A 57,671-nucleotide genomic window follows, 5' to 3' on the forward strand; every position below is an offset into this window, starting at 1 on the left:
TAGCAAAAATACTGGAATTAAGATATTAAAAATACACGCCCTAGTAGCCATTCATTCTGCAATCGTTCTATCTAAGATCAGTCAGATATAAAGTGACGATTAAAATAAATTATCAGGTTTGCTAAAGGCCAGTAATACAATACCAATATAAGCCACGGCAGCGATAAGAATGCCAGTTTTGGTTTGACCAGGTGTCGCGTGAGTTTGAAAGGCTTTTATACTGGCACTAATAGCCGCCACGAGTAAGATTATTTTGGCGAATACCCATTGTACAGGCGCATTGGCATTCATCAGTTGCATCAGCATTATAGCCCCTGAGAGGATGAGCAGTGCATAGAGGACATGGGTGGCTATTTTGATCATGCGCGGCGCCCGTATATTGGCGCTTAATGCAAGATAGCTTTGGTATAAAAATAGCACAATCACCAATACTGCCATGAGCATATGTAAATGTTTCATTGGATGTTATTTCCTTTAACGGGGCAATTTTCAAGTCTGTAAAAAATCACGTGATGTACGGTTTTTAAATAGCCACCACACCGTGAGCAAAGTATTTTTATGATTGTCATTTAACTAAAACTTCGTTAGCTAAAGTATATCTAAGCTTTATTTTGTCCGGCACATAGCGGGCTATCAGGGCTTTGACCTTGCCATTCGATTGGCGTAAAAGCATGAATCGCCAAGGCATGTACTTGACCACCCTGAGAGGTCAATAAAGCATTAACCAAGCCATATACCAGCTGATGACGCGCTACTAAGCGCTTGCCTTCAAAAGCGTCACTCACGATAGTCAGTTTAAAGTGGCTTTCTTTACCATCGAAGTAACCAGAATGATTCATTGATTCATTAATCAATTCGATATGTTGTGGTTGTAATACCTGTAGCTCATGTTGGAGCGCATCGGCAGTGGGTGAGTGGGTACTCATAAGAATCCTTTGTTTTGTGGTGCTTAGCAAGCTTTGAAGCAATATTTGAGACCGTGTGGTGACCATTATAACAGACGCTGACAACTGTACAGAAAGCTATTGGGTAGACCATAGCACATGCGACAGTTTTAAGGTAATACAGCCAGCTTCTGAGCCAAAAATACAAAAAAGCAGAGCGCAACCCGTGGGTTATACTCTGCTTTTAGTAAGCGATAAAACGCTACTTAAGAGTGAATGGCCAGCAATACACGATTAGCGACGTGATTTTTGATACAGCGGCATCACTTTAGGCATCAATGCTTGCAATTGGCTAATGCGATTGCTACTGGTTGGGTGAGTACTTAAGAACTGTGGTGGCTCACCTTGGCTGGCGCGCTGCATTTTTTGCCATAAGCTGATAGCCGCTTGAGGATTGTAGCCTGCGCGTGCCATTAGCTCGAGACCGATTTGGTCGGCTTCAGCTTCTTGGGTGCGACTGTGTGGACGACTCAAACCTAAGTCCCCAGCAACGTTCGCTAGATCAGCCTGACCTTGTGATAGACCAAAGATACTTGCTGCAACACCGATACCGGTCTGAGTAGCATACTCGCGTGAGAGACGCTCACGTGAGTGCTCACGCAGGGCATGAGACATCTCGTGACCCATAATCGCGGCAATTTCATCATCCGTGAGGTTTAAGCGATCAATAATGCCCGAGTAAAACATAATTTTGCCACCCGGCATAACAAAGGCGTTTAGCTCGTTGGATTTAATGGTATGTACTTCCCATTTCCAATTAGCTGCATCAGGGCGATATACGCCTACTTGACCGATGAGGCGGTTAGAGATATTTTTTAAACGATTGAGCTGAGCTTTATTGGTGTCGAGCACACCGCGTTTGCTTGCTTCTTGCAAGTTTTTATTATAGCTTTGCGCTGATAGCTGCTGTACTTGCTCGCTAGAGACCAAGAGTAGCTGTTGACGATCGACGCCGACCGCGCCACTGTTGGTGGTGCTGGTGCAGCCAGTTAAAGTAAGTGCCGACAATGACGCGGCCATCACGGTGGTGGTAAGCAATTTTCTCATAATAAACATCCTCGCTGTAAATGATAAAAAGTAAAGTTAAACAAAGTTAGTAATAGCGGAGTAGGCCGGTAACCGCAGAGCTGATAGAAAGGCAGTTTATTATTGAAGTTTTACTACCGTCTACCAATCTACTTAATCACTAAAATTTTACCTGAATGGTAACAAGCCATAAGTATAATAATGTTAACAGCCTAAAACCAAGGCAGAAAAAGTAACAATACAGCGTATGATTGTAAGTGGAATCAATATTAACGAGAATAGCGTAACTTTTATTCCTCTATCGTCATAAAGCAGTACGACGTTGCACTACTAATAATGGTTAGTTAATAGGCATATTCAGAATTGATGAAAGAGTCAGGAATAATAGAAGAGATTTTCCTATTACTTTATAAAATAGTTTTAAACGCTACAATGACTGTATTGATTGCAATATCAATCATTTATGATAAATATGCTCTCGAATAAAAATTAAAAGTGGCAATGCTGGTGAAAAATATGAAAAAACCTGTTGACACACGCAGGATATTTGCTAGAATAGCCAGCCTATCGAGACGTAGTAGTTAACAAGTTGTTAGCGATATTGCGAATTGATTTAAGCGGGAATAGCTCAGTGGTAGAGCATAACCTTGCCAAGGTTGGGGTCGAGAGTTCGAATCTCTTTTCCCGCTCCAAATATGGCTCGTTTAGAGCACTAAAGCCTCACTTCATTGTGGGGCTTTTTTTATGGGCGAAATTTGAGAATGCTATTATTGAATACACCAAACCATGAGCACACCAAACCATCTTAAAAAAGAAGAGGCTGGGCAATCCATCATCGACTGGAAAGACGGTCATAGGCGTTTTGGTGAGGTTGATTCTAAACTAGAATGCTTATTTGCCCGAGAACTGCCTAACAGCTTTAAAAATTTTATTGTGTAATAAAACTGTCATAATGTATTTAATTATTAAGTTTTTATTACAAAAATAAGTGTGAGTTTAGTCCGTTTTTTCTTATAATAAATCACATTGAAAAATTAAAAGTTTTGAAGGGGTTGATGAGCCATGTTTATTGAAACTCTATGCTCATTATATTAAATACATACTAATAATTTGGAGCACTATCCTATGTCAAATACGTCGAATACGTCAGATCTACAAACATTGCAGCAATTGGCTGAAAAACGTCGTTCTATTTATGCATTGAATGATCAGTTACCAGTTGCAAAAGAAGAGGTGGTTAAATTGGTTGAGCATGCTATTTTGCATACGCCATCATCATTTAACTCGCAATCGACGCGCATTGTCGTGTTGTTTGGTGACGATCATCAAAAGCTTTGGGATATGATCGAAGAAGCATTACGTGGTATCGTTGGTGACGAAGAGAAGTTTACGCCAACCAAGCAAAAAATCGACGGCTTTAAGGCAGGCGCAGGTACGATTTTATTCTTTGAAGATCAAAAAGTAGTGAGAGCCTTACAAGAAGGAGCGCCATTATATGCCGACAAATTCCCTGTTTGGGCAGAGCACACCAGTGCTATGCATCAGTATGTAATCTGGACAGGGCTTGCTAGCATTAATGTTGGCGCTAACTTACAGCATTACAATCCAGTGATTGACCATAAAGTTGCGAGCACTTGGAGTATTGATGCTGATTGGGATCTGACTGCACAAATGGTATTCGGTGGTATCGAGCAGCCAGCAGGCGATAAAGAGTTCATGCCTGTTGAAGAGCGCATGAAAGTATTTGGTTAAACCATTGCGTTTATCTATTATAGTCAGAGCACTTTTAAACTGCTACGGTGTTACCCATCCTAGATGTACTCAGTGTACTATCTGCGGTCGGTCGCCTTGTAGCGATTCTAAAATTCCTTGACTATATTTAGCGAGATGAACATAAAAAAGCGCCGTCCAGCAATGTTGTTGGACGGCGCTTTTTTTATTTCAAAGTATAAGTCAGTCGTTGTATAAATAATTGAATGCGCTAAATGATGACACGCCCTAGTTACGTCGCATAAGACTGTTGGCGACCCAAGCTGGACCAATTAATAAAAACTGTAAGTCTTTAAGAAATGACGGTTTTTTGCCTTCGACTTTATGACCAATAAACTGGGCAATCCAAGCAACCACAAAAACAGCTGCCCAAACCTTGAAACTTAAAGGTAATAAGGTCATCACTGATAGACAAATGAGAATAAAAATCCCCATTGCCAAAAATAATGGCGTCGAGAGTTTCATATAGAATAAGAGTACTAAGGCACTAAGCACCAAAGTAAACCAGACCGACAGTGACATACCCATTCCTAATAGACTAACAAAAATAGTGGGGACGCACAGCCAATGGATTTTTTTGTTGATTAGGTTTTGATGACTGACCGAATACTCACTGAGCCATTGCTCAAGAGTACGCTTAGACATCTTTTGTTGACGATTGCGAGACATACTAACCTCCGTGTTAGTAAATGAATGACTGGTAGTAGCTCAATGCGTGAGTCTACTGACGACTACCAGTTGTAGCACTAATTTGTGCAATCTACCATATTATCTGGTAAACCGCACAGTCAAAATAGATTATGCCAACGATGCCAAATGGGTTCATTTTGAGCCAATATGTTTTATGCGGATAGTTGCTCGCTGCGATACCATTCATATAGGCCAACGAAAGAATTTACTTGGTAAACCATGGTCTGAATAGCAAAAATATAATTGCCCGACATGAGATTTACGATCAGCCAAACAAAATTGACGATAATCCATAACCACCAGCTAAAAGAATAACGCAGAATCATCGCGGCTTGCGCAGTAATAGATAATACAAAAGCAATAACGTTAATCCAAAAGAAGGAGATGAAACCTAAAAATAGACTGCTATCGTCTTCTACGACCGCGTAGCCGTAGTTGGCCAATAAGTCGTTGACGGTGGGGAAGAGTACCAAGCCGATAACAATAAATACGGCGGTAATTAACCAAACCGCTTTGCTAGCAGACTTCGGTATCATATCGCCATCAGGGTCAGTGTGCTTTGACCAATAAAAAATACCGTAGACATGGGTAAAAAAGTTAAATAACGGTGCCAGCATCAAGCCGACTGCGCCGGAAGTGGCTTGTACCACCACTTCGCCAGCGGTAGCGCCCATCCCAAAGCCATTGCCCATGACGTTTTTTCGGAATGACAGCGACACCACGCATATCAGACCGATAAATGAGACAGCCAAATAAAACCAATCAAGCGTGGTGTGGTCTGTGGTGAGCCAAAAACCTGCTGATAACGCAATAACGCCACAAATGAACCAGGTTATGATCCATTGCAGCGCCCATTTTCCAGTAATATTGTCTAATAGCTGAATGCGCATAACTGTTTTTTCCTAAAATGAATATGGCTATCAAGAAGGTGCTGATAAAAGACACTGACAGCCGCAATATTATTATAAATTCATGAATTTTGGGTATGTTTTTTATTCTAAGAGTTTTTACCATAAACATACTGATCGATAAGCAGTAACGCTTGCTGGTAGCGTGCATCGTAATCAGGCTGATCAACCATGTGCGGCTTAATATCATGACGGGCAAAGATGTCGACTAGGCGCTGCTCAAAGCGTCCACGCGCCTCAGGCGTACCTAATGAGCGCATACCGTCATCCACCCACGGCGTATTATTGTCCAGCATAATTGTATGGTCTACGCGAAACTCATCAATACAAGCAGCGACAAAAGGATGCGTGCGACCCTCATATTCTTCACAGAATGCTTGAGTGGTCACAAAGTCAGTATCAATAATAGTGACCGGTGCGGTCGCTCTAGCTGCTGCTTCTCGTATCGCCTGAGCATGATGGAGCGCAATGGGTGCATAATCACTGTATTGTAGCCCGATCTCGCTCCCACCCAAATCCGTGCCGACATACAGTCGTCCCATCTCTAATGCAAAGCTAGCGCCATAGTAGTTGGCAAGCTTGTGCACCAGTGTCGTCTTACCTGAGCTTTCACCGCCAACGATGGCAACGGTCTTGGTATAGTCCCCACGTGCTTGTGGATGCAGCGCTGACCAGTGCGCTACGGGGTCAAGAGCGATGGAATAAGAATCAAACTCAGGCTGTAGCGGGGTAGTGACGACTGGCATCGATAACTGCTCATAAACATCGCTCTGAGCCAATGGATGGTTTTCTGCGACAAACAATACTGCCTCTGCGGGCAAGTTGAGCGCTTCTGTCAAACGTTGTAATTTGGCATTACTGGCGGCAATATCGATTGTCACATCAACGAAGCCATCATGTAGAGGCAGCTCAATCTCATGAGTGGTATGAATACGAACAAAAGGCAAGTCTGCACAAGCCATCTGCAACCAACGCGCTTTGTCTTGTAAGGTGATACTAAAATCGGCATGCGGTGATGGGTGTGCCATGATGACGATATGCAAGGTCTTTGCTTGTCCTGCCGCTGCCAATATGCTGCGCATCTGCCCCAAATGCAGAGGCTCAAAATGCCCAATCATTAAACCCGTCTCGTACATAGCTATCCTTATCTGTATCCACATTATGTTGAACCGACTATATAAAGGTTTGTTCAGACTTACAGGTAGGTTATTGTAAACAGCCGTTTTATGCTCAGAAAAATACCGTAAATCTACCAAATTTACTTTGTATAACTTAATATTTCCCTCGCTTTTATGGGCATGTTAACCATTTGTCATAATTTATTGGAATATCAAAAGGTTAGAGTCACTGTAGTAAAGCCGTAAGGTTGTAGAAATAAACTGCGCTCTGAAACATTTTGAAATATCTATTTAAAATCAGGGGTTTACGAGGCCTTATGACAGGTTAGGGCAAGTTTAGGTAGCATAAACTCACAAAGTACGTCTACATACTCAACAGATTAACTTCTAAACATTGCTATAATTATTCATAAGTTGAGAACGCTAAGCATTTTTAAGAATAAACGTCTTTAATGGTAAATATTTTTAATAGTAGGTGTTTTCAATAGTAGGCATTTATATACAATCAAAAATAAGTAAAAGATAAACTATATTAGAGAGGTATTTGATTTGGCTAAATTAGCAAAATTACATCGCTCACAGAACAATCGCATGATAGCAGGTGTGATGGGCGGCATTGCAGAGTATGTCGGCTGGTCACCTACTTGGGTAAGAGTGTTATTTGTAATTATTTCATCATTGAGTGCGGCAGTACCAGGCATCCTAATCTATATCATTTTATGGATAATCATGCCCAAAGCAACAAATGAATCGTATCAATAAGCCAGTTCTAAGATCTAAAGCTATCCTTTGAAAGTTTAACTAAAAAATAAAAAGCCTGATCAATCAGGATACCAAAGACATACTTTTCCTCCTGCCCAAATGTTCACGCATTTGGGTATTTTTTTGTCATTTATGCTTTCGTCGACGAAGCTTTTACTGCTCAATGAGCAAACACGCATCATTTTTAGGGTGTCTCTTTGATTGCTTGATAAATTTAGTTGATGTAAATATAGATAAAATAGTCATTTTTTAGTAAGGTGAGCAGACAAATAGAGTCGTTGCCGAGTAGGCTGTACGAGTGCTATCAACGTTTTGTTCAACAGACCCTAATACTAATTCCACAGTGGCTTTATTATGATGCCCCAAACTATGACAACTCAAACTATGACAACTGAAGCGAAAAACTCTCAACCGATGACTTTTCAGGATCTAATCCTAACCTTGCAGAACTATTGGGCTGACAAGGGCTGTGTGATATTGCAGCCTTATGATATGGAAGTTGGCGCAGGTACTTTTCATACGGCGACATTTTTGCGTTCGTTAGGTCCTGAGCGCTGGAATGCCGCTTATGTGCAGCCGTCACGTCGTCCTACTGATGGACGCTATGGCGATAACCCGAATCGTTTGCAACATTACTATCAATTCCAAGTAGTGTTGAAGCCGAATCCACCTAATATCCAAGAGCTATATTTAGACTCGCTAAGAGCTATTGGTATCGATCCGTTGGTGCATGATGTACGTTTCGTTGAAGACAACTGGGAGTCACCAACGCTAGGTGCGTGGGGACTTGGTTGGGAGATTTGGCTAAACGGTATGGAAGTGACGCAGTTTACTTACTTCCAGCAAGTAGGCGGTCTCGAATGTTTCCCAGTCACTGGCGAGATTACTTATGGTCTTGAGCGCTTGGCGATGTATGTACAAGGCGTCGATAGCGTATACGACTTGGTTTGGGCAGATGGTGAGTTTGGTCGTGTCACTTATGGCGATGTCTTTCATCAAAATGAAGTTGAGCAGTCTACCTATAACTTTGAGCACGCCGATGTGCCGATGATGGGTCAGATGTTTGATTTTTATGAGCAGCAAGCGGATAAGCTAGTTGCCGAGGGTTTGCCACTACCAGCCTATGAGATGGTGTTAAAAGCCTCACATGCCTTTAACTTACTTGATGCTCGCGGTGCTATTTCAGTGACTGAGCGTCAGCGTTTTATCCTACGTGTGCGTACGCTTGCTCGTAAGGTTGCTATTGGTTATGTTGAAGCACGTGCCAAGTTAGGCTTTCCATTAGCAGACGAGGAACATCGTCAGGCAGCGCTCGATAAGTATTTGCCAAAAGAAGAAGCCACTGAAAACACAGATAATAACCAAACTACTAATAATAAATAGGAGCATCCCATGAGTACTATTCTATTTGAATTGGGGTGTGAAGAACTGCCTCCAAAAAGCCTAAAACCTCTACGTGACGCGCTACAAGCAAGTGTCACTGAACAGTTGACTGAAGCAGGTATCAGCTTCGATAGTATCAAAGCCTTTGCCGCGCCGCGCCGTTTAGCGCTTCAAATTCAGGGTATTGGCGATAAGCAGCCAGATCGCAGCGAGCAAAAACGTGGTCCAGCGATTAAAGCAGCATTCGATGCAGAGGGCAATCCAACACGTGCAGCGATGGGCTTTGCCAAAGGCTTGGGTATTGAGGCCAGTGAGCTGATAACGATTAACACCGATAAAGGTGATTATATCGGTTATGAGCAAACCATTCAGGGCCAAGCAACGACTGAATTGCTGCCCGCTATTTTCCAAACAGCGCTTGATAACTTACCTATTGCTAAGCGTATGCGCTCAGGCGCTAGCCGTAATGAGTTCGTGCGTCCAGTACAATGGGCAGTATTGATGCAAGATAATGCTGTCATTGATGCGACCATCCAAGGTCATCAGACCGGCACTCAAACCCGTGGTCATCGCTTCCACAGCCCTGACTACCATAACATTGGTCATGCCAATGACTATGAAGAATTACTAGGTGGTTTAAAAGTATTTGCTGATTTTGATAAGCGTCAAATGCTGATTAAAAATCAAGTCAAAGCATTGGCAGATGAAGTTAACTCTGATGCCATTGTGCCGCAAGCGTTGCTAGACGAAGTGACGGCGTTGGTTGATTTTCCGATTGCCTTACGAGCAAGCTTTGAAGCGCGCTTCTTACAAGTGCCACAAGAAGCGCTTATTTCTACCATGCAAGCGGATCAAAAGTATTTTTGCCTGACAGATAAAACTGGCAAGTTGCAGCCTTACTTTATTTTTATTACCAATATTGAGTCAAAAGACCCGAACCAAATTATTGAAGGTAATGAAAAAGTCGTGCGTCCACGTTTGGCTGATGCAGAGTTTTTCTTCTTACAAGACCAAAAGCAGCCATTATTTGCGCTAACAGAAAGCCTAAAAACTCGCGTCTTCCAAGACAAGCTGGGTACGATTTGGGAGAAGTCTGAGCGTATTGCCAAGCTTGCTGCATTTATCGCCGCCTTGATGCAACAACAAGGTAGTGAGATTAGTATCGATGAAACGGTACGTGCTGGTATTTTGTCCAAAGCGGATTTGGCAAGCTCATTGGTTGGTGAGTATCCTGAATTGCAAGGTATCGCAGGTACGTATTATGCGCGTTTGAATAACGAGCCAGAAGCGGTCGCGGCCAGTTTAGAAGAGCAATATCTGCCGAAATTCAGCGGTGATGTATTGCCTCAGACGCCGATTGGTATTTGCTTAGCATTGGCGGATCGTTTGGATACGCTCGTCGGTATTTTTGCGATTGACCAAGCACCAACGGGTTCAAAAGATCCGTTTAGCTTACGTCGCTCAGCCATTGGTATTTTGCGTATTTTGATTGAGAAGCAGCTACCGATTAACTTGGTAGCGCTGGTTGAGCAAGCGATTAAGAACTACACTACGGAAGAAGGCAGCAAGATTGCCAAAATGGGTGATACGTTTACCCAAGTAATGGCATTCCTAAACTCGCGCTATCGGGCGATGTATACCGAGCAGGGTGTTAGCGTCGATACGATTCAAGCGGTGCAAGCGATTAACCCGCATATGCCGCTTGATTTTGATCAGCGTATCCGTGCAGTGCAAGCATTTAGCGAGCTGTCACAAGCGTCGATGTTGGCTGACTCAAACAAACGTGTCGCCAATATATTGGCCAAATCAGAGGTAAGCGTCGCTGATAATGTTGATGAAGCGTTGTTGTCTGAACCTGCTGAGCAAAGTCTATATGCGAGTGTGCAGCAAGCACAAACAGCGGTGCAACCATTGCTTGAGCAGGCTGACTATACGCAAGTATTGCAAACGCTAGCCAGTTTAGACGAGCCGTTGACGCAATTCTTTGACAATGTCATGGTCAACAGTGAAGATACTGCACTAAAGAACAATCGCTTAGCGTTGCTTAAGCAAGTGCGAGCTTTATTCTTAACCGTGGCTGATATTAGTGAGCTGCAGCTGTAATTTTACTGAAACCTGATTGTTGGTTTCGATGCAAAAAAACTGGCTTAACGTGGCCAGTTTTTTTGTTGTAGCACTGCAATCAGTGAGTACGATTATCTAATGAGCAATTCAGTGAAATCAATAATTGAACGGTAAAGGTATTGTATTGTCACTATTATTGACGGTAAAATTTATACTATTAAGACGTAGTGAATAATCATTGGCTGAGCCATTTTAATCATTTCTCACGTTTACCCCTCATTCAAGGAGCAATGCTGTGTTCGCTGCTATTATGATGATAATTATTATCTGGATTGTGATGTGGGGCTTTTACAAGTTTATGTACCCGCGCGCACCCAGAAGCATGATGCCAAAAGATGGTGATGTGACCACACTGCGTCACTGCAACTTCTGTGGTAACAGTTTGGCTGAGTACCGCGGTGTTCTAGAGACCAAGCCGAGCTTGGTGGCAAGTAGCGATGGCAATACTGACGCTGATATTAAAGGCAGTCAGGAGTTATTCTTTTGCAACTATGAACATCAAGCGGATTTTCATGCTGGAAGAACTTATAATCCTAATGCATAAGTAAGTAATTCGGCTGTGGATTAGACGTAAAAAAGCGCTTGGCTCACCAGAGCTAAGCGCTTATCTATTCAACAGATCCGTGTTTACTTATAAGATAGAGTGTGCATCCTTCATGATTTTATTGAGTAATGCTTCGGATTGCTTATCTCCTTGAACACGATCTTCATCACTTCTTTGATGCGCATGAATTTTCTCGTATAAATTCAGACAACACAGTACCAGTAAGCTCTCTTGGCTCAGGCTCGGCGCGTCGCGTTTTAGGTCGAGCGCATAGTTATTGATATAAGAGACGGCTGAATGTAGTTCTTCTTGCTCGTGTACTGGGCAATAGATGGGATAGGTGACCCCAGCAATTGCAATATCTACTTTTTTAATCTGCGGCTCAGGAGTGCTATTCGTTTTAGGTGCAGGTTTAGCAGCGACGCTCTGTGGAGCCGAATTATTTGGGGCTGAAGCATTTGGCACGGCTTTTTGGGATTTAAGGCCGTTGGTTGGCCGTTGATTGTTTTGTGATTGATTGTTTGGCGCTTGCTTATCTAAAGGGATAGTCTGGTCATCAGTCATGATAAATCCTACAATATATGTCATTAAAGTGAGTGATATAAGAGCTTACACGTGTGAGTCTGTTGGCTTAATCAATGCTGTATTTTTAATAATTAAGGTACTTGATAACCTTGATAACTAAGGTACTTGGTAAACATGGCTTTTATCGATAAAAATGCTATTTGAAGACAGTGATATTCGTCAATTATGTCCTCGTGCTGCTATTTATGAACCTTCTGCTTGGTCGATACGGGTTAAGCGTTTTAACACCACTTGCGTACGCTCAGCGGCCAGTTGATTCTTCTTTTGCAAGTCATTATTTTGCTGTTTGATATCGCTATACTGTTGCTTTAATTCATTATTATGCTGTAGCAGCTCGCTGTTTTCTTGTTGTAATTGGCTGATTTGCTTTTGCAATTTATCTTGCTCTTCACCGATCATATGGTGCGCTTCTGCCAGATTTTGATAGCGGTTATCGAGGTCGTTCAGCTTCTTTTTGGCACCATCGCGCTCTGTATAACTGCTATCGAGCTTGGCCTGGAGTGTGGTAAGTTCTTTTGGATCGGTAGCGGGGTGTTTTTTGAGGCTGCTAAGTTCAGCACTGACAAGCTGATACTGTTTTTTGATGTCGAGTATCATTTTTTCTAATATTCTAAGTTGATCATACATAGTCAGTTTTTATCCTTAACAAGTAAGCGTGAATGAATTTTTTTCTCTGCGTTTAATAATGCCATAGGTGACCGCATAATATCTATATCAACAAAGTAATTGTATGCCGCTTTGTTTCATAACTTCTATTAGCCGCCGCCTCGTTAATGATATCGCGCGGTGTCTGTTTCTATTTAATACTACTAATCAATCACTAGGACATCTATTATGAATGATAATATCTCTGGCTGGAATACATGGCTGACTGCATTTGATGATTGGACTGACGTGTCTATCAGTGAGGTACACGGCTTGATGACAGGGCTGATGACCGCCTGCGATGCACCTGATGAAAAGGTATGGGCGAAGGTGTTTGAAGAGCTGAGCTTCGCCGCTTTACCAGAGCCTGCATTGACTTTGTTGACAGAAGAAGCTGAAGATATAGTGTTCCAGCTCAAAGACAAAGACGATGCCTACTCTTATACGCCATTAGTCCCAGATGATGAACATGATTTATACGAGCGCGTGATGGCACTGAAACAGTGGGCAAATGGCTTTATGACGGGTTTTGGCATTACTGATTGCCGTCTGAGTAGCGAAGAAAACGAGATGCTGTCGGATTTGGCTAAAATCGGTGGGATTCGATTAGAAGACGATGAAGACTTTGAAGGTGGTGAAGAGTCTTACCTGCATGTTTATGAATTTGCGCGTATGGTACCAGTGAGCTTTGCCACTCGCCAACGTAAGCCCGTCAAAGACATCGCCTTGATTTCTGGACTTGCCATTGATGCCAAAACCACCAAAGAGTTGCAAGCAGAAGGTAAGGTATCAAAACCAATGCCGCCAGTTGTTGATATTATGAACCAACACAATCCCTCATAATACGAGTATCACGTATCATAATAAGGATGTTTTATGACTATACAGAGTAGTAACGATGATGCCAGTCAAGTATTGACTGATGCTAATTATCCCACCCAAAGTATCGATTGGCTAACGCGCTTAATTGGCTTTGATACGGTCAGTCGTCACTCTAATTTAGCTTTGATTGAAGACGTAAAAGCTTACTGCGAGCAATTGGGTTTGAGCGTCGATTTGACCTTTAATGAAGCCAAAAATAAGGCCAACTTATTCGTCACTGTGCCAGCAGGGGCAAATGCTGACGACGTCAATCATGGTCTCGTGCTATCTGGTCATACCGATGTGGTGCCAGTCGACGGTCAAGACTGGACGTCTGAGCCTTTCACAGCAACCATTCGTGGTGACAAGCTTTATGGTCGCGGCGCTTGTGATATGAAAGGCTTTATCGCTTGTGCGCTGACGATGTTGCCACAAGCGGTAAAACTATCTAATGCAGGCCAGCTGCGTCGCCCATTGCATTTGGCATTATCATTCGACGAAGAGATTGGCTGTCTAGGCGCGCCACTGATATTGGCAGATTTAAAGGCGCGCGGTATTACGCCTGATTATTGTATCGTTGGTGAGCCAACTAATATGGCTATGGTGGTGGCACATAAAGGTATTGCGGTTTATCGTTGCCGTGTGCATGGTAAGTCAGCGCATTCTTCATTGATTGCACAAGGGGTCAATGCCATTAGCTATGCCAGCCAATTGGTGGGCTATGTCGATACGCTTGCCGAAGAGCTAAGTGCTCGTAACGGTGCTCTTGAAGATGGGGATGAGGTATTCACTGTGCCTTATTCAACGTTGTCAGTAGGTACCATCCATGGTGGTACGGCCACCAATATCGTGCCCAATCTGTGCGAGTTTACCTTTGATTATCGTAATCTGCCGCATATGACGCAAGACGATGTACTGGAACCTATTCAAGCCAAGATTGCGGAATTAAATGCGCAGATGCAAGCCCGCGCGCCAGAGACTGGCATTGAGCTGATGCAAGAAGAAAGCGTACCGGCAATGACTGATAATGATAGTGCTGAACTACAATCATTGATTGCTGCATTGACAGGGGATGATGAGCGTCATAAAGTGGCTTACGCGACTGAAGGCGGTCAATTTACCAATGCAGGTATTCCAACAATCATCTGTGGACCTGGTAGTATTGAACAAGCTCATAAGGCGGATGAATACGTTGAACTTAACGAAATTGTACGTTGTGATGGGTTTTTGCAGAAGCTGTTAACTAGTTGTGCGGTTAATTAGTAGATTGAGAAGCAAGTGATTGTTTTTTCATCTAACTTTTTATCTAAGTTGGCATAAAACACACCGTCTATATGGCGGTGTTTATTTTTTGCCTCTTTTTCATGTTTCAAGTTTATTTCAAATAAAAGAGTAGGGGTTGGTTGATGTCTTGGCACCTGTTTGCGGTATTTTTTGCGAGTACGTTTTTTATCTCAGCGACCCCAGGTCCCAATATGCTGCTAGCATTCCAGTATGGTATGAACTACGGCGTGAAGCGCACATTGTGGACGCTGGCAGGTTTAAGCCTTGGGTTGTTTGTGCTACTGCTTTCCACATTGCTTGGCTTGGATGTGATCAGTCGCCAGTCACCTTGGCTGCTGACGATCATTAAAGCCGTTGGCGCGGCATACTTGATTTATCTGGGTATTAGCTCATGGCGTGATGCTGGCAATGGTAGCTTAATGAGTGATGCTCGTGAAATGAGCGAAGAAGTCGCGGCTGACTATCCTTCTTCTGATAGTGAAGATACAGTTGGTACACCGCAGCCGCGCTCACTCTCGAGTGCTGCTGCTAAAGCTGCCCCAAGTAATATGACTTTGTTTCGTACTGGCGTTTGGGTATCGTTGTCCAATCCAAAAGCCATTTTGTTCTTTGCTGCCTTTTTTCCTAAATTTATCAATTTCAGTGCGCCATTATGGCCGCAATATATCTTATTGACCATCGGCTTGTTTTTGAGTGAGACAATTTGGCAGATCATTTATACGTTGGGTGGTAAGAAGCTGGCAAGTTGGCTAGATGTGGGTAATCGCTTGGCTTGGCTCAATCGTGGTTGCGGGGTGATATTTATCATCATTGCTGCTGCTTTATTGGCTGAAGTTATAAATAGTTTTATGGTTTAAAGATTTCTGAGTTCTGTGTTTAAAATAAGGCTTTCAATAAAATATAATTTTTTCTATAAAGTAAGATTAATTATTGACTTTATTTTTTAAATCGTTATTATTAGCACTATTGACTTATTAGCTTCTATGTAAGCGATAAATCATTCCAATAAACCTGCTACTATTGTCTACAATAATTAGCCACAACCTATGGAGGAATCATCGTGTCCTATTTAACTACCAAGACGTTTTTAAAGATTGAATGTGTAAACCATATGACAGCAATGACGACTTCGAAAAGGTTTGGCTAAATTTATATGTAAGCTACTGAGTGATATCCTATTGAATGATACCAACGCATAGCCTTCTGTATCTACTTGCGCTAACTCTCTTCTAAGTCTACTGTGCCAAAATCGCTCTGCGATTGTGCTAAGCCATATTGCGCTTGCTGTTATCCGTCTACCTCACATTTTGCTTTACCATTATTGCCAATAAGGCGATTCACGCTATTGTTTAGCGTATGCCTTTCTGCGTGCATAATATTTATGCTCTCAATTTTGGTATGGTAAAAGCTTTCTTTAAAACGTCCATCATAAATAAACTATGTATTTTTATTGATTTTTCAATTAATAAGAAACGGTATTTTATTGCCTGTGATTTAGCTTTATTTTTTTCTTATTAAACGTTTTGTTTAATTGAGATGAATTAGTGATGTCTAAAATTATAAAAATCAGTAAATTAAAAAAATATGCATGGTTATCAAAATAATAAAATGGAAATAATAAGTAATGAGCATTCAATTAATATTAAACGAAAACCGTAAGCACGGCGTACCCGTCAAGATTTACACCTCGGATGTTGAGCAAGGGGCGATGCAGCAACTACGCAATTTAGCCCAGCTGGAGTTTGTACACTCACATATTGCGGTGATGCCCGATGTGCATGTTGGCAAAGGCGCTACAGTTGGCAGTGTGATTCCGACTAAGTCTGCCATAATTCCTGCCGCAGTTGGTGTCGATATTGGCTGTGGTATGAATGCGGTGCGTTTGTCCCTGACGGCGAGTGATTTGCCTGACAGCTTAAAATCACTGCGGTCGATCGTTGAACAGCAAGTACCTGTTGGTTTCAACATGCACAAACAAATCCAAGCCAAGAATTCAACGCTTGACCCGTTAGGCAAACGCCTAAAACCGATTACTGATAAGCATCCAGGTTTGCTTAAAATGCTCAAAGGCTTTGAGCGTACTTGGGCGAAGCAGTTAGGAACACTCGGAGGTGGCAATCATTTCATTGAGCTGTGCTTGGACGAAAACAAAGATGTCTGGGTCATGCTGCACTCTGGCAGCCGTGGTATTGGTAATTGTATCGGCCAATACTTTATTAGCCTTGCCAAAAAAGAACGTCAATCGCGCTTTGGTCATGTGCCAGATCGTGATTTGTCTTACTTTGCCGAAGGGTCTAATAGTTTTGCCGATTATATCGAAGCGGTAGGCTGGGCGCAGGATTACGCGTTAGAAAATCGCCGTGAAATGATGCGCTTAGTGATTAAGTCATTACAGTCGCCACAAGCGGGGTTGCCACGATTTCAGCTCACCAAAGAAGCCATTAATTGTCATCATAACTATGTCAATGAAGAAGTGCATTTCGGCGAGCAAGTCTATGTGACGCGTAAAGGCGCTATTAGCGCTTATGCAGGTGAGCTGGGTATTATCCCGGGCTCTATGGGTGCAAAATCCTTTATCGTGCGCGGTTTGGGCGAAGCTGAATCGTTTTGCTCATGTTCACATGGGGCAGGGCGACAGATGAGTCGAGGTAAAGCCATGCGAGCGTTCACTATCGATGAGCTAAAAGCGCAGACGGATGGCGTCGAGTGTCGCAAAGATAAAGGCGTCATCGATGAGATACCAGGCGCTTATAAAGACATCGATGAAGTGATGGCCAATCAAACGGATTTAGTCGAAGTGGTGCATACGCTGAAGCAAGTCATGTGTATTAAAGGCTAACAAGTAAAACCATAGCGAGTCACGACGGTGTCAATCGAGTTTAATGTACTAAGTGTACTATTTGCGCTCGATTTCCTAATCGTGGTCTTACTATGGGGTCACTCGAATATATAAAACAGATTTAGAGTTATTAAAAATATAGGTAAAAATATGAGCTTAAAAGAAACATTGAAAAAGGCCAAACAAATTGAACGGCAGCTAGAACAGCAAGTTGAGGCGGGTACACAGCACTCGTTAGGCACTGTCAAACCGCGTAATTATTTGGCATTAGACCCATTATTAAGAAAAGGTGGTATTCATGAAAAGGAGGATATCGATATCGTCCGCAAAAAACGCCGCCGCGAAACCAAGCAGCAGTTACGGAAGACAGATTGGCTATCAGAATAATGATGGTTAGTATTCACGCACAAAAAAGCCGTTCGCTATTATAGTGAACGGCTTTTTTATTCTTACTCAAATTTATAACTTAACCATTGTTGCCTTAACCGCTATGCCAATACTTCGATTAGCTCACCTTTGACCATGTGCGGGCTGACGAAATCAGTAATACGTACGCTCACAAGTTTACCCAACATCTCATCCATTGTATCAACGTCATATGGGAACATAACCGTACGAGTATTATCCGCTGTACCGATTAAGCAGTCGGGATGACGGTTGGCAACTTGTTCAACCAAGACGCGAGTCGTAGTGCCAACCATTTCATGAGTTTTAGCCAGCGTCGAATCAATGATGACTTTTTGGAATTCAGCCAAGCGTTCTTTTTTAGTTTTGAAGCTCACATCATCTGGCAATTCTGCCGCTGGCGTGCCTGGACGCTTAGAGTAGATAAAGCTGTAAGAGTGATCGAAGTTCAATTCTTTTGCTAGATTTAAAGTATCTTGGAAGTCTTGATCCGTCTCACCAGGGAATCCAATGATAAAGTCACTAGACAAGTGAATATCCGGACGAATGGCTTTAAGCTTATTGATCTGATTGATATACACATCAATAGTATGATTGCGCTTCATCGCTGCCAAGATAGCGTTTGAGCCACTCTGAACCGGTAGATGTAAGTGTGATACCAGCTCTGGCAATTGTGCATACGCATCAATGATGTCATCAGTGAACTCTAGCGGATGGCTGGTCGTATAGCGAATACGCTCGACACCATCGACATGCGAGACATAATGCAACAGCTCAGCGAAACGGCAAATGCTGCCATCATCCTTTTCACCGCGATAGCCGTTGACGTTTTGACCCAAGAGGTTGATTTCACGTACGCCTTGCGCTGCCAAGCTATCAATCTCTGCCAATACATCATCGAGTGGACGTGACAATTCTTCACCGCGGGTATAAGGAACGACGCAAAATGAGCAATATTTTGAGCAGCCTTCCATGATAGAGACAAAGGCTTTAAAGCCTTCTACTCTCGGCTCAGGCAAAAAGTCGAACTTTTCGATACTCGGGAATGAGACATCAACTGTGCCAATACGATTTTTTGGTGCAATTTCACGCTGTTCATGTGATTGATCATATAGCTCTGGCAGGCGATGCAAGGTTTGCGGGCCAAATACCATATCGACGTAAGGCGCACGTTTTTGGATGTTGTCACCTTCTTGTGATGCCACGCAACCACCAACACCAATGACGAGATCGGGACGTTTTTCTTTTAGTTTGCGCCAGCGACCCAATTCTGAAAATACTTTCTCTTGCGCTTTTTCGCGGATAGAGCAAGTGTTCATTAGTAGTACATCGGCCTCATCGATGTCATGAGTCACTTCCATGCCATGAGAATCGCCTAGCACGTCTAGCATTTTGCCAGAGTCATAGACATTCATCTGACAGCCTTGGGTGGTGACAAAGACCTTTTTGGTCACTGCTTTTTCGACGGGTGCTTGGGCTGAACTTGCTTCTTTGAGTGCAGTGACAGCAGGCGCAGTAGCAGTTGTCTGAGCAACAGCAGCGTCATTGATGCGGGGATTGAATACAGTAACACTCATAAGGATAAGTCCATGATTGACTAAAAATATAGCAGGGTAGCCGATTAACAGGTGGCATATTTTATCACAACCCTCTGCCAATGTGAAAAATTAGCACAGGCTATTGGTCATCAATATGATAAACAATTCATAGCAGTATCAATTATTTACTAGAATTAGCAGCGCTTTTGACAAAAACTGCGACTAGAAACCATTTCTATGTTACACCGTACTGTCCTATTTATTAACAAAAGGTAAAGGAGATAGTTGAAAGTACAATGAATATAGTATGATGAGTGCTATAACCTTGGCGATACTTAGCGAATCGCTATTCACTTATTTGTAGAGATATCATAAAGAGAGTCAGTATGACAAAGTTGCGTGTTGCTCATAGCATCAAGGATGAAAAGTCTACCAGTAAAAAGCACGCGTCAAAGCGGCTCACATCCGGTACGCTACGGATGAGCGCGCTGAGTGTAGCGACAGCAGTGAGTGCGCTAGGCATATCGCAAGTTGCTTGTGCAGAGCTGACATGGGGTGATAACGACAGCTATCAACCAGAAAGTAATTATCAACAAGACAGTAGTGTTGACTCATTTACAGCCGCTGCTATCGCAGCAGATCGCGGTGATGTCAGTGCACTTTATAATTACGAACAAATGATGAGCGGCGGTTTGTTTGCGATGTATCCTACTTATTGGCGGATGAATCTAGATCTTAATTCACAAAGTTCAGCGGCGGTATCGCAGTTTGTACGTCAGTATCCTGATACTGTCATGGCTGAGAAATTGGTTGCGGATTTTGCTGAGACCAAAGCAGGCTCGAATGACTATGCCTCAGTCAGACAAGTGGCAAACTTGATTACCAATGCCGATGCCAGCGAGCGCTGTGCCGTTGCGCTTGGGTTCAATAATGGCGGTGATACCATGCGCGCCATGGCAGCCAAGTCTGATGTATGGCTGACCACCCAAAAACAGCCTGCTTTGTGTGATCAGCTAGCGATGGAGATGAATAACAACGCGCTGATTAGTAATCAAGATCGTGCTGCTCGTCTGAAACGTATGCTTCGAAAAGGCAAAACTGGCGATATTATGGCGTTGTCATCACGTTTAGGCACGCCCATTGCTTATTCTGCTTTGAGTGAGATTCAGCTAAATCCTTCATCATTCTTTACCAGTTTTGGTCGTGAGCCTGCCAGTCAGACCAATCAGTATCTCTATCTGTATGCGATAGGCCGTATCGCTGACAAGTCTTATCGTGAGGCAGCGTTACAGTTAGATTTTGATATCAAACAAGACAATCAGCGCTCAGTCAAACTATTGAACGATGAAACCCGTCGCTATGCTTATCGTACCATTGGGGTACAGCGTATGAATCATAATACTGACGATGGTTTTAACGCTGAAGCAGTTGATTGGTTCCGCAACAGTTTAGATGACGATTTTAACTTCGAAGAAGCTGAAGACTATGCCATGGCAGCGATTCGCTTTGGTCGTTGGGACGATGTGGTCGAAGCCATCTCAAAAATGGATGGTGAAACTCAAAAAGGCAATCAGTGGCAGTATTGGCTGGCTCGCGCTTATGAGCAATCAGGCAATAGCAGTAAGAGTAATACTGCTAAGAAAATGTATCAAAACCTAGCAAAAAGCAATGATTACTATGGTCTGATGGCAAAAGACAGAATCGGTCAGCGTTTTGACGCCAGTCGCTTAGGCGGTAGCAACTTACCCAATGTTAGCACTGCCGATCGTGCCCGCGTCATGCAAGATGGCAACTTTGCTCGTGCCTTTGCTTTATATAACGCTGATGCCAGCCGCGCTTATGCCAACCGTGAGTGGAACTGGGCAGTCAAGCAAGCACGTGACAATCGTGATGACAATCTAATCATCGCCGCTGCTAGCTTGGCACATGACATGGGCTGGCTCGATCGGGCGATCTATGCCGTTGACAATACGGACAGAGTCGACAGCTTGGCATTGTCGCATCCGATGCCGCACCAAGATGCCGTCGTTCGCTACAGCCAATCGGCGGGGATTGATCCGGCATGGGCTTATGGCATCATGCGTCAAGAGAGTCGATTTGTAGCCTCAGCACGCTCAGGTGTTGGTGCTAGTGGGTTGATGCAAGTCATGCCTGACACAGCAAAATATATTGCCCGTAATTTAGGTGAGACTTATAGTGCTAGCCGTGCCAACAGTGGTGATACCAATATCCGTTATGGTACTTGGTATATGGGAGATATTTTGGGCAAACTAAATTATCAGCCAGTATTGGCAACGGCGGGCTATAATGCTGGCCCTAATAATGCCAAGCGCTGGCAGCCGGTCTATGGTTCGTTAGCCGCTGATCAATACGTGGAGTCAATCGCTTTTCCTGAAACGCGCAATTACGTGAAACACGTAATGGAGAACGCTACGATTTATAGTAGCTTATTGGGTCGTAGTCAGCCGATTAGTCAACGTATGGGTACGGTGCCAGCTGCATTTTAGGTTATTCATTTAGTAAAAAAGAAACCATTGACGATAGACTGTTAATGGTTTTTTTTATATCTATTTTTCGGCATTCATTTTTATTTGAATCAATGGGTTATTATTCTGCTATATAGAGGTTTGTATTCTCTCTGATTTCTGTCTTGTTTTTAATACTTAAGCGATGTTTACGTTTCTGCTATAGATTAAAAAACGCATTTTGCTACCATTGCTTTAATTGTTGTCTGTATTTTTTTTGGTTTATTTTAAGCTTGGTTCAATGAATATTTATACTTTGAGCACCTTTATTTAAGCTTGCCCACTCTTTTATCGTTGCTAGATACCTAACTACTTATGATCAAAAAATATTTCAATTTGCCTATGTTATTGCAAGCCAATCGTCAGCTGTCGAATCAGACGCGGGTGGACACTCTATCGGAACCAGTCACGATAAAGTTATCTACGAAGCTAAATGACAGTGCGATACGTAAAAAGGATGCGATAGGCAAAGAATATAAGGATAAAGGGTATACGGTGATGGGCGGGGTCGCCTTGCTATTGTTACAGAGTGTGATGATCATACCAGCGCAAGCGGCCAATGCCGTCAAGAGTGGTCAACGTGTGTTAATGATTGAGATGACGCCTGCATTATGTAGCTTGCAACCAACACGAGTACGTATGCGTCAATGTCTAGAAGGGTATTCATTAACGGTATCAGGTTTAGACATGGGCTATGGCGAGCGCTGTGGGCGCGGTGTCGAGCCGCGCCTGACCCCATTACAACTAAAAGTTGTCAACCGCATCATGCCAGACACGACAGTGCGTAGCCAAGTATGGCAACATTATGGTGCTTGTAGCCCATTGAGTGCCAGTAGTTATTTTCGCCAAATAACCAACTATGCTGGCGCCCTAAAATTGCCCAACGAGCTCAATACTGGCAACAGTTATACCGTCTCAAAATCACGCTTTATTGGACAAATGACTCGCCTTAATAGTGGCATGCCTGCTTCTAGCATTGATTTAATTTGCCAAGCGGGCAGTCGACGCCAAACGATATTAACTGATGTCCACGTTTGCTACGAAGGCAGTGAATTTGGTAGCTGTAGTGAAGTGGTAGATAATTGCGGCAAAAAGTTTATTATCTCAGGCGGTAAGTAACGTTCTTTTTGGCGAACGATGGATGAATACTGCTCATTTATAAATATCATCCTGATTAAGTTACTTCTACTAAAGCTATTTTTTTATCATTTCCTCTTCATTCTCCATCCTTTATCTATAAAGGCTTGACCGATACCAATATCCTCTCGTATAAAATGTAACAATATAGTGATGGATAGCGTTCGCGCTTTCTCTAGACGGTTAACGGGGGGAAGTGCTACACTATCTCTCGGTTTAAGACTGCTAGTGTTCAGTGAGCAAGTCGATATCTATAATGATAATCATCAATTAGGGAGTATTCAATGTCAATGAAACAGCCTTTACGTGTTGCCGTTACTGGCGCCGCTGGTAACATCAGCTATGCGATGCTATTCCGTATTGCATCTGGTGAGATGCTAGGTAAAGATCAGCCAGTTATTTTGCAGTTGCTTGAAATCACTCCAGCACTTGACGCCCTGAAGGGTGTGGTTATGGAACTAGAAGACTGTGCATTCCCATTATTAGCCGGTATCGTTCAAACTGATGATGCAAACGTTGCATTCAAAGATATCGACTATGCTTTGCTCGTTGGCGCTCGTCCGCGTGGTCCAGGTATGGAACGTAAAGATTTGCTAGAAGCCAACGCTGCGATTTTCTCAGCCCAAGGCAAAGCATTGAATGACGTAGCAAGCCGTGACGTTAAAGTATTGGTTGTGGGTAACCCTGCCAACACTAACGCACTTATCGCTCAGCGTAATGCACCAGATCTTGACCCACGTAACTTTACAGCGATGACTCGTTTGGATCACAACCGTGCCATGGCGCAGTTGGCTGGTAAAACTGACAGCACTGTCAATGACGTGAAAAAAATGATCATCTGGGGTAACCATTCATCAACTCAGTATCCAGATCTAACGGCTTGTACTGTTAATGGTAAGCCAGCATTAGACTTGGTTGATCGTGCTTGGTACGAAGGCACTTATATCCCAGAAGTACAACAACGTGGTGCAGCGATTATTAAAGCTCGCGGTGCATCATCTGCTGCTTCTGCTGCCAACGCTGCTATCGCACACATGCGTACGTGGGCACTAGGTACTGATGAAAACGATTGGGTATCTATGGGTGTTTACTCAAACGGCGAGTATGGTATTGCTGAAGGCTTAATCTACTCATTCCCATGCACGTGCACTAACGGCGACTGGTCTATCGTAGACGGCGTTGATGTGTCATCTGATTTCTCAAAAGAGAAAATGGCAGCGACTGAGCAAGAGCTTAGCGAAGAGCGTGATGCAGTAGCTCATTTACTACCATAGTCAGGTAGCTTGCTAAAACTTTAGTGCTACTTGCAATCGTGTTATGTATAAAAAGCCTTCTTGTTTGAAGGCTTTTTTACGTTTAAATATCTGTTATTTTTAATCGCTCTTATCAATTGTATTAATGTTTGAGGCTCAACTATTAATACAATTGATAACGTTAGATAAACGTTGGTTAACAGTTATTAGAATAAAGCTTGCTACAATAAAGTGGTTAGCCTAAATAATAAATAAAACTAAAATATGCACCATATAAGGAGAAAAGTATGTTGGGTGAACCTGAATATAATATGAATGAGTTATTTGCTCAATTGGGACTTGATAGCTCAGATGAAGCGATTGATAACTTTGTTGAAAAACACCAATTGGCAAAAGAAGAAAAGCTAGTAGAGGCAAAAGTTTGGACAGACAATCAACGTGCTTTTTTACAAGAAGAATGGGAAAAAGATGCGGAATGGGTAGAAGTCATCGATGATTTAAACGTGCGTATGCATCCAGATGCGTAAAAAATAATCTACAAGATAGATTAATCTAAAAGACAAACAAGAAGCATAGAAAAGCAAAAACCCACGACATTGTATTTAGAATGTCGTGGGTTTTGCTTTTCTATATCTTGAATGCAATGCGTATAATCTAAGTTCGAGACTTTCCTACATTCTAGTTAGGCTGCTCGGCTCGCCATTCAAGCAACGCTTTTACATCATTGTGAATACCGACTTTTAGCGCCTCTAAGCCATCATAATGTCGTTCACCATGCAAATAATGTAAAAAACGAACCTGTAAATTTAGTCCATATAAATCAGCCTGCAATTCTGGGAAATGTACTTCTAAACGCCAGTCACTGCCTTTATCAACAGAGGGTCTAATACCAATACTGGCTGTGCCAAACAAGCTGTGTGGACGCAAACCTGTTACGCCTGATTTTCCGTTAATCGCTTGCGCGGCTAAACCATTAGCGATGACTTTACCATGATCATCTAAACTCACCACATCGACGGCAAAGATACCATGCAAAGCAGGTTTTAAGCGCTGCAAATCGATATTAGCCGTAGGGAAGTCCATGGTGCGGCCTATCTGATCGCCACCAACAACTATGCCTGTAATTGCGTAATCACGACCAAGCAGCGTGTTAGCGGCGTCAATATCACCAGCCAATAACAAGTCACGAACGCGAGTGGAGCTAATACGGGAAGCCTTACCGCCGTTATCTATAACGGTATGCAGATTGGTCACATCCAAGCCATAATCCCGCAAAAACTGACTGTCGCCAGTACGGTCATGACCAAAGCGAAAGTCATCACCCAGTACCAATGCTTTTACGTTCAAACGCTTAGCCAATATATCTGCAAATGCCTGTGCTGACAGCGAACGAAAATCAGTATCGAAGCTCGCTACAATCAAAGTCTCGACCCCATGCTCTGCTAGCAGCGCTTGCTTTTCGGCTAGATTGGTCAGGCGTGCGGGGGCAGTAGTAGGGGCAAAAAATTCACGAGGCTGTGGCTCAAATATCATGACGGCAGAGCCAAGATTTTGCGCTTGGGCAATCTCACGAACTTGAGCCAGCATCGCTTGATGACCCAGATGTACGCCATCAAAATTGCCGATAGTCAGCGCACAAGGTGCTAGATTTATCGGATTTGTATGTGCAGGCAAAGCGCTCGGCGACGCAATCAGTTGCTCAAGAAAATAGGTGTTCATAAGTTTTCAGCTATGATAAGACCAGATAAAAAACGAAAAAACACACCTATACTAACAATCGATGTGTCTAAAAGCAGCCATTATAAAGTAAAATAGCCCCACTAACATCCTATAGTCGACGCATAGTGAAAGTATCAGTCACTCAGCGTGGTCATTCTTTATGAATTATTTGTACTTGCTTGTGTTATCAGTATGACTATTATTCACTATTATCGATGATGCCGATAATAATGCTAAAAATTATGGAGATCTTATGTCTGATGTTGCCTTGAACGCTATATCAACTGATTTATCGACACATCAGCTCGCTGATCAGTTTGTTGTGCAGCGTGCGAGTAAAGAAGATTTAGCAGAAGTCTTAGCCATTTATAATCAAAGCATACCTGCTAAACAAGCAACAGCTAACCTTGCATTGGTAACCGTAGATGAGCGAGCTGCTTGGTTTGATGAGCATCTAAGCAGTCCAACAAGGCCCATATATGTGGTCAAAACATTGCGAGGAGGGGATGATGCAGAGCAAGCGCAGTCGCCGATAATTGCATGGGGCAGCTACAGTGATTTGTATGCGCGGACAGCCTATCATATCAGCACTGAGATCAGCGTCTATCTAAATCAAGATTATCAGGGTCAAGGCCTAGGTAGCTTGTTGACACGCTGGATGTTGACGCAAGCGCCAAGCTTGGGCATTCGAAATATTATCGCGCTTGTCTTTGCTCACAATCAGCCAAGTTTAGGACTTTTCCGTAAACTTGGCTTTGAGCAGTGGGGCTACATGCCAGAAGTTTGCGATATGGAAGGGTTTATTGCTGATGTCGTGATGCTGGGTAAAGCAGTGACATCGGATGGCGCTTCAGATAAGTAAGCTAAAATAGCTTAACCCAAGATCTTCCATTGACCTTCTATCTTCTGTAGCTGATAGGTCAATGGCGCAGGTTCGCTTTGTCCTTTGAGCATCAACTCACCAGTAATAGTGGCACGAGTCTTGTCATCATTATACTTAGTATCAGTGATAGTAACGCCATCGACAGTCTGCTGAAAAGCGGATTGTGTTTTGGCAAGCTCTTTTTCGAAATTCGCCATATCTACTTGATAGTATCCAACCGCTTCTTTTACATCGCCATAATATAAGCTATTTAGTGCCTGTTTGACGGTGTCTTCTGGCGTACCAGCTTCAGTCGGATTGGTCACTAAGCTTTTTTGTTTGGATGAAGCAGTGATTGGGTTGATGTTATCACTATCAATGGTTGTCTCATCTTTAGCGCTATCCGTCATTTGCTCGCTTGCCACTGTGTTATTTGCATCAACGTCTGCCGTCTGATTGGCTGCATCGACTTCAGGGTTTCCAGCCACGGCAGCTGTGCTATCGGCTTCTACATTATCGTTGTTGCTACACCCGCTGATTAGTAGTCCGGTGCTTAATACACCAGCAGTTAGTAGCATTGGTAAGCGTCGTAACGTTGAATATTCGACTGTCATAGTAAACCTCAAATTTCATTTATTTATCAATAATCGATTATGACAACTATCAGCGGCATTCACTGTCAATTCTCATATTAAGCTTGTTTTGGTTTAGTAAGTCATTTATTCAGCGTTCACAAATAAATTAGCCATGCTTTAGCTGACGCGGACGGAAGCCTGTTGCTAATAATACCACCCCATAAACTAGGGCACCAACCGCACACATGATGAGCAGAGCCGCGATACGTCGCCACTGAGCCTCATCGGCTGGGAAGTAAGGTAACATGATATAAAGAACAGCAACCATAGAAGCGGTAGAGATTGCAAACTGAGCAAACAGCTTTTTCCAGTGGCTGCCAAAACGGAAAATATCGCGCTTATGTAAGAAATAATATAATAAGCCCGCGTTTACGAAGGCCGCTCCTGTGGTCGCAAGGGCAAGACCACCATGCAGAGGTATCTCTAAAAAGTAAAATATCCCGATAAATATCACACTAAAAACCATATTGGCAAATACCGATACGATACCGATTTTTACTGGTGTTCTAGTGTCTTGACGGGCAAAAAACGCTGGCGCAAAGATTTTAATGAGCATAAAGCCTAAAATACCACCTGCCATACTGCGTAATGCCAGCGAACTCATCTGCGCATCACGCAAGGTAAATTCACCGCGTAAAAACAGCGCTTGCATCAGCACATCAGCCAGTATAAATAGGGCGGCTGACGCTGGCACACCCACCAAAATAATCAGTCGTGCTGCCCAATCAATGGTCTTTTTAAAGCTAACATCGTCTTTTTTGGCTTCGCTTTTCGACAAACTGGGCAAAATGACCGTACCAATCGCTACACCAATCAGTCCTAACGGCAACTCACTCATACGTTCTGCCGCATAAAGCCAAGAAACCGAACCACCAATCATTAACGAGGCGAAAATAGTATTGAGGAGCAGATTAATCTGAGTGACAGAGACACCAAAGATAGCAGGCAGCATAAGCTTCAAGATACGTTTAACGCCTTCGTGCTGAAAGTCAATCTTAGGTGCGACCAGCAACTTTTGTTGCCATAACTGCGGCAGCTGTATGAGGAACTGTAGCAAACCGGCGATTGCAACAGCGTAACCGAGCGCCATAATCGGTGTGTCGAACATAGGGGCAAAAATTAATGCGCCGCCAATCATACATAAGTTTAACAGTACGGGTGCAAAAGCGGGCGCAGCAAAACGCCCGTAGCTTTGCAGAATACCGCTAGCAAAAGCGGTCATAGAAATAAATAATAAATAAGGAAAGGTAAGGCGCAGTAGCTCAGCCGTGATGGCAAACTTACCAGGCTGGTCAGCAAATCCGGGAGCAAATAACGTCACTACCCATGGTGCCATTAGAATGACGACCACAGTGAGCATCGACAAAATCAACAATAGGGCACCTGAGGTACGACTGACTAATATCTGTACCTGTTGTAAGCTGTATTTTTCTTTGTATTCGGACAGTACTGGCACGAAAGCTTGGCTAAAAGCGCCTTCAGCAAACAGACGGCGCAAAAAGTTAGGTATCTTAAAGGCGACCAAAAAGGCATCCATCAGACCACCTGCGCCAAACACCCCTAATAATACGACATCGCGTACCAGACCTAAGATACGGGACAGCATGGTCATGCTGCTGACGACCATGGTTGAGCGAAATAACCGACTTTTTGCCATGAGAACCTATTTTGCTAAGTTGTTTACTGCTAGTTGTTTACTAATAATTGTTTACTGAGTTGCTGTTATCAAAAAACTGACGGATTATAGCACTTTCATAATCGAGATAAATGGATTGGATGTGGAATTGCTTCAGGGTGCTTAGATAAGCTAGGGCGTGTCCTCATTTTAAAAATGGTGATAAAAGTGAGGTAAATTGTAGTCAAACAAGGAAAAGAGCGCAGATAATATCGAGATATTACCTAGCTATTTGACGATGATTGGCAAGATTTAACCATTTTTAGCCCATTTAGATCGCTATCAGTTGAATTGAGGACACGCCCTAGTCCGTAAGGTTTTTTCCTACCCGTTTACGTAACTTTGGCCAGTCAAAATAATCGCCAGGATCTGTCTTTCGACCCGGTGCGATATCGCTATGACCGGTTAAGTGTCGGCGGGTTTTGGGGTAGGCGTCATATAGCGCAGCGATAACGGCTGCAAGTGTGTCATATTGCACCGAGGTAAAGGACACAAAATCTGACCCTTCAAGCTCGATGCCAATGCTATAATCATTACATTCAGGACGACCAAGGTAGCTGGATCTGCCTGCGTGCCACGCGCGCTCGGCAAAGTTTACAAACTGAGTGATAGCACCATCACGTTCTATAAATAAATGTGCTGAGACTTCTGCGCCCTGAATGGTTTGAAAATAAGGATGCGCATCCCAGTCCAATTGATTGGTAAATAATGCTTTTACATAATGAACGCCATCACTGCCGCAGACGCCAAACTCATTCGGTGGTAGGCTAATATTGTGAATGACAATGGTGTCAATAGTCAGGTTGTCGGGTCGTTTATTATAGTTCGGCGACATAAGCCAAGTGGCTGAGGATAAGCGCCCGTCCTTTATAATCATTGGCGGTGTCGTGGACATAGTGCTCTCTTTTTATAATTTGTTAATAAGTGCGTAGCAAATACTTGTCATTACCAATTTTTTATTAATTGATAGCAAAACTCTCTAAAAAACAGCTAATAACAACCTTCTTCTGACGATTCGATAGACCCAAAAACGCGATGAGCGTATGGCTTCTACAGTGCGAGATATTACTCATGTCTATATATTCAAACCTTGTGGTGCATTGCAACTTTTTGGCGACAGACTGTACGCCAACAAAGGTGAGCAGGCGCGCGCGTTTACCATTAACGGTTGCAGGTCTGTTACTGACAGTACAAGCGCAAGCATTTTTGCCAACCCCCGCAGAGCTTGTGACCACAGGTGAGCTAGCGTTGGATAACAAAGCTGATGCTGGGCTAAATAATAACATCAAGCCAAATAGCACCTCAAATAAAGATGTCACTGATCATCTGCGCACTAATACTACTACTAGCAGTGTCGATAATAACGTTAGTCATATTGTCGCTAGCAACACCAAGGCAGAACAGCTGCTAGCATCATGGCGCGAGCAAGCAAAAACAGAAAACCTAGCCCAGCATACGACATGGCGACGTTTATTGTACTTCTTTGATGATCAAAAGAATCTAATTGGTAAGAAAAAAGACACAAGTCTCGTTGATGATGCTAGCTTCTTTTTAAGTGAAAAAGGTGCGCAAGACTCAGGCGCAGAGCTTGATGCATTGTTGGTCGCTCTGGCTGAAGAATTAGCACCGACTCATAATACGGTTGTCAAAGATAATACCGCTAATAATTCGGTGCTCTGCCGTTTTCCAGCGCGCGTACAATGGCTGACTGATACGCTAAATATTGATAAGACAAGCTGGCAAGCTGAGTGTCCAGAGCTGGATGAGTGGATGCAAAAGCTGGCACCTGAGCAGCTGTCTATTATGTTTGCCGAAGAGTATTTGGACAATCCCATATCAGCCTTTGCCCATACCTTGTTGCGTATTGACTCAAAGGCCAGTGTGGCTGATCCCAGTCAGATTCATCATGCCTACGCGCTGAATTATACGGTCGATGGTGATCCAAACGATAGTTTTCCAGTTTATGCCATCAAATCCATGACAGGTCTCTATGATAACGCCATTGAAATCGATCCTTACCCAGAAAAACTGGCGAAATATTTGCAAGACGATGAGCGCGATGCGTGGACGTATCAGTTGAACTTGACCCCAAGCGAGGTGCAACAAATCATGTTGCATGTTTGGGAAACCAAAGGATTAGAATTACCGTATTATTTCACCACCGATAACTGCGCCTCTGAGGTTTTGCGCCTCATCGATGTCGTACGTCCGCAGCAGCATTTATTAAGCCGATTGCCTTATGCCGTCGTACCCTCTGACGTCATTCAGCTGCTTAATGAAGAAGACTTACTGGCAAACCCTCGTTATACGCCAGCTGACAATACCGTACGTCAAGCCGCGCTTAACCAAGCCAAGGCCTCCGCTAAGCTGAGTTATCAGCCATTGACTAAAGAAGCTGCTCAAGAGATTAAATCCGCAGAGCGCAATCCAACATCCAGTATGTCAGCAGATGGTAAAACCATACGCAACTTACCTATCGTCGCTGCCAACAACAATCCAATAGACAGACATCCATTGCAAATGGCGCAGATTGGTATCGGACAGCACGGTGACAATAATTATATCGCTGTGGGTGTGCGTGCAGGCTTTCATGACACCCTTGATCGGGCCGCTGGTTTTTCACAGTTTTTTAATTTAGAAGGGCTGGCAGCGACGCTACGTCTTTATGACAAAGATGATAGCCATAGCAACCACAAACAGCCGGACAGTGTGGTCTTGCAGAATTTTACACTGCTGCGCGGACGCTCATTTAACCCAGTAAATAGCGCTCAGCAAGGCAAAACTTGGGGCGTCAGTGTCGAGGCGACCCGAGTAAACGATGGTTCACAGCAAGATGGCACGGATCATTTGGTTGGGAGCGTGGGTTATGAGACTGGCTGGTCGTGGGCATTTGGTACGCCAAGCGCTGGTACTGGCGAGATGCCGCCGCAGTTATGTTACACCTTGCTATCAGGCACGGGACAAGCAGGGCGCGGTATTAACAAAGGCTTTCGCGTAGGCGCAGGTGTGAATGCTGGTTGCCGTTATCAAATTAACAATCAGTTACGTGCGCAGGCTGAATTGCAATTGCCATATTGGTATCATGGCAGCAGCGATGAGTCTAATGCTCGCGGTCATTACTGGCAGCCGGTCTCAACTTTGGGTCTGCAATACGATATCGATAAAAAACAAGCATTACGTATCAATGCCAACTATGAGTGGCAAGATCGCATCGATGCCAATGACGATGTGCAGCTGTCATATAGACGTTATTTTTAGCACTTATTATTAAAAAGATAGATAAGCAGTCATTAGAAATGGCGTTCGAATAAAGGATAAATGATGAGTATGCAAAATTTACTGATTATCGGACAAGGTGATATCGGTTTGCCGGTCACCAACAAGCTTGCGCAAGATGGCTTTAACGTTACTGGGCTGGCACGCAATGAACGCGAGCACTATCATCTGGATAGTGAGGCAACGTTTATGCAAGCCGATGCGTTGACATTGACCGCTGAGCAGCTGCAAGACTTTACACATATGGCGATTATCGTCACGCCCGATGACTATTCAACCAGCGGCTATCACGAGAGTTACTTGGCGATTAACCAGCATTTGGCGATGCTTGCTCCAAAGTTAACCAACCTTGAACGTATTGTCTTTATTTCCTCAACGGGTGTTTATGGGCAAGATACTGGTGAATGGATCGATGAAAATACCGCGCCTGTCAGTCCTGAGCGCGAAGCATCAAAGGTAATCTTGCAAGCAGAACAAGTCTTGCAGCAAGGCTTTAGTGATAAAGCTATTATCATTCGTCCGAGCGGTATTTATGGTCGCGCGCGTCTCATGCGCCTGCGCAAAGCCAAAGAGAAACAAAAAGAGCCAGTAGCCGCACAGCACTGGAGTAATCGTATTATGGATCGTGATTTGGTCAATATTATCACCAACGTCCTGACCATTGACGCACCAAAGTCACTCTATATCGCCACTGACTATGAGCCCGTCACTACTTATGAGCTAGGCGTTTGGTTAAGCGAGCAAATAGGTGAGACGCCGCCTGCTATGGATCATTCAAAAACAGCGGTTACGGGGAAGCGCTTGCATAGCAACATTCCGTTAGCTTGGCTGGATTATCCTGACTGGCAAGCAGGTTACCGTGACATTTTGAACCATCAAGAGTAAGCCCTTAAGAGTAAGACAATTGCCTGATTTAAGCATTCTTATTCGTTTTATATTTTATACACTATGGAGATTTCATGACCCAGCCTTCTACTTCTGATGACCGTTTGTCTCATGCTAATCTGGCAGCAGAAGGCGGTAAGCTGGCAGAAAACCATGTGCAAAAAAAGGCTGAGCAATCGTCTATGCTAGCTGATTCACAGCAGCCTGCAATCGTCCACCCAAACTTTGATCCCAGACAATCTCCCCTTGACCCTGCACGGCCTTTAACTGATATCCCAGAGCCTGCTAGGCGCTTAAATGGTCAATTAAGACGGCTTTACGGTAGCTCTGCACGGTTCTATCAGCCCAATGAAGATCGCTTTTCGAAATGGGCACTGATTGCTTCAGAAGCGCTGGCTGAGCATTTGTCATTACTCAATGCTGCCAAGCTTATCGAGTTGCCTGATAACTTTTATGAGAATCATAGTGAGCAGCCATTGTTATCAGCATTATCCGATATGACTATGTTAGATATGTCAGATATCCAAAAGGCCATTCGTGCTTATCCAAAACTGCACCGCTTTGGGTTTAGGCCTGCTGATCGCTCTGAAATGATTGAGTCAGATAATAAACGCCACGACGCTTCAGCATCGCTACGAGCATTGACCAAGCGTTATAATCCTGATGAATTGCTTAATAGTCTGTATGCCGATGATTGGCAAGTGGTTTTGCAGCCGCAGCAGTTTGAGACAGGAGAGGGCAGTTTAGCGACAGATATTATGGCCTGTAGTGCTGCTGTCCACGCTCTAAAACAGTGTAGTACGCGCAAAAGTATCAATCATAGCTATAGCGCTGCGCAAATATGTCAGCATGTACGTAGCTATTTGCTTAGTCAGATTGTTTATGAGCCCTCGCAGCGGCACGCGTATCGTCAAATTCGGATGTTTTCTGGTCACATTATTGTTGCCGCTTATCATTTGGGCTGGGAGATACAAGTACGGAACGATGGCCAAAGCTATTTTAATGTCTCATCACGTAGTGGCTTACTGACTCGCTATGCCAATATGCAGGATTATGAGATCAATGGTTGGTCAAGCTGATCAATAATGCGTACAATAATGCCAGTTTTTCGCCCCTCTTTTTGCTGATAGGAATGTCATAATGTCTCACGTAGCACGCTCTCAAGACTCCACGTTTTCATCTCATCAATTTATTCAATTGGCCTTAGACAACCAAGTCCTGAAGTTTGGTGAGTTTGTACTCAAGTCTGGTCGCATTAGTCCGTATTTTTTTAATGCTGGCTTGCTAGCGACGGGTGAAATGTTGTCGTTACTAGCGCGCGGTTATGCCGATGCCTTGGCTGAACAAATGGCTGCTAGCAATAACGGTACAGATGAGCAAGAGCTGGTTATTTTTGGCGCCGCTTATAAAGGTATTCCATTTGTGGCTGCCACCGCGCAAGCCTTATGGCACCATCATGGTATCAATGCTAAGTGGGGTTATAACCGTAAAGAAGCCAAAACCCACGGTGAAGGTGGTAATTTAGTAGGCGCTGATGTAAGTGGCAAAGCAGTTTGGGTACTTGACGATGTCATTACGGCTGGCACAGCGATGCGCGAAGTGGTCGATATTTTAGAGCAAGCAGGTGCCAGTGTGGCAGGTATTATCGTGGCTCTTGATCGTAAAGAAAAAGGCTTGGCTGAGCATTCTGCTATTCAAGAGCTTGCAGCTACACTAGAAGTGCCAGTGCGCGCACTAGTGGATATTGACGACTTAATCAGCTATTTGTCAGACGGTGAGAGCCAGTACAAAGATGCGACTCAATTAGCTAAAATGCAACATTACCGCGCGCAGTACGGCGTATAGTTGGGCACTGAAGTTTGAATCTGTTTTAATAATAATATAACGTAAGTGAGCCTTATCATGAGCCAAGAAAATCAAAAAAAATCGTTAAAAATACTCGTCATCATGGATCCTATCGAGCGGGTTAATTATAAAAAAGACACCAGCTTGGCAATGATGTGGGCCGCTCAAGATCGCGGGCATCAGCTTGGCTACTGTCAGATTCATGACTTATGGTTGGATCGTGGACAGCTGATGGTTGATACTCAGCCGCTTACGGTTAAGCGTGATCCAGCAGATTTTTATACGTTGGGTGATAAAAGTACAGGTCCAGTCAGTGGCTATGACGTGATTTTGATGCGTAAAGACCCACCGTTTGATATGCGCTTTATTTATGCGACTTATATGCTCGATCACGCCAAAGCGGCAGGCGTGCTCGTAGTTAATGATCCACAAGCGATCCGTGATTGTAATGAAAAATTATTTGCCACTTGGTTTAGCGAGTATATGAGCCCGACGATTGTGACCAGTAAACAGGCACATATCCGTCAGTTTATCGCTGAACAGCAGGATGTCATCGTCAAGCCACTAGACGGCATGGGTGGAACTGGCATCTTCCGTCTGACCGCCGATAGTCCCAATATTGGTGTAACGTTAGAGGTGCTGACTGAACTTGAGACGCTGCCAATCATGGCGCAGCGTTACTTGCCAGAGATTAAGGAAGGCGATAAGCGTGTATTAATCGTCGACGGCGTCGTGATAGATTATAGCTTGGCACGTATTCCAAGCAAAGGGGAGACCCGTGGTAATCTCGCAGCTGGTGGTAGCGGCGTGGCCATGCCATTGACTGATATCGAACGCCAAGTAGCAGAAGTTGTGGCACCAATCGTCAAACAAAAAGGCCTGATGTTCGTTGGTCTAGACTTAATCGGTGGGCGTATCACTGAGATTAACGTTACTAGCCCAACATGCGTGCGTGAGATTGATGATCAATGCGGTACAGATATCGCAACCGATTTTATCATGGCGATTGAGAATAAATTTACTGCATAGCTTTAGCTATGTTAAGGAATACTTTGACTACGTAAAACCCATATTTTAAGGTATTGTTAGTCATTGATTTTTCTTACCGTTTATTAGCATTACACGACGCCAAGCTGTGACCGATCATGGCTTGGATTTTTGTTATTTTTGCTGCATAAAGTGCTGTATATAAGACGATGATTTCCTCTATACTATGCGGGCTTTGGCTAGGTCATTATTTTTTATAAAAGACGTCACGGCAGCGAGATAAACCCTTCATATAAATAAAGTAAAGATAGGCAGGCGTTCATGAAAACACCGCATATATTGATGATGGCAGCTGGTACTGGCGGGCACGTTTTTCCAGCGCTTGCCGTTAGTGATGAGCTGACCCAACGCGGTGCGGTCATTCATTGGTTAGGAACGCCAAACGGAATGGAAAATGGTTTAGTCAAACCGACTGGCTATACTTTTCATGCTATTAATATGCAAGGGCTGCGTGGTAAAGGCGTTGGTCGACTATTAAAGCTACCAATGACTCTGCTGTCAGCGACGATGGCTGCCGTAAAAGTGATTCGTAGTAATCAGATTGATGTGGTCGTTGGATTCGGTGGTTATGTGACTGCACCTGGTGGTATCGCTGCACGTCTAACCAATACGCCACTGATTATCCATGAGCAAAATGCCATCGCTGGCATGAGCAATCGCTATCTGTCTAAGCTTTCGACCAAGACGTTACAAGCGTTTGAGGATACCTTTGCTAATAGTGCGCAGAATGCCAAGCTTGAGACAGTGGGCAATCCAGTGCGCAATGCCATTACAGGTGTCGCAGAGCCAACGGTACGCTATGATGTGAATGATCGCTCACCGCTTAAATTGTTGGTAGTAGGCGGATCACTTGGCGCTCAAGCCTTAAATGACACCGTGCCAAAAGCGCTTGCATTGCTAAACGAGCCTTTTGAAGTGCGTCACCAATGCGGGCGTAACAATGAGGCCGCCACGCAAGCAGCTTACGATAGCGAAGACTTAAGCAGGCATCAGTTTACGGTACAGCCTTTTATCGATGATATGGCAGCGGCTTATAATTGGGCTGATATGATTGTTTGCCGTGCAGGTGCATTGACCGTTACCGAAATCCAAAACGTTGGAATTGCTGCTATTTTTGTGCCGTTACCACATGCCGTTGATGATCACCAAACGGCTAATGCTCGCACGCTAACCTCACATGATGCGGCAGTCTTGTTACCGCAAGCTGAGCTGACAGCCAAGCGTTTGAGTGATGAGCTTGCTGTACTTAATCGAGAAAAGTGCTTAACGATGGCAAAAAAAGGTCATGCATTGGCCAATCGTAGTGCGAGTAAGCAAGTTGCCGATATTATTTGGCAAGCGTTGTAGCCTGTAACTCATCCCCATTATTTTTAATTTACCAAATTTTATTGACCTTTAATAAAGAGAGATCCTTATGTCTACCTCTGCGAAAGCCTTACCTAAGCGTTTGATTGAAATACCAGAGATGCGCCGTATTCAGCATTTGCATTTTGTTGGTATTGGCGGTTCAGGTATGTGCGGTATCGCAGAGGTAATGAACAATCAAGGCTATCAAGTCAGTGGTTCTGATATCGCAGAAAGCTTGGTGACTAAGCGCCTACAGCAGATTGGCATCGACATATCGATCGGTCATGACTCCAAAAACATCGCCAATGCGGATGTTATTGTCGTCTCATCAGCGATTGATCGCAGCAACCCTGAAGTAAAAGCAGCATTAGAAGCGCGTCTGCCAGTGGTACGCCGTGCCGATATGTTGGGTGAATTAATGCGTTATCGTCATGGTATTGCGGTTGCTGGCGCGCATGGCAAAACCACCACGACCAGTTTGCTAACCACGATGATGGCAGAAGGGCAGCTCGATCCTACTTACGTAATTGGTGGTAAGCTGAACGCCTCTGGCAAAAATGCCGCACTTGGTAGTAGCCGTTTCTTGGTGGCAGAAGCCGATGAGTCTGATGCATCGTTTTTGTCTTTACATCCAATGGCAGCGATTGTGACCAATATCGACCAAGACCATATGGAAACGTATGAGAATAGTTTTGATAAATTAAAAGCGGCTTATATTCAGTTTTTGCAAAACATGCCGTTTTATGGCTTGGCAGTGGTGTGCGGCGATGATCCAGAATTGTATGCAATGATTGATGATATCGGTCGCCCAGTCTTGACCTTTGGGCTTGAACCTTTTAACGATGTACAAGGCGTTGACTTGGTGACGGAAGGCACTAAAACGCACTTCACAGTATTGCGCCGTGACCGTGAGCCTTTGCGCTTGACGCTTAATATTCCTGGTACGCATAACGTCTACAATGCACTTGCCGCTATCACCATGGCGACCGATGAAGGTGTCGATGATGAAGCGATCAAACGCGCTTTGCAGAAGTTTGAAGGCGTTGGTCGTCGATTTGAGCAGCATGTCTCTGTCGATATCGATGATGGTAATGTCTTATTGATCGACGACTATGGTCATCACCCAAAAGAAGTCGACGCCACCATTAAGGCCGCTCGTCAAAGTTTCCCTGATCGTCGTTTGGTAATGCTATTTCAACCGCATCGTTACAGCCGTACCCGTGATTGCTTTGATGACTTTGTCGAAGTGCTCTCAAGCGTAGATGAGCTATTATTGTTAGACGTCTATTCAGCAGGTGAAACACCAATTACAGGCGCTGATACCAAGTCACTAGCGCGCAGTATTCGTTTGCGTGGTGAGGTTGAGCCGACGATTATTGATAAAGATAATTTAGCCCCTGTCATGCAACGTTTACTAAAAGCCAATGACATGCTCATTACTCAGGGTGCAGGTAATGTGGGACAGATTGCTGTCGACTTGGCTGCCAATAACCTTTACATTCAGTAAGCTAAAAATTTTAGGAACTGTCCTTATGACAACGAACGATAATCAAGAAAGTATAAACAATAATGATGCTATTGATGCTGCTGAGGATAAGACAGCCATTATCAATCCAGAGTCCGCTCTAGCCGCTGCTGCACAAGCAGAAAAAAATGATATGGAAAACAACCAGTCGAACCAAGACAAACCATTGAACGCTGATGCCAAAGAAGTAAAAGATGCTGGACAATTTGGTAAAGTAGCTGTCATTTATGGTGGCAGCAGCAATGAGCGCAGCGTATCATTGGATAGTGGTGCCGCTGTATTGCAGGCGCTACAAAACCAAGGCGTTGATGCCACTCATTTTGACCCTAAGCATCAAGACATTACTGAGCTTCGTGACTATGATCGCGTGTTTAACGTGTTGCATGGTCGCGGCGGCGAAGATGGCTTGCTACAAGGCGTGTTGCAATGGTTTGATATTCCGCAGACGGGTTCAGGTATTCTGGCATCAGCGCTAGGCATGGACAAAGTTCGTACCAAGCAATTATGGCAAGGCTGCGGCTTAGCGACGGCACCATTTTCACTATTGACGGCCGATACCGACTGGCAGCAAGTGGTTAACATGCTAGGTCTGCCACTTATTATCAAGCCCGTTCATGAAGGCTCCAGTATTGGCATGACCAAGGTCAACAATCTTGACGAGTTGCCAGCGGCTTATGCAACAGCGGTACAGTGCGGTGATGCGGTCATGGCTGAGCGCTGGATTACTGGTCGCGAGTTTACGATTGTCATTATCGATGACGAAGCCTATCCGGTCATCCGTCTTGAACCTGCTGATATTACCAACTTCTACGATTTTGAAGCCAAATACAATCGTAACGATACCAGCTACTATATTCCTTGCGGCTTGAGTGATGCTGATGAAAAGCATTTACAAGACTTGAGCCTTGCAGCATTTCGCGCAGTAGACGCAAAAGGCTGGGGGCGTATCGATGCCATGCAAGATGAGGCGGGCAATTTTTGGTTACTTGAAATCAACACCGTACCAGGTATGACCAGTCATAGTTTGGTACCGATGGCAGCTAAGGCGCGTGGTATGGATTTTGATACACTGTGCTGGCATATCCTTGCGCAAACGTTGTAAACACTTGGTAACCTTAGCTCAGATGTTTTTATCTAGGTTAATATGAATGACGCAGTTTATGACAGAATTATTGATAGCATAGATGTTAAAAAACGGCTATTAACGAGTAAAAATAACCGTTCGAATAGCACTTATACTGTTGGTTGTTGGCAAACATAAGCATAATTGAATGTATCGCTAGCCCTGCTATACCACAGCTTCATGTAAACTTGTGTAAATTCGTTGTCCGTAGTAGGGGTTAGGCTATTGTTTGACCGCAAAATACGTTAATATTGTAATTATTGAATCGTTTTAGTGATATTTATGAATGATTTATGACCTTGCGTTGTAAATCGAGAGAAATAGACGCTTAATCGAGAATGATAGCGTCTCAAAGACGTTTTTAGATAAAATTTTTGATAGTATATTCGTTTAATATGTCGCTGCAAAATATAAGCAGACTCACCTTTAACAAAAGCACTATTGGCTTCATGCAAATAGCTTTATGCAAAAACAGGGACAAAGGTCATTATGGCTCAAACTGTCAACGACGTAACTGACTTGATGAGTGATAAAGCCCGTCGTCCAACATCTAACTTCCAAGTACCGAATTCGGTCAGATATTTTTTTATGGTATTGGTGTTAGGTTTGCTAGTGCTTATATTAATTATGGGTGGCAAAGCCTTACGTGATGCGCCTCCAGCTGTCATTCATGTCAGCAATAAGGGACTTACGGTTGCTCAGTACCAAAAGCTACAGCAAGTCATGAACCAACAGAAAGTGAGCAGTTTTTTTACTTCTGATCTACAAGCATTAAGAGATATTACTACGGGTCTTGCTTGGGTGGATCAAGTGAGTGTGACTCGTGACTGGCAACGTGGCATTGTGGTCACAGCGCTGCCCAAGCAGGCAGTTGCAAATTTTGGTACAGAACGTTTGGTTGATGCAAAGGGGATTGTTTTTGTCCCTGCTGATAGTAAGGATTTGACCCAAGCCCAGTTTGCCACTTTGCAAGGTGAGATAACGCAAGCGCCGGTCATCATGCAACAGATGCAACAAATCAACGATTGGTATGCACCACTCGATATGCAAGTTGCAGATATTATCCTGTCGCCAAGAATGACATGGCTCATTCGTTTTGATAACGGTCAGCGAGTCATTGTTGATAATGAAAATACCGCGCAAAAGCTGCTGAATCTTAGTCAATTACTAGGTAATCAATTAAGTAATCGCCGAAATGAGATACAGTCTGTAGATTTACGTTATAAAAATGGCTTTACCATCGCTTGGAATATGGCACAACCAGAAATCGAAGCACCAAAAAGCTGACTGTCATAAAAAATAGTGAGTAGTAAAAACAGTAAGCAAAAGTAGTTGATAAACCACCAGTACTTCATGACACTTTGTTTATTTAGCATAGAGATTGTAGGTGCGGTAGGATGTAACGGCGGAAAGATGGTGATTTTTTTAATGATTTAATGGAGACGTCATTTGGTCTCCTGTTTAGCGATAATTTGTCTGGTACCATGAAAAATACTGAAAATCTGGTTGTTGTCCATCTAAGTGCCACGGCAGTGTATGTCGTTATTGGCAGCGTTGTCTCTGCAAAAGACATTCGTATTATGGGTGTAGGGCAAGTCAAAAATAGTGACTTCTATCAAGGTCAAATAAAACATCGCGAACGCTTGCAAGGCGCTATCAGGCAAGCCATTCAAGAAGCAGAAGATACTGCCAATTGCCGTGTGCATAGTGTGTGGTTGACCTTGGCAACGCCTGAGCTCCTGAGTAAAAACAGTGCAGGCGAAGTACTAGTAGAGGATGAGGTCGTACGTGCCAAAGATATGGTACAGGCGTTGTCCAACGCCAAATCACGCGACTTGTCCTCAGACTATTATTTGATGCATTGTTGCCAGCAAGGTATCTATGTCGATGAACAAGACTTTATGGTCGACGATGCGATTGAGACGGTGGCGCACAATATCAGCGTGATGTATCACATGATGATGATGCCGGTCGCCAGCCGTCAGAACATCCAAAAACTATTGCAGAGTTGTGATGTCGGCATCGATCACATTGTCTTCGATGCGGTGACCAGTGCAGAATATAGCTTGATGAGTGATGAACGCCAGCAGGGTGTCTGTTTGGTTGATATCGGAGCGAGCACGACTAGCATCTGTGTTTATAAAGAAAACAAGTTGATTTTTACGCATTGTATCGCGACTGGCAGCCATGAAGTGACGATGGATATTTCAGCAGATGTCGGTATATCGATGATAGAAGCTGAAAAGCTTAAAAAATCGCATGGTACGGTCGATGTCAATAGCGTCGATCCTAGCTCGTTCTTTATCTTTAAACCGCAAGGGACCAGCGACGAGATTAATATTGGTATTTATAATTTAGCCCGTATTATTGAAGCGCGTTATGTGCAAATCTTTACTGAAGTGGCGCGTCAATTGCATGAGGCGGATTTGATCAGCTATATTGATAAAGGCATCGTGCTGACAGGCGGCGGTAGCGTAATCAAAGGCATGATACCCTTTGCTAAGAAGCTACTTAAAATGCCAGTCGTTTTGACCAATACCCATCCAGCAATCAGCGCTTATAATCACTTTGATAATGACGAATCATTCAAACAGCTAAATATCCAAGTCAATGATCGCGCTTATCAAACGGCATTTGGTACACTACTATATAGCCAAAGCGAGCAGTTTCGCCACAGTGAAAAAAGCGAACCGGAAGCGATTCAAAAAAACAGAGTAACAGGCGTCTTTCAAAGTGCAGGGCAACGTTTTGCTAGTGTGCTCAAGAAGATACTATAACTCCGCTGCTAACGACGTTGGTATAAAAATATTTGTATAAAAGTATGCTTATACAATAAGCGTTGTTGTTTTGAAAGATGTACCACAATTAAGCGTATAACGTAATATCAAAAGTAACATTTAAAGTAATACCCTGAGCAATGATGACATATTTTCGTCCAAGCTTAACGGTTTAAGATATAGCCCTGTTTTATTTAAATACATTTATATATAGTAAGTCGATAGCGCGTCATATGAGTGCGTTACCATGTATCGACCATCACGCTATCTGCAACTGGAGAATCTTTTTTATGTCAAAATACACCATGCCAGATGATAACCAGCTTCAAAATAACGGCCAAGCAAGCTTCACAGTATTCGGTGTGGGTGGTGGTGGCGGTAATGCGGTTGAACATATGGTACAACAAGGAATTAGAGGTGTGACGTTCGTCTGTGCTAATACGGATAAACAAGCACTTGATCGTCTGACAGCGCCGCATAAGTTACAACTTGGCGCAAAAACGAACCGCGGTCTAGGCGCTGGTGCCAATCCAGAAGTTGGACGTGAAGCAGCAGAAAGCGAAGAAGAAGCCATCCGCGCATTACTCGAACATTCAGATATGGTCTTTATTACCGCTGGAATGGGCGGCGGTACTGGTACGGGTGCAGCACCAGTCGTGGCTCGTATTGCCAAAGAGATGGAAGTATTGACGGTCGCTGTTGTGACTACACCTTTCAAGTTTGAAGGCGGGAAGCGTATCAAAGCAGCTAAGGCTGGTATTGAGCAACTGACCAACTTCGTTGACTCTATCATTACCATTCCAAATGACAAGCTGATGAGCGTCTACGGCAATATCTCTATGCAAGATGCGTTCAAAAAAGCGGATGATGTGTTATTACACGCCGTGCAAGGTATTGCTGAAACCATCGCAAGCGAAGGTATGATCAATATTGACTTTAACGATATCCGTACGGCGATGACTGCTAAAGGTCACGCCATGATGGGTATTGGTCGTGCCAGCGGTGATGATCGTGCGCGTCAAGCAACCGAAAAAGCCATTAGATCACCATTGCTCGATGATTTACGTTTAGAAAACGCCAAAGGTCTACTGGTTAACGTTATCTCTTCTGAGTCATTATCATTAGATGAGATGAGCAAAATCAGCGCAATCGTCGAAGAAATTACCGATATCGATGATGCCCATATCTTCTATGGTTCTGTCATCGATGAAAAAATGGGTGAAGATCTACATGTGACCGTTATTGCAACGGGTTTGACGTTGGATGAAAATGCAGGTCAAGAGCCAGAAGTGGTAGAGCAGCCAGTACCTTCTGTCAATAGCACACAGCCTGTTGATCCTAATGTACATACCAGTGCCTTAAACAGCCAAAAGCAGTCACAAGCGCAACTGCATCAAGATAGTTTAGCGCGTGCAAATCCGACGCAAGAGCAGCCCAAAACCAAGACCAACAGCATTCAAGACTATTTAAAGCGTCAACAAAATAAATAGGTGGTTTGCAATATTATTGGTCAGAAAAAGCCAGCGCTATGTCGCTGGTTTTTTTGTGCTCGTCCATAAGAAATGATTTGTTTTGAAACATTATTTTTTAGTAAGCCGTTATTAGAGCGTGCTGAACGTTCACCGATAGTCTCTGTCAGTGCATGATTAAAGGATCAAACATGCCTTAGTCATGTACCATGCGATATATGCTGTAATTATTATATTTATCCCTAACTATCTGTTTATTAAGGAAATTTATAGGTCGATAAAATATAATTCATTCGAATAAAAAAATCACGATAAGTGTTATCAATCAAAGAGATAAGAAAATTAACGCTTTTTAACTATGGCGAATGGGGTGTGGATAATGGTACACTAGGTCAATTGTAACAAAATATGTGGGAAAACAGCCATGAACCAACGAACCATAAAAGCAGCAATAGCTGTTACAGGTACCGGTCTCCATAGTGGTCAGCCTGTTGATTTAGAGTTTCATCCACAGCCAGTTGATACTGGTATTGTTTTCGAGCGCTCAGATATTGAAGGCAGTCAGCCAATTCCAGCCAGTGCTTTTTTAGTACAAGATACTATGATGTCATCCAATCTCGTATTCGGTGGCGCACGTGTAGGTACTGTAGAACACTTATTAAGTGCAATTGCTGGACTGGGTGTTGATAACCTATTGATTCGTGTTTCCGCATCAGAAATACCTATCATGGATGGTAGTGCTGCACCGTTTGTCGCGTTGTTGATGCAAGCTGGTTTTTGTGAGCAAGAAGCTTCAAAGAAGTTCATTAAGATTGTAAGACCAATAAAAGTAAAAGTAGACGATAAATGGGCAGAGCTACGCCCTTATGAAGGCTTTGAATTAAATTTTGAGATTGACTTTGATCATCCTGCTATTGATAAAAACTTTCAGCATGCACAGCTACAGTTTTCAACGCAAAACTTTATAGAAGAGCTGAGCTCAGCGCGTACTTTTGGTTTTTTACGAGACATCGAAGCCCTACGTCAGAATAACTTGGCTTTAGGCGGTAGCATGGAAAACGCGATTGTCATCGACGAGGCCAATATCCTTAATGAAGAAGGTTTACGTTTTAACGATGAGTTTGTGCGCCATAAAATTTTGGATGCTTTGGGCGATTTATATCTAATTGGCTATCCAATTTTGGGTCGTTTCAACGCTTATAAGTCTGGTCATGCATTAAACAATTTGTTGGTACGTGAGATATTGTCTAATCCTGATAGCTTTGAAATTGTAACTTTTGATGACAATGTAACCTGTCCTATCGAATATTTGCCCCTAAAAGGGGTAGCAGTTGAAGGATGAATACAGGAATACACACGAAGTATCGAAACATTTACGCAATATTACATAAAATGGTTATAAGAACCGTTAATTTATATTCTCATACATAGATATATAAGTAAGTATTTTTAAATAATACAACGTTAGCGTAGATAATACCGACGCTGTAGGTAATCAAAAAATCATCTGTTAGTCGTATTCACATTGTGAAGCTGACTAACAGATGATTTTTTTTGTTTACGTCATTACAAAAACCTAGCGTAAATGGCCACAATTTTTGGAAATAGTTACATAACTTTACATTATGAAGTCGGGATTTTTAATGATTTGCTAAGCGCAAAAGTGCTTTTTTGAGCTTTTCATCAGTGGTGACATGCTCTGCGGCCTGTGATATAGTCCGCTTTGTGTTTTGGCTAAGAGCCTGATTTTCATTGGCTTTGTGAGACTTTGATAAAGTTGCTGATAGCGCTAACGGTTTTTTAGATGAAAGACTATGCGCAGATATTTTAGCTACAACGACGCGAATTTGCTTGAGTTGTTTAAATGTAATCGACTGCTCTGTTAATATCTGCAAATAAGCGTTCTGTAAATAGCGAATATGGTTAGCAGCGGTCATTGAGCCCACACTGAGTGTTAATTGCTCAGAGGTTAAGCCAACGACCCAGCAGGTACTAAGAATTTCTTCCGGTAGACAGTCTATTAGAAGCTCTTTTATCTCAGTGGTTGCTTCAATATATAGACGCATATTGTCAGCAAGGGTTTGGGGTAGCGCGCTACCAGCAAAAGCTTGATGATCGATAAGTTGGGCAAGCCGATTAGGCTGTTTTTTTGACATCGTAATGACTCATCTAATAGGTGACAAAATCGATATTCATAACAAATAAGCTCAATATATATATGGGATGGATAGTAAACGATTTATGAAGCAGAAGACCGCGCTGCTAATAATACCAGCGTTAGTTACTGTAGAAAAAAGAGTGAGCTGTTGTACTAAGGATTTTATCATGTTTATTTGATGATTATGTCCTCTAAACTAATTGATGCTTTGTCACGGATGATGAGCAATCTTGTATTAACAAATAGGTAGTAAATTTATGAAACAAGCTTTATTAATTTTGTCAGTACTGGGAATGGGCATAGCACAAACGAGTGGTGCTGCCGAGACCACCTTTCAACCAAATAATACCTTGAGTCATACCATCACCAATATCTCTACTTCTGCGAACTACGGTTCTAGTCGTAACATCTATAGCACTAATAGTGGTGCTCATGTATATAGCAATGACGAAATCAGTCAAGCGATTGACAACTTAAGCGCACATGCCAAGCAAAAAGAATATCAGCTTGCCTCGCTAACCAGTCGTTTATCGTATGAGCAGCGTCAGCAGCAAGCCAGCCGTGTGCCTGATCGCAACTCTGCTCCTGCCATGGCAGCAGCAAGCGCGTCACGAGTAGCGCTATCTAGAAGCTCTGGTTACTGTGCTCGCTACGTACGCAAAGCGCTACAATCAGCAGGTTATGAATTTACGCCAAATCCTTCAGCTTATCAGTACGCCTCTCGTGGTACGCTTGCTCAAGCAGGCTTTAGCAAAATCAGTAACGATATGTCACCACAAGTTGGTGATGTTGTAGTTTACAATCGCACGTCAAGTCGTCCACATGGTCATATCCAGATCTTTGATGGCAATGATTGGGTATCAGACTTCCGTCAAAATAGCATTAGCCCATACAGTGGTACTTATAGCTACACTACATGGCGTGACTCGCAGTACGTTGATGATGCATCAGACCGTGGTATCTACCTTGCAATGGCTGACTAATAAGCGTCAAGTACATCGTATTTTAAGTAAACCGTTTTCTCCGAATCCAGTAATGCTCTTAATGACATTGCTGGTTTTTTTTGTTTAATAATATTAGGGCGTGTCTTCATTTTAAAAATGGTGATAAAAATGAGATAAATTGCCGTCAAACAAGAAAAAATAGCGCAGATAATATCGGGATATTAACCAGCTATTTGACGATGTTTGGCAAGATTTAGCCATTTTTAGCCCATTTAGATGACTATCGAGTGAATTGAAGACACGCCCTAGATACGCGTTATCGTTCAATTGCTATCGATGACGCTAGCTGGTTAAGTAAGGCGGCTTCAGGATCAAACCTAGACCAATAGCGATGGTCGTGAAAGTCAGGCGGAGAGGCATGTGTAGGTGCGAAATATAAAGCGGTTTCACTGAACCATAAAATGACGCAAGGATGTATGTGCTCAATAGTCATATTACTGATAGAAAAATTTTGGCTAGACAGTTTGTCTAATGGCACACCGAAGGTTCGCTCGTAGCTATGAGGTGTATGCGTTTTCGATAATTTGTTCGAGGCATTGGCATTTATTGATGGTATTTGCGTATTTGGGCGATCAGTCCAGCTAATCTTTGCGGGTGTACGCCCATTTGCTAATAACAAGCGGGGTGGTGGCAGAGTGGCAGGGTTTCGATAGCTGTCAAACTGATAAAGCGCATAACGACCATCTGGGCTGGCGTTAACTTCAATATAAGTCGAATTACTGCTAATGTCAGCCATATCGTGATTATTTATTGAGTTACCTGTTATAAAGCATTCAAGACAGCTCTCTTCCCACAAATAGTCAGTAAAGCCGACGTTTACTTCTTTCCAAGTAGGCCAGTCTAATTGACCCACCAAAGATTGTGTGGGCAAGGTGATTTGATAGGTTAGCTGTAAATGCAATTGTGGCTGCTGCATGATAGTCGCATGCACAACGACTTGGATAGCTCTTAGCGTGTCTATGCTAACGCCAAGCTGCTGGGCATCATCTGCTATCTTTTCAGTGGCGATATAAAGGTTAAAAGTCTGGCTCATAATTTGGTATGACTCAAGAAGTTATAATATTTGAATGTTCAAAAGACCCTAAGTTCACAAAAAGATAAAAGCCGCGAGCAGATTGCATCACGGCTTTTAGGTTGTATCAAAACACTCAAATCAAGCTGAGTATGACACACTACTGCGTGTGACGAGCAAGGTTTGATAGCTTAGGATTGGCATTTGGATTTTTACGTAGTAACAAGGCCATGCGGCCAATTGAATGTACCAAAGAGGCCTTTGCTGCTGCGGCAAGCTCAGCACCGATGACATCGCGTTCTTCTTTTGTGCCAGCAGGTAATTTCACTTTGATGAGCTCATGATCTGATAAAGCGCGATCAATCTCTTCAGTAATGGTCGGGGTAATACCTTTATTGCCAATCATAACGACAGGTTTTAGCTCGTGACCGATGCCTTTTAGGCGTTTGATAGTAGCGTTATCGAGTTGCATAGAATTCCTAGGTGTTGGTAAAAATAAAAATGGTACTGTCAAAAAACAGTGATTGATCATTATAGATAATCTGTGCCCATCTTGCATGAGATCAGCAGGATTTTGCACGATTTTACGTGACGAAAATGTTAAACTGAATGTTTGGTCACATTATAAACGCTACTGCCTTATAAAGCAGTGTTTTAACCAATAGAATTTGGTCATTTTGCGACCATCAACGAATAAATAGCCTGATTGATGACACATCTAGAGTAATCGACGCTTTATTAAATTTAGTTCGTCAGTGATAAAGCGATTCAAAAAATTGTATTCAGGTTTTGTAAGGTAATAGGAGCAGGTATTTTGGCCACGCGTATTGAGAATAAAAAACTGTCAAAGAGCAGCAGTGCTTGGATGAAAGAGCATATTGACGATCATTATGTCCAAAAAGCGCAAAAAGATGGCTATCGTGCCCGTGCCGCTTATAAGTTATTAGAAATAAATGAAAAGACCAACCTCATCAAAAAAGGCATGACGGTCGTTGATTTGGGTAGTGCGCCGGGCAGTTGGTCACAAGTTGCTGGCCAATTGGTAGGTGAACAAGGTATCTTGATTGCCTCTGATATTTTAGCGATGGATACCTTGCCTGATGTTACCTTTATTCAAGGTGATTTCCGTGAAGCTGAGGTTTTTGACGCCATTATGGCAGAAGTCGGTGACAGGCAGGTTGACGTCGTATTGTCTGACATGGCACCCAATACTGCTGGCAATAGCGCAATTGATCAGCCGCGTATGATGTACTTGTGCGAGTTAGCAGTGGACTTTGCACTTGCAACCTTACCAGAAGGTGGCGCGCTTATTATGAAAGTGTTTCAGGGCGAGGGTACACAAGAATTACGCAAGCAGATGCAGCTCGATTTTAGTAAGATTCGTAGTATCAAGCCAGGTGCATCACGACCGCGCTCAAAAGAGATGTTTTGGATAGCGATTAAATAGTTTTAACATCAATGAGTTGTTGCTATTGTAAGCGAGATGATGAGTCACCATAAAGTATCATTATCGCACTATAAAAACCGCTACAATCGTTAACTGAATAAAAGTGAAACCTGCTTGAATTATGCAGGACAACACCACATATCATGGTATATTAACTTTGTTTCGAGCATATGTTTTAAGCAAAGTCGTCTGAAAATAAGCGCTTTATCAGCTCATTTACGATAGGTCAATGATAGCGAGTACTTGTTAATGCGTCTTTTTAGTCGCTGCAATGCAAGTACAGTGTTAAATGTCTAGGCAGTTATTCAAGCAATGAGCAATGCGTTTATAGACGTCACGTGTTTAGTAAACACACCAATAAGTAAGGGATGGGAATAACTAGTGAGCGACATGGTAAAAAATACCTTATTGTGGCTGGTGGTAATCGGCGTTTTGGTGCTGGTGTTTAGCGGCTTTGACCAATCGTCTGAGCCGGATAGCCTTAACTACTCTGAATTTGTGACCGCTGTGTCAGAAAGTCAGGTAGCCAGTGTTGAAATTGATGGCGAGCAGATCACCGGCGAAAAGAAAAATGGATCATCTTTTGAGACCATTAGACCAGCCGTGGCTGATGAGCAACTAATGCCATTATTGCGCGAGAACCAAGTTGAGGTTCAGGGCACAGCACCGAAACGTCAAAGCGTGTTGATGCAGTTACTGATAGCCAGTTTCCCAATCCTATTGATTATTGGTCTGTTCTTGTTTTTTATGCGTAATATGCAGGGCGGTGCAGGCGGTAAAGGCGGCGGCCCAATGAGCTTTGGTAAGTCAAAAGCTAAGATGCTGACTGAAGACCAAATCAAGGTCAACTTCGAAGACGTGGCGGGTTGTGAAGAAGCCAAAGAAGAAGTGGTCGAAGTGGTCGAGTTCCTGCGTGATCCAGATAAATTTACCAAACTTGGCGCAACCATTCCACGTGGTATCTTGATGGTAGGCCCTCCAGGTACAGGTAAAACATTGCTAGCAAGAGCGATTGCTGGTGAAGCTAAAGTACCGTTCTTCTCAATCTCAGGTTCTGATTTTGTTGAGATGTTCGTTGGTGTCGGTGCTTCACGTGTGCGTGACATGTTTGAGCAAGCGAAGAAAAGCGCGCCCTGTATCATCTTTATCGATGAGATTGATGCAGTCGGTCGTCATCGTGGCTCTGGTATGGGCGGTGGTAACGATGAACGTGAGCAAACACTTAACCAACTATTGGTTGAGATGGATGGTTTTGAAGGCAATGAAGGCGTCATCGTTATTGCCGCCACTAACCGTGCGGATGTGCTTGATAAAGCGCTATTACGTCCGGGTCGTTTTGACCGTCAGGTACAAGTTGGCTTGCCAGATATCAAAGGCCGCGAGCAAATATTAAAAGTACATTTAAGAAAGTTGCCGAATACTGTTAGTGTTGATGCCAACTCTTTGGCTCGTGGTACGCCAGGATTTAGCGGGGCACAGTTGGCCAACCTTGTAAACGAAGCCGCTTTGTTTGCTGCGCGTCGTAACAAGCGTAGCGTTGATATGAATGACTTTGAAGATGCCAAGGACAAGCTGTACATGGGTCCTGAGCGTAAATCAATGGTCATCCGTGAAGAGGAACGCCGTGCCACTGCTTATCATGAAGCAGGTCACGCGCTAGTGGCTGAGCTACTACCGGGTACCGACCCAGTGCATAAAGTCACGATTATGCCGCGTGGTTTTGCCCTTGGGGTAACTTGGCAGCTGCCTGAGCATGATCAAACCAGTATGTATAAGTCAAAAATGCTCAGTGACATTGCGATTTTATTTGGTGGTCGTATCGCTGAAGAAGTCTTTATCAATCAAATGTCGACGGGTGCCTCAAACGACTTTGAACGTGCAACCAAAATGGCACGAGCGATGGTAACTAAATATGGCATGTCTGATGCCTTAGGTATCATGGTCTATGAAGATGATGACAATTCACAAGGTTACTTCGGTGGCGGTGGTCGTACGATTTCTGAAGCAACTCAGCAAAAAGTTGATGACGAAGTTCGCCGCATGCTAGAAGAGCAGTATGATATCGCTCGAGAACTGATTGAAGGCAATCAAGAAAAAATGCATGCGATGGTTGATGCGCTGATGAAGTGGGAGACCATTAATAGTGATCAACTACAAGATATTATAGCGGGTGAAGATCCACGTCCACCTAGAGTGTACCAGCATAATGAAGTAAACTTAGCTAAAGATAATGTGAAAACGACGGGCTCGACTCCGCCGCCATTACCAGCGATGTAGTTTACCGCTCATGAGTAGCAAACATAAAAAGCCCTTTTTAATAGAGGGCTTTTTTATTGTCATCATTTTATGAAGGATTTAGAAAGACAGCAAATTTACTGATATCATAAGAGAAAAATAGAGCGCTAGCCCAGTTTTTATAAATTTAATCTACAACGGATTGGCTATGTCATTATTTCAACCTTTACCTATTTATACCGTCTCTAGTCGCGAAAAAACTTTAGATTTATCGCAACCACACATTATGGGCATCCTCAACGTCACACCCGATTCATTTTCAGACGGCGGCCAGTTTAATGCTATTGATAGCGCGCTTGCTCATGCCAAAGAGATGATAGAGGCGGGTGCGACCATTATTGATATTGGCGGTGAATCCACCCGTCCAAATGCTGACGCCGTTGCTACCACTGAAGAAATGAAACGAGTTGTGCCGATCGTTAAAGCAATTAGACAGCAACTTGGTAATGCCGTTTGGTTGTCTATCGATACCAGTAATCCTACCGTTATGCAGGCAGCTTTTGAGGCAGGCGCTGATATTTGGAATGATGTACGAGCGCTCAAACGCGAGGGTGCAGCAGCGTTAGCGGCGGAGCTTGATATACCAGTTATGTTGATGCATATGCGTGGTGAGCCGACGACGATGAATAATCTGGCGCTTTATGACGATGTCATCGCTGACGTTAGTGCGGAGCTAAGCGCTCGTATCAATGAGGTCACGAGCGTTGGTGTTAAGCGTGAGAAAATAATTATCGACCCAGGTTTTGGTTTTGCCAAAAGCTACGAACATCATTGCGCGCTATTGTCTCAGCTAGGAGAGTTACAAAGTCTTGGGTTTCCCATGATGTTTGGTATCTCCCGCAAACGTTTTTTGGCAGAAGTATTGACCAAAAGTGGCGTCGAAGCGGTGGCTACAACTGAGGCGTTAGAACGAGATACGGTCGGCGTTGCTGCTGGTATATTTGCCCTGCAACAAGGCGCTAGTATTATACGTACTCATAATGTCGCGATGATGCAGCAAGCAGTGGCGTTATGGCAGCAGTTATCTGCCTACAATCAACACTAAAAAATCAATGCTAGAATAGCCCTAATCACTGCTATCGCACTATATGAATATCTAATAGTTAACATTTAATATTAATCTGAACACCTACTAAAATAATGAGAGTAATGCTATGACCACTACGACCCAGCCAGAGCCAACCAATGAACAGCGGCGTGTCATTTATCAAGCCCGTCGTGGCTTAAAGGAATTGGACTTTTATATTGACCTATATGTGAAAGAGCTTTATTTAACAGCAGACCCCGCTGAGCAGGAAAGCTTTGCCCAAATGCTGACTCATGAAGATCCAGATTTATTGGATTATTTTACCAACCAAAATCGTCCAGATGATGAAAGCATATGGGCGCTAGTGAATAAGATCAAAACATGGCGTCATACCAAGGATATATAGTGGATTTACTTTGAAACAGATACAGTGCGATTGGGATGAATTTTTCGTAGCCTCTGTGATAGCAGGAAGCAAAATTTATACCAGTCGTACCTAACAAGTAATATATCGATTTTATTCCGAACTGACCATATTATAGCTGGATAGCTTATCAGTTAAGCTATCCATGATTTTGAGTTTCCTTTTATGTGGTTAAATTTGTATTGATGACTGAGACAATCTGATAAATATGACAGTTTTTCCCATATGGCAGTTTTGTATATATGACAATGATTACCTCACCACGGATTGATACTGCTATCAAGACCGCTAGCCATTTGCGTATGTTACTGTATCTTGGTTTGGCGTCAGTCATGCTTGGATTGGCATGGCTTGCTGCATTGGCGCTATGGCAATATGTGCTGATATTAACGATCACGGCAGCCGTCGTTAGCTATCTGGCATTGTCGCGTCCTATTTTATTGCATCTAACGCAGCCACCGCTTGACCAGCGTGTCGATCAACAATGGCAACTTTTGATACGCACGAGTCAAGGTGATGGGCTATGGCAAGCACAATTGAGGACTGTTCAACATAATTATTGGACGATGAGCTTTGATTTTATTATTACAGAGCCTTATCAGCGCCCTTTGTCGGTGACTGTATTTTGCGATCAAGTGAGCCTTGAGCAATGGCGAGAGCTAAATATTCTAGCGAATGTAAATGCTGCAACAACAACTTGATTGAGTATACGAAGTTTCCCCTGAATGACCCTAGGTTTGTAATGATTTTAATAGGCCAATATGGTGAATAACAAAACACCTATCTCGATAGTAAGATAGATTTGTTATATTGAAATACGAAAACATATTCAGCTTTTATGCCATCTATTGATTTTATAACGGTCTGGTCAGATGGCATAGCGACTTAGAACAACAAATAAAATGAACAAAAAGGAAGAAATTATGAGCTTATTAGGGAATTTAGTCAGTCAAGTAGCACGTAGTGCGATGGCTCCAGATGATGCACAGCGCAATCCTGTCAATCAGCGTACGACATCACGCCGCACTGGCGGGCTGGGTGATATTTTAGGTGGGGTATTGGGCGGTGGCCAAACCGGCGGTTATAACCCACAGCAGTATGATCGTCAGACGGATAATGGATTTGGTCTGGACGACATTATAGGTAGTCTCACTGGCAGCAGTCAACGCGGCGGTATGAGCACTGGTGCGGGTGGTTTGGGCGACATCCTAGGTAGCGTACTGGGTGGTCAAAGTAATAGAAGTAGTAGCGGTGGCAAAGGCATGCTGGTTGCAGCTCTCATGCCCATGGTATTGAGCTGGATTCAGCGTAATGGCGGCTTAGGCGCTGCTCTCTCAAAAATTACAGGTATGGGTCACGACAATCAAGTGCGTTCTTGGATGAGTAGCAATGAGGTCAATGACAATTTGGACCCCAATGAGATCAACCAATTATTTGACGAAAATGAGATTCAGCAAGTAGCTGCACAGACCGGTGCTAATGAGACTGAAGTGCGTCAAGGTTTAGCGGAGTTGCTGCCAGAAGTGATGAACCAATTGACGCCAAACGGCAACCTAGACAATGAAGCTGAAGCCAATCAAGAGATTGAGCAAATCATTGGTCAGTTATCGAGTCGACTGGGTACGTTAAAATAACCACGCTAAAATAACTGCTTTTTAACAAACCAGTATTGATAAAAATGTAATAAAAAAAGAGTATGTCTAATGACGTACTCTTTTTTTACGACTAATCAATCGTTATGAGTCATTAGTCTAAAAGCGCTCATCTAACGTGTCTAGCGTATAGTTGAGCGCAGCAAAGCAGATATCACTCTTGAAACCTCTATATTGTAAAAATCGTAGTTGGCGAGCTTTGTCTTTTTGCTCAGTGGGGATGTCGTCACCATATTTTTTGGTGCGGGCGGCAACCGCTAATTTCAGCCAATCAATACCTTCGACGAGGTTGTCGGCGCTGTCATCTACAAATTCGCTAAACTCATCTGACTCTGCATTCGCCATATCGATTAGCTCGTCGATATTACCAGGCATGGCCATCTTTTTACGATAAAACTCCTGCTTGATACGTCCACGTCCCCGACCTTTACGAATGTTTTCACGAATAAGCATGAGGGTAGTGCGATAGTCACTTTGATAGCCTTTCTGCTCAAACTCTTCAAGTAGTGCATCGATTTTGGCAGGATTCTGCTCCTTATCGAGCAGCTTTTGTTTTAATTCAGCCTTGCCATGTTCACGGCGTGATAAATAATAAAACGCCAACCAACGTAAGCGGCTTTCCGCTTTAATGGCATCAACATCGGCCTGTCGTTGTTCAGGGGTACGTAGATAGGCTTTTAATGCTGATGGCAAGTTATCCATTTGATTAACTGCAGCAGTATCTTTCTCTGGCTCTGATAAATGCTCATCGGTGGAACCAAATGTGGTGTCGTCGATGATGTTATCTGTATCTGAGTTTTCTTTTATATTGGACTTGCCATCTAGCGAGTTGTCATGAATGTCACGCTTAACTTCCGCTAGCATCTCTTTGATACTTTGCGGTTCAGGTGATTGATAAGTAGGTACGTTATTAGGCTCTGGCTCGAAGTTAGCAGCCGGATGGAAGCGTTTCTTACGCTTTTTAGACTTGGTTTTAGAGGATTTGGATGAATGTTCAGGAGTAAAAAATGAGCTAGTGTCGTTGTCGAAGTGATCAACGGTTTGGGACGTTTCATCGTCCTCAGAAGTTGAGCGCGCGGGACTAGACTTTGGATGTTTTGATTTAACTACAGGCTGTTGTCGCTTAGCAGATTTTTTAGAGAGATACTTTTGAGTGGCTGTTTTTTGTTTAGAGACAGAGGTACTAGCTGAATCGGCTTCCGACTCAGCTAGAATTTCGGCTAATGTTTTAATCTTCATAACTATTGGGGCGTGTCCTCAATTCAATCGATGGTCATCTGAATGGGTCAAAAATGGTTAAATCCTGCCAAATAGAATCAAATAGCTGACTAATATATCGATATTATCTGCGCTATTTTCTTTGTTTGACGGCAACTTATCTCATTTTTATCGCCATTTTTAAAATGAGGACAGGCCCTAGTCAGCTAATCAGTAAAAATAGTCAGGTAACGATTATTGTACTGGACTTGCCGCTGTTTCTTTATTAGCTTTGGCTACCTCTGGTGCTTTACTATCGTCGGCAACACTACCATCATCGGCAACACCTAGCTTTTCAGCACGGATTTTGGCTTCAATTTCTTCAGCAATGACAGGGTTTTCTTTGAGGAATAACACTGAGTTTGCTTTACCTTGACCGATTTTTTCATCACCATAGCTATACCAAGAACCTGCTTTACCAACTGCGCCAATTTCGACACCCAAATCAATCACTTCGGCTAAGTGGTTGGTACCTTCACCATAAGTGATTTCAAACTCAGCTTGACGGAATGGCGGTGCCATTTTATTTTTAATGACTTTCACACGGGTTTGGTTCCCGATGATTTCATCACCGTTTTTGACCGCACCGATACGGCGAATATCCATACGGACTGAGGCGTAGAATTTCAGCGCATTACCACCGGTCGTGGTTTCAGGGCTACCAAACATGACACCAATTTTCATACGGATTTGGTTAATAAAGACCACCATACAGTTTGAGCGTTTGGCATTACCGGTAATTTTACGTAGCGCTTGGCTCATTAGCCGTGCTTGCAGACCCATGTGTGAGTCACCCATTTCGCCTTCAATTTCTGCACGTGGTGTCAAGGCTGCGACTGAGTCAATGACGATCATATCGACGGCACCCG

Annotated in this window: 53 protein-coding genes and 1 tRNA gene (1 of these 54 cut by a window edge); 36 read left to right on the plus strand and 18 right to left on the minus strand. The window is 43.3% G+C overall.

The window, feature by feature from the left end; translation table 11 throughout:
* Window positions 1-99: 99 nt before the first annotated feature.
* From JMY08_RS05695 to JMY08_RS05705, 3 genes are all read right to left on the minus strand, one after another.
* The gene (locus JMY08_RS05695; protein ID WP_189585536.1) at window positions 100-459 is read right to left on the minus strand and encodes a SirB2 family protein; all 360 of its coding nucleotides are present in this window, start codon (window positions 457-459) and stop codon (window positions 100-102) included.
* Window positions 460-599: 140 nt separating this feature from the next.
* Entirely contained in the window at window positions 600-926 is a 327-nt protein-coding gene (locus JMY08_RS05700; RefSeq protein WP_201592111.1) for a BolA family protein, read from the minus strand.
* Window positions 927-1,178: 252 nt separating this feature from the next.
* Window positions 1,179-1,991 carry a M48 family metallopeptidase gene (locus JMY08_RS05705; RefSeq protein ID WP_201592113.1) on the minus strand — a complete coding sequence of 271 codons (813 nt, stop codon included), beginning with the start codon at window positions 1,989-1,991 and terminating at the stop codon, window positions 1,179-1,181.
* Between the two features lie 596 nt (window positions 1,992-2,587).
* Between JMY08_RS05705 and JMY08_RS05710 the strand changes: the two genes are divergently transcribed.
* From JMY08_RS05710 to JMY08_RS05720, 3 genes are all read left to right on the plus strand, one after another.
* Window positions 2,588-2,662 (plus strand) — tRNA-Gly (locus JMY08_RS05710).
* A gap of 94 nt (window positions 2,663-2,756) precedes the next feature.
* Window positions 2,757-2,909: a hypothetical protein gene (locus tag JMY08_RS05715; protein ID WP_201592115.1), complete on the plus strand. Its 153-nt coding sequence runs from the start codon at window positions 2,757-2,759 to the stop codon at window positions 2,907-2,909.
* Window positions 2,910-3,095: 186 nt separating this feature from the next.
* Window positions 3,096-3,722: a nitroreductase family protein gene (locus JMY08_RS05720; protein ID WP_201592118.1), complete on the plus strand. Its 627-nt coding sequence runs from the start codon at window positions 3,096-3,098 to the stop codon at window positions 3,720-3,722.
* A gap of 246 nt (window positions 3,723-3,968) precedes the next feature.
* Here JMY08_RS05720 and JMY08_RS05725 read toward each other — a convergent pair whose 3' ends face one another.
* The 3 genes from JMY08_RS05725 to nadR form a co-directional block, all read right to left on the minus strand.
* Complete coding sequence (locus JMY08_RS05725) at window positions 3,969-4,409, minus strand: DUF962 domain-containing protein (protein ID WP_010201522.1); 441 nt, start codon at window positions 4,407-4,409, stop codon at window positions 3,969-3,971.
* A 173-nt stretch (window positions 4,410-4,582) separates the two neighbouring features.
* A complete protein-coding gene (gene pnuC / locus JMY08_RS05730) occupies window positions 4,583-5,320 on the minus strand; it encodes a nicotinamide riboside transporter PnuC (RefSeq protein ID WP_201592121.1) in 738 nt (245 codons plus the stop codon).
* Between the two features lie 107 nt (window positions 5,321-5,427).
* A complete protein-coding gene (gene nadR, locus JMY08_RS05735; RefSeq protein WP_201592124.1) occupies window positions 5,428-6,498 on the minus strand; it encodes a multifunctional transcriptional regulator/nicotinamide-nucleotide adenylyltransferase/ribosylnicotinamide kinase NadR in 1,071 nt (356 codons plus the stop codon).
* Window positions 6,499-7,005: 507 nt separating this feature from the next.
* Between nadR and JMY08_RS05740 the strand changes: the two genes are divergently transcribed.
* From JMY08_RS05740 to JMY08_RS05755, 4 genes are all read left to right on the plus strand, one after another.
* Window positions 7,006-7,218, plus strand: coding sequence for a PspC domain-containing protein (locus tag JMY08_RS05740; RefSeq protein WP_010201518.1), 213 nt, complete (start codon window positions 7,006-7,008; stop codon window positions 7,216-7,218).
* Window positions 7,219-7,632: 414 nt separating this feature from the next.
* A complete protein-coding gene (gene glyQ, locus JMY08_RS05745; RefSeq protein ID WP_201592198.1) occupies window positions 7,633-8,601 on the plus strand; it encodes a glycine--tRNA ligase subunit alpha in 969 nt (322 codons plus the stop codon).
* 9 nt (window positions 8,602-8,610) lie between these two features.
* Window positions 8,611-10,704, plus strand: a complete 2,094-nt coding sequence (glyS, locus tag JMY08_RS05750; protein ID WP_201592126.1) for a glycine--tRNA ligase subunit beta — start codon at window positions 8,611-8,613, stop codon at window positions 10,702-10,704.
* A gap of 298 nt (window positions 10,705-11,002) precedes the next feature.
* Window positions 11,003-11,269 (plus strand): hypothetical protein, encoded by a 267-nt coding sequence (locus JMY08_RS05755; RefSeq protein ID WP_201592201.1) that lies wholly within the window; start codon window positions 11,003-11,005, stop codon window positions 11,267-11,269.
* An 87-nt stretch (window positions 11,270-11,356) separates the two neighbouring features.
* Here JMY08_RS05755 and zapA read toward each other — a convergent pair whose 3' ends face one another.
* Together zapA and JMY08_RS05765 are read right to left on the minus strand one after the other, a co-directional pair.
* Window positions 11,357-11,833 (minus strand): cell division protein ZapA, encoded by a 477-nt coding sequence (gene zapA / locus JMY08_RS05760; RefSeq protein WP_201592128.1) that lies wholly within the window; start codon window positions 11,831-11,833, stop codon window positions 11,357-11,359.
* 204 nt (window positions 11,834-12,037) lie between these two features.
* A complete protein-coding gene (locus JMY08_RS05765; protein ID WP_189585515.1) occupies window positions 12,038-12,481 on the minus strand; it encodes a hypothetical protein in 444 nt (147 codons plus the stop codon).
* A 207-nt stretch (window positions 12,482-12,688) separates the two neighbouring features.
* Between JMY08_RS05765 and JMY08_RS05770 the strand changes: the two genes are divergently transcribed.
* From JMY08_RS05770 to JMY08_RS05790, 5 genes are all read left to right on the plus strand, one after another.
* Entirely contained in the window at window positions 12,689-13,342 is a 654-nt protein-coding gene (locus JMY08_RS05770; RefSeq protein ID WP_189585512.1) for a UPF0149 family protein, read from the plus strand.
* A gap of 33 nt (window positions 13,343-13,375) precedes the next feature.
* A complete protein-coding gene (gene argE, locus JMY08_RS05775) occupies window positions 13,376-14,623 on the plus strand; it encodes an acetylornithine deacetylase (protein ID WP_201592130.1) in 1,248 nt (415 codons plus the stop codon).
* 143 nt (window positions 14,624-14,766) lie between these two features.
* A complete protein-coding gene (locus tag JMY08_RS05780; RefSeq protein ID WP_201592132.1) occupies window positions 14,767-15,501 on the plus strand; it encodes a LysE family translocator in 735 nt (244 codons plus the stop codon).
* Window positions 15,502-16,268: 767 nt separating this feature from the next.
* Window positions 16,269-17,483, plus strand: a complete 1,215-nt coding sequence (locus JMY08_RS05785) for an RtcB family protein (RefSeq protein ID WP_201592134.1) — start codon at window positions 16,269-16,271, stop codon at window positions 17,481-17,483.
* Window positions 17,484-17,633: 150 nt separating this feature from the next.
* A complete protein-coding gene (locus JMY08_RS05790; protein WP_227679603.1) occupies window positions 17,634-17,870 on the plus strand; it encodes a hypothetical protein in 237 nt (78 codons plus the stop codon).
* 101 nt (window positions 17,871-17,971) lie between these two features.
* Here the strand turns inward: JMY08_RS05790 and miaB are convergent, their stop codons facing one another.
* Window positions 17,972-19,465 carry a tRNA (N6-isopentenyl adenosine(37)-C2)-methylthiotransferase MiaB gene (gene miaB, locus JMY08_RS05795; protein ID WP_201592136.1) on the minus strand — a complete coding sequence of 498 codons (1,494 nt, stop codon included), beginning with the start codon at window positions 19,463-19,465 and terminating at the stop codon, window positions 17,972-17,974.
* Between the two features lie 347 nt (window positions 19,466-19,812).
* Here miaB and JMY08_RS05800 point away from each other — a divergent pair, with 347 nt between their 5' ends.
* From JMY08_RS05800 to JMY08_RS05815, 4 genes are all read left to right on the plus strand, one after another.
* Window positions 19,813-21,933 carry a lytic transglycosylase domain-containing protein gene (locus JMY08_RS05800; RefSeq protein WP_201592138.1) on the plus strand — a complete coding sequence of 707 codons (2,121 nt, stop codon included), beginning with the start codon at window positions 19,813-19,815 and terminating at the stop codon, window positions 21,931-21,933.
* Window positions 21,934-22,293: 360 nt separating this feature from the next.
* Window positions 22,294-23,070 carry a hypothetical protein gene (locus JMY08_RS05805; protein ID WP_227679606.1) on the plus strand — a complete coding sequence of 259 codons (777 nt, stop codon included), beginning with the start codon at window positions 22,294-22,296 and terminating at the stop codon, window positions 23,068-23,070.
* A gap of 308 nt (window positions 23,071-23,378) precedes the next feature.
* Complete coding sequence (locus JMY08_RS05810) at window positions 23,379-24,362, plus strand: malate dehydrogenase (RefSeq protein ID WP_010201497.1); 984 nt, start codon at window positions 23,379-23,381, stop codon at window positions 24,360-24,362.
* A gap of 266 nt (window positions 24,363-24,628) precedes the next feature.
* Window positions 24,629-24,868 (plus strand): DUF2789 domain-containing protein, encoded by a 240-nt coding sequence (locus JMY08_RS05815; protein WP_201592140.1) that lies wholly within the window; start codon window positions 24,629-24,631, stop codon window positions 24,866-24,868.
* A 151-nt stretch (window positions 24,869-25,019) separates the two neighbouring features.
* Here the strand turns inward: JMY08_RS05815 and ribF are convergent, their stop codons facing one another.
* Window positions 25,020-26,060: a riboflavin biosynthesis protein RibF gene (gene ribF, locus JMY08_RS05820; RefSeq protein ID WP_201592143.1), complete on the minus strand. Its 1,041-nt coding sequence runs from the start codon at window positions 26,058-26,060 to the stop codon at window positions 25,020-25,022.
* 253 nt (window positions 26,061-26,313) lie between these two features.
* Here ribF and JMY08_RS05825 point away from each other — a divergent pair, with 253 nt between their 5' ends.
* Window positions 26,314-26,922, plus strand: a complete 609-nt coding sequence (locus tag JMY08_RS05825) for a GNAT family N-acetyltransferase (protein WP_201592146.1) — start codon at window positions 26,314-26,316, stop codon at window positions 26,920-26,922.
* A gap of 11 nt (window positions 26,923-26,933) precedes the next feature.
* Here JMY08_RS05825 and JMY08_RS05830 read toward each other — a convergent pair whose 3' ends face one another.
* From JMY08_RS05830 to ampD, 3 genes are all read right to left on the minus strand, one after another.
* Window positions 26,934-27,536, minus strand: a complete 603-nt coding sequence (locus JMY08_RS05830; protein ID WP_227679604.1) for a hypothetical protein — start codon at window positions 27,534-27,536, stop codon at window positions 26,934-26,936.
* Between the two features lie 127 nt (window positions 27,537-27,663).
* A complete protein-coding gene (murJ, locus tag JMY08_RS05835) occupies window positions 27,664-29,214 on the minus strand; it encodes a murein biosynthesis integral membrane protein MurJ (protein WP_201592149.1) in 1,551 nt (516 codons plus the stop codon).
* A 322-nt stretch (window positions 29,215-29,536) separates the two neighbouring features.
* A complete protein-coding gene (gene ampD / locus JMY08_RS05840) occupies window positions 29,537-30,127 on the minus strand; it encodes a 1,6-anhydro-N-acetylmuramyl-L-alanine amidase AmpD (protein WP_201592151.1) in 591 nt (196 codons plus the stop codon).
* Window positions 30,128-30,303: 176 nt separating this feature from the next.
* Here ampD and JMY08_RS05845 point away from each other — a divergent pair, with 176 nt between their 5' ends.
* The 12 genes from JMY08_RS05845 (at window position 30,304) to lpxC (ending at window position 45,868) form a co-directional block, all read left to right on the plus strand.
* Window positions 30,304-32,490 (plus strand): DUF4105 domain-containing protein, encoded by a 2,187-nt coding sequence (locus tag JMY08_RS05845; RefSeq protein ID WP_227679605.1) that lies wholly within the window; start codon window positions 30,304-30,306, stop codon window positions 32,488-32,490.
* Between the two features lie 63 nt (window positions 32,491-32,553).
* Window positions 32,554-33,393, plus strand: coding sequence for an SDR family oxidoreductase (locus JMY08_RS05850; protein WP_201592155.1), 840 nt, complete (start codon window positions 32,554-32,556; stop codon window positions 33,391-33,393).
* A 74-nt stretch (window positions 33,394-33,467) separates the two neighbouring features.
* Window positions 33,468-34,472 carry a hypothetical protein gene (locus JMY08_RS05855; RefSeq protein ID WP_201592157.1) on the plus strand — a complete coding sequence of 335 codons (1,005 nt, stop codon included), beginning with the start codon at window positions 33,468-33,470 and terminating at the stop codon, window positions 34,470-34,472.
* Window positions 34,473-34,533: 61 nt separating this feature from the next.
* Window positions 34,534-35,238: an orotate phosphoribosyltransferase gene (gene pyrE / locus JMY08_RS05860; RefSeq protein WP_201592159.1), complete on the plus strand. Its 705-nt coding sequence runs from the start codon at window positions 34,534-34,536 to the stop codon at window positions 35,236-35,238.
* Between the two features lie 57 nt (window positions 35,239-35,295).
* Window positions 35,296-36,267 (plus strand): glutathione synthase, encoded by a 972-nt coding sequence (gshB, locus tag JMY08_RS05865; RefSeq protein WP_201592162.1) that lies wholly within the window; start codon window positions 35,296-35,298, stop codon window positions 36,265-36,267.
* Between the two features lie 279 nt (window positions 36,268-36,546).
* Window positions 36,547-37,632, plus strand: a complete 1,086-nt coding sequence (murG, locus tag JMY08_RS05870; RefSeq protein ID WP_201592165.1) for an undecaprenyldiphospho-muramoylpentapeptide beta-N-acetylglucosaminyltransferase — start codon at window positions 36,547-36,549, stop codon at window positions 37,630-37,632.
* A 67-nt stretch (window positions 37,633-37,699) separates the two neighbouring features.
* The gene (gene murC / locus JMY08_RS05875; RefSeq protein ID WP_201592173.1) at window positions 37,700-39,139 is read left to right on the plus strand and encodes a UDP-N-acetylmuramate--L-alanine ligase; all 1,440 of its coding nucleotides are present in this window, start codon (window positions 37,700-37,702) and stop codon (window positions 39,137-39,139) included.
* Window positions 39,140-39,290: 151 nt separating this feature from the next.
* Entirely contained in the window at window positions 39,291-40,259 is a 969-nt protein-coding gene (locus JMY08_RS05880) for a D-alanine--D-alanine ligase (RefSeq protein ID WP_201592218.1), read from the plus strand.
* A gap of 510 nt (window positions 40,260-40,769) precedes the next feature.
* A complete protein-coding gene (locus JMY08_RS05885; RefSeq protein WP_201592176.1) occupies window positions 40,770-41,567 on the plus strand; it encodes a cell division protein FtsQ/DivIB in 798 nt (265 codons plus the stop codon).
* 197 nt (window positions 41,568-41,764) lie between these two features.
* A complete protein-coding gene (ftsA, locus tag JMY08_RS05890; RefSeq protein ID WP_201592179.1) occupies window positions 41,765-43,057 on the plus strand; it encodes a cell division protein FtsA in 1,293 nt (430 codons plus the stop codon).
* A gap of 290 nt (window positions 43,058-43,347) precedes the next feature.
* Window positions 43,348-44,547 carry a cell division protein FtsZ gene (gene ftsZ / locus JMY08_RS05895; protein WP_201592182.1) on the plus strand — a complete coding sequence of 400 codons (1,200 nt, stop codon included), beginning with the start codon at window positions 43,348-43,350 and terminating at the stop codon, window positions 44,545-44,547.
* A gap of 403 nt (window positions 44,548-44,950) precedes the next feature.
* Window positions 44,951-45,868, plus strand: coding sequence for a UDP-3-O-acyl-N-acetylglucosamine deacetylase (gene lpxC, locus JMY08_RS05900; protein ID WP_189585450.1), 918 nt, complete (start codon window positions 44,951-44,953; stop codon window positions 45,866-45,868).
* 298 nt (window positions 45,869-46,166) lie between these two features.
* Here lpxC and JMY08_RS05905 read toward each other — a convergent pair whose 3' ends face one another.
* Window positions 46,167-46,682 carry a hypothetical protein gene (locus JMY08_RS05905; RefSeq protein ID WP_189585447.1) on the minus strand — a complete coding sequence of 172 codons (516 nt, stop codon included), beginning with the start codon at window positions 46,680-46,682 and terminating at the stop codon, window positions 46,167-46,169.
* Window positions 46,683-46,941: 259 nt separating this feature from the next.
* Between JMY08_RS05905 and JMY08_RS05910 the strand changes: the two genes are divergently transcribed.
* The gene (locus tag JMY08_RS05910) at window positions 46,942-47,667 is read left to right on the plus strand and encodes a CHAP domain-containing protein (RefSeq protein WP_010201465.1); all 726 of its coding nucleotides are present in this window, start codon (window positions 46,942-46,944) and stop codon (window positions 47,665-47,667) included.
* A gap of 277 nt (window positions 47,668-47,944) precedes the next feature.
* Here the strand turns inward: JMY08_RS05910 and JMY08_RS05915 are convergent, their stop codons facing one another.
* Together JMY08_RS05915 and JMY08_RS05920 are read right to left on the minus strand one after the other, a co-directional pair.
* Window positions 47,945-48,721 carry a hypothetical protein gene (locus tag JMY08_RS05915; protein WP_201592185.1) on the minus strand — a complete coding sequence of 259 codons (777 nt, stop codon included), beginning with the start codon at window positions 48,719-48,721 and terminating at the stop codon, window positions 47,945-47,947.
* 139 nt (window positions 48,722-48,860) lie between these two features.
* Window positions 48,861-49,172: a YhbY family RNA-binding protein gene (locus JMY08_RS05920; RefSeq protein WP_010201459.1), complete on the minus strand. Its 312-nt coding sequence runs from the start codon at window positions 49,170-49,172 to the stop codon at window positions 48,861-48,863.
* Window positions 49,173-49,514: 342 nt separating this feature from the next.
* Between JMY08_RS05920 and JMY08_RS05925 the strand changes: the two genes are divergently transcribed.
* The 6 genes from JMY08_RS05925 to JMY08_RS05950 all read left to right on the plus strand — a co-directional run bounded on the left by JMY08_RS05925 (window position 49,515) and on the right by JMY08_RS05950 (window position 55,527).
* Window positions 49,515-50,147: an RlmE family RNA methyltransferase gene (locus JMY08_RS05925; RefSeq protein ID WP_025652421.1), complete on the plus strand. Its 633-nt coding sequence runs from the start codon at window positions 49,515-49,517 to the stop codon at window positions 50,145-50,147.
* A gap of 381 nt (window positions 50,148-50,528) precedes the next feature.
* Complete coding sequence (gene ftsH / locus JMY08_RS05930) at window positions 50,529-52,424, plus strand: ATP-dependent zinc metalloprotease FtsH (protein ID WP_010201457.1); 1,896 nt, start codon at window positions 50,529-50,531, stop codon at window positions 52,422-52,424.
* A 166-nt stretch (window positions 52,425-52,590) separates the two neighbouring features.
* Window positions 52,591-53,487, plus strand: coding sequence for a dihydropteroate synthase (folP, locus tag JMY08_RS05935; RefSeq protein ID WP_201592187.1), 897 nt, complete (start codon window positions 52,591-52,593; stop codon window positions 53,485-53,487).
* Between the two features lie 109 nt (window positions 53,488-53,596).
* A complete protein-coding gene (locus JMY08_RS05940) occupies window positions 53,597-53,875 on the plus strand; it encodes a succinate dehydrogenase assembly factor 2 (RefSeq protein ID WP_010201454.1) in 279 nt (92 codons plus the stop codon).
* A gap of 260 nt (window positions 53,876-54,135) precedes the next feature.
* Complete coding sequence (locus JMY08_RS05945; RefSeq protein ID WP_201592190.1) at window positions 54,136-54,594, plus strand: hypothetical protein; 459 nt, start codon at window positions 54,136-54,138, stop codon at window positions 54,592-54,594.
* A gap of 222 nt (window positions 54,595-54,816) precedes the next feature.
* A complete protein-coding gene (locus JMY08_RS05950; protein WP_201592193.1) occupies window positions 54,817-55,527 on the plus strand; it encodes a YidB family protein in 711 nt (236 codons plus the stop codon).
* Between the two features lie 117 nt (window positions 55,528-55,644).
* On the opposite strand, the gene JMY08_RS05955 is transcribed toward JMY08_RS05950, so the two are convergent.
* Together JMY08_RS05955 and recA are read right to left on the minus strand one after the other, a co-directional pair.
* Complete coding sequence (locus JMY08_RS05955; RefSeq protein WP_201592196.1) at window positions 55,645-56,784, minus strand: regulatory protein RecX; 1,140 nt, start codon at window positions 56,782-56,784, stop codon at window positions 55,645-55,647.
* Window positions 56,785-56,997: 213 nt separating this feature from the next.
* Window positions 56,998-57,671 carry the 3' portion of a recombinase RecA gene (gene recA, locus JMY08_RS05960; RefSeq protein ID WP_194619332.1) on the minus strand. The gene runs 403 nt beyond the window's last position, so the window shows 674 of its 1,077 coding nt (coding positions 404-1,077); the start codon falls outside the window, past its right edge — the gene reads right to left on this strand; it ends in the stop codon at window positions 56,998-57,000.

Origin of the sequence: Psychrobacter sp. Pi2-51 (genome assembly GCF_904846665.1) — a bacterium.
Taxonomy (GTDB): Bacteria; Pseudomonadota; Gammaproteobacteria; order Pseudomonadales; family Moraxellaceae; genus Psychrobacter; species Psychrobacter glaciei.

Excerpts from the sequence above, each read along its gene's own strand:
- JMY08_RS05695 (WP_189585536.1), bottom strand. The coding sequence starts at position 459 with ATGAAACATTTACATATGCTCATGGCAGTATTGGTGATTGTGCTATTT.
- JMY08_RS05700 (WP_201592111.1), bottom strand. The coding sequence starts at position 926 with ATGAGTACCCACTCACCCACTGCCGATGCGCTCCAACATGAGCTACAG.
- JMY08_RS05705 (WP_201592113.1), bottom strand. The coding sequence starts at position 1,991 with ATGAGAAAATTGCTTACCACCACCGTGATGGCCGCGTCATTGTCGGCA.
- JMY08_RS05715 (WP_201592115.1), top strand. The coding sequence starts at position 2,757 with ATGAGCACACCAAACCATCTTAAAAAAGAAGAGGCTGGGCAATCCATC.
- JMY08_RS05720 (WP_201592118.1), top strand. The coding sequence starts at position 3,096 with ATGTCAAATACGTCGAATACGTCAGATCTACAAACATTGCAGCAATTG.
- JMY08_RS05725 (WP_010201522.1), bottom strand. The coding sequence starts at position 4,409 with ATGTCTCGCAATCGTCAACAAAAGATGTCTAAGCGTACTCTTGAGCAA.
- pnuC (WP_201592121.1), bottom strand. The coding sequence starts at position 5,320 with ATGCGCATTCAGCTATTAGACAATATTACTGGAAAATGGGCGCTGCAA.
- nadR (WP_201592124.1), bottom strand. The coding sequence starts at position 6,498 with ATGTGGATACAGATAAGGATAGCTATGTACGAGACGGGTTTAATGATT.
- glyQ (WP_201592198.1), top strand. The coding sequence starts at position 7,633 with ATGACTTTTCAGGATCTAATCCTAACCTTGCAGAACTATTGGGCTGAC.
- glyS (WP_201592126.1), top strand. The coding sequence starts at position 8,611 with ATGAGTACTATTCTATTTGAATTGGGGTGTGAAGAACTGCCTCCAAAA.
- JMY08_RS05755 (WP_201592201.1), top strand. The coding sequence starts at position 11,003 with ATGTGGGGCTTTTACAAGTTTATGTACCCGCGCGCACCCAGAAGCATG.
- zapA (WP_201592128.1), bottom strand. The coding sequence starts at position 11,833 with ATGACTGATGACCAGACTATCCCTTTAGATAAGCAAGCGCCAAACAAT.
- JMY08_RS05765 (WP_189585515.1), bottom strand. The coding sequence starts at position 12,481 with ATGTATGATCAACTTAGAATATTAGAAAAAATGATACTCGACATCAAA.
- JMY08_RS05770 (WP_189585512.1), top strand. The coding sequence starts at position 12,689 with ATGAATGATAATATCTCTGGCTGGAATACATGGCTGACTGCATTTGAT.
- argE (WP_201592130.1), top strand. The coding sequence starts at position 13,376 with ATGACTATACAGAGTAGTAACGATGATGCCAGTCAAGTATTGACTGAT.
- JMY08_RS05780 (WP_201592132.1), top strand. The coding sequence starts at position 14,767 with ATGTCTTGGCACCTGTTTGCGGTATTTTTTGCGAGTACGTTTTTTATC.
- JMY08_RS05785 (WP_201592134.1), top strand. The coding sequence starts at position 16,269 with ATGAGCATTCAATTAATATTAAACGAAAACCGTAAGCACGGCGTACCC.
- JMY08_RS05790 (WP_227679603.1), top strand. The coding sequence starts at position 17,634 with ATGAGCTTAAAAGAAACATTGAAAAAGGCCAAACAAATTGAACGGCAG.
- miaB (WP_201592136.1), bottom strand. The coding sequence starts at position 19,465 with ATGAGTGTTACTGTATTCAATCCCCGCATCAATGACGCTGCTGTTGCT.
- JMY08_RS05800 (WP_201592138.1), top strand. The coding sequence starts at position 19,813 with ATGACAAAGTTGCGTGTTGCTCATAGCATCAAGGATGAAAAGTCTACC.
- JMY08_RS05805 (WP_227679606.1), top strand. The coding sequence starts at position 22,294 with ATGTTATTGCAAGCCAATCGTCAGCTGTCGAATCAGACGCGGGTGGAC.
- JMY08_RS05810 (WP_010201497.1), top strand. The coding sequence starts at position 23,379 with ATGAAACAGCCTTTACGTGTTGCCGTTACTGGCGCCGCTGGTAACATC.
- JMY08_RS05815 (WP_201592140.1), top strand. The coding sequence starts at position 24,629 with ATGTTGGGTGAACCTGAATATAATATGAATGAGTTATTTGCTCAATTG.
- ribF (WP_201592143.1), bottom strand. The coding sequence starts at position 26,060 with ATGAACACCTATTTTCTTGAGCAACTGATTGCGTCGCCGAGCGCTTTG.
- JMY08_RS05825 (WP_201592146.1), top strand. The coding sequence starts at position 26,314 with ATGTCTGATGTTGCCTTGAACGCTATATCAACTGATTTATCGACACAT.
- JMY08_RS05830 (WP_227679604.1), bottom strand. The coding sequence starts at position 27,536 with ATGACAGTCGAATATTCAACGTTACGACGCTTACCAATGCTACTAACT.
- murJ (WP_201592149.1), bottom strand. The coding sequence starts at position 29,214 with ATGGCAAAAAGTCGGTTATTTCGCTCAACCATGGTCGTCAGCAGCATG.
- ampD (WP_201592151.1), bottom strand. The coding sequence starts at position 30,127 with ATGTCCACGACACCGCCAATGATTATAAAGGACGGGCGCTTATCCTCA.
- JMY08_RS05845 (WP_227679605.1), top strand. The coding sequence starts at position 30,304 with ATGTCTATATATTCAAACCTTGTGGTGCATTGCAACTTTTTGGCGACA.
- JMY08_RS05850 (WP_201592155.1), top strand. The coding sequence starts at position 32,554 with ATGAGTATGCAAAATTTACTGATTATCGGACAAGGTGATATCGGTTTG.
- JMY08_RS05855 (WP_201592157.1), top strand. The coding sequence starts at position 33,468 with ATGACCCAGCCTTCTACTTCTGATGACCGTTTGTCTCATGCTAATCTG.
- pyrE (WP_201592159.1), top strand. The coding sequence starts at position 34,534 with ATGTCTCACGTAGCACGCTCTCAAGACTCCACGTTTTCATCTCATCAA.
- gshB (WP_201592162.1), top strand. The coding sequence starts at position 35,296 with ATGAGCCAAGAAAATCAAAAAAAATCGTTAAAAATACTCGTCATCATG.
- murG (WP_201592165.1), top strand. The coding sequence starts at position 36,547 with ATGAAAACACCGCATATATTGATGATGGCAGCTGGTACTGGCGGGCAC.
- murC (WP_201592173.1), top strand. The coding sequence starts at position 37,700 with ATGTCTACCTCTGCGAAAGCCTTACCTAAGCGTTTGATTGAAATACCA.
- JMY08_RS05880 (WP_201592218.1), top strand. The coding sequence starts at position 39,291 with ATGGAAAACAACCAGTCGAACCAAGACAAACCATTGAACGCTGATGCC.
- JMY08_RS05885 (WP_201592176.1), top strand. The coding sequence starts at position 40,770 with ATGGCTCAAACTGTCAACGACGTAACTGACTTGATGAGTGATAAAGCC.
- ftsA (WP_201592179.1), top strand. The coding sequence starts at position 41,765 with ATGAAAAATACTGAAAATCTGGTTGTTGTCCATCTAAGTGCCACGGCA.
- ftsZ (WP_201592182.1), top strand. The coding sequence starts at position 43,348 with ATGTCAAAATACACCATGCCAGATGATAACCAGCTTCAAAATAACGGC.
- lpxC (WP_189585450.1), top strand. The coding sequence starts at position 44,951 with ATGAACCAACGAACCATAAAAGCAGCAATAGCTGTTACAGGTACCGGT.
- JMY08_RS05905 (WP_189585447.1), bottom strand. The coding sequence starts at position 46,682 with ATGTCAAAAAAACAGCCTAATCGGCTTGCCCAACTTATCGATCATCAA.
- JMY08_RS05910 (WP_010201465.1), top strand. The coding sequence starts at position 46,942 with ATGAAACAAGCTTTATTAATTTTGTCAGTACTGGGAATGGGCATAGCA.
- JMY08_RS05915 (WP_201592185.1), bottom strand. The coding sequence starts at position 48,721 with ATGAGCCAGACTTTTAACCTTTATATCGCCACTGAAAAGATAGCAGAT.
- JMY08_RS05920 (WP_010201459.1), bottom strand. The coding sequence starts at position 49,172 with ATGCAACTCGATAACGCTACTATCAAACGCCTAAAAGGCATCGGTCAC.
- folP (WP_201592187.1), top strand. The coding sequence starts at position 52,591 with ATGTCATTATTTCAACCTTTACCTATTTATACCGTCTCTAGTCGCGAA.
- JMY08_RS05940 (WP_010201454.1), top strand. The coding sequence starts at position 53,597 with ATGACCACTACGACCCAGCCAGAGCCAACCAATGAACAGCGGCGTGTC.
- JMY08_RS05945 (WP_201592190.1), top strand. The coding sequence starts at position 54,136 with ATGACAATGATTACCTCACCACGGATTGATACTGCTATCAAGACCGCT.
- JMY08_RS05950 (WP_201592193.1), top strand. The coding sequence starts at position 54,817 with ATGAGCTTATTAGGGAATTTAGTCAGTCAAGTAGCACGTAGTGCGATG.
- JMY08_RS05955 (WP_201592196.1), bottom strand. The coding sequence starts at position 56,784 with ATGAAGATTAAAACATTAGCCGAAATTCTAGCTGAGTCGGAAGCCGAT.